Source organism: Dubosiella newyorkensis, from assembly GCF_001945605.1.
Taxonomy (GTDB): domain Bacteria; phylum Bacillota_I; class Bacilli_A; order Erysipelotrichales; family Erysipelotrichaceae; genus Dubosiella; species Dubosiella newyorkensis.
In genome coordinates, this window is record NZ_MPKA01000087.1 from 1 (window position 1) to 57,671 (window position 57,671).

Genomic DNA, 57,671 nt, shown 5'->3' on the forward strand with positions numbered 1-57,671 from the left:
TTCAGATATTTATCGACCGTTCTGCGATCGACATCGAGTTCACGGGCAATCTTGGATTTGTTCAATTTCAAAACACCCTCCTTCATAAGCGGCATAAGCTTGTTCAAATCTGTCAAAGAATCAACACGCAACGAGTTGTTGATTGATAAAGTAATGATCATAAAATCCTCCCTGCAAATAAGAGAATTTTACAATCTTTTTTTAGAAATTGTACATATTTATCTCATCGTTTATGTACATATTTATCTTATCGTCTACAGCGCAGGACAAAGCATCGCCGAAGATTGAAAAAGTCCAAGAGGCGGCAGAGGGGCTATCGAAAACCGACATTGAAACTAAGATCGAAGCGGTCGACAAAGCGACCAGCAAGATCGAAAAGATCAAAGCGACCGCTTCAGGTATCGCGAAAAAACCGTTCGAGATCATTGCAACCATAAGAGACAAAGCAACGAGCAAGCTAGATTCGATCAAAACAAAAGCGGTGGCCATAGCTAAAAACCCCCATATCCTTGTTGTGCAAGCAAAGGATGCCGCTGGCAACATCTTGGATGGGATCAAAAACAAGCTGAAAGGTCTGCAGAAAGAGGCTGATGATACGAGCCGAAGCATGAGCGCCATTAAATTCGGCGCGCTCATGGAAGTCGGTAAAAAAGGTATTGGTTTGATCACGAGTCAATTTTCGGGATTCGTTGGAGAAATGAACAACTCAAGCAAAGCCTGGAAGACATTCGAGGGGAATATGAAGGCTTTTGGAGCTTCAAGCGGAGAGATCGAGCGTGTAAGAGGGACACTATCCAAATTTGCGACAGAGTCTATATATAGCGCTTCCGACATGGCTAGCACGTATTCCCAGCTTTCGGCGGTCGGTATAAAAAACTGTGACAAGCTCGTCACCGGGTTTGGCGGCCTTGCGGCAGCAGCTGAAAGCCCTCAGCAGGCTATGAAAACGTTGAGTCAGCAAGCGACACAGATGGCGGCAAAGCCAACTGTTGCCTGGGCGGATTTCAAGCTCATGCTTGAACAAACACCGGCAGGAATCGCCGCTGTCGCAAAACAGATGGGCATGACCACATCCGAGCTGATTTCCAATGTGTCAGAAGGGACCGTCGCGACGCAAGATTTCTTTGACGCCATTTCAGCTGTTGGTAACAATGACGCCTTCGGTAAAATGGCCACCCAGTATAAAGGTGTGGATGAGGCGATGCAGGGGCTGATGGAAACACTGCAAGTCAAACTTGCTCCGGCATTTGATAAGCTAAGCCAGGTGGGGATCGATGCGATTTCCAAGCTCGCGGACGTCATCGACAGCTTCTCTCTAGATCGGTTTTCAACGGTCATCAACAATGTTAAAAAGACGTGGGACAATTTCAAAAACGGATTTTTAAATACTGGCGCTATAGAGGCTGTAAAGGCCGCATTTAACGGTTTGGGGGATATGATCGGAAGGGTGGCTACCTCCTTGTCTGGCGATGCGGCGAATGGAGCGAAAACGTTCGGGGAAGTCATCGGATCGGTGGCGCGCTTTATTGCGGATGCCGTAACGGCTATCGCGGATTTAGATGCAAAAACAGGCGGAGTCGTCGGCAAACTCGCGGCTGGCGTTGGCGCCGTCATGCTTTTTTGCGGATCGTTCAATAGATTGAAATCCCTCGCATCTGGCGCTCTCGGAAGCGTTTTTTCTTTATTGAAAAAAGCATTACCGAATCCATTCAAAAAATTGCCATCGGGGGCAGCGCCGCCATTAAATCAAACAAAAAGCAAAGTGGCGCAATGCGTCGACTCCATTGGAAATATGTTTAAGGGTATTGGCACCGGGATCAGCACGGCGTTCAAAGGGGTCGGAAAAGGAATCAGCACGGCGTTCCGTGGCATTTCTTCGGCTATCTCTAGTTTGAATCCGGTTGGAGTGCTGGCATTTGCTGGAGTGGTCGCCACCCTGACGGCGGCGTTCCTTGCGTTGGCCGCGTGTAAAGATATCGTGTTGCCGTTCCTTCAGGGGCTGGCCGATATTATGACTGGCGTACTAAATACCGCAGTTCAAATTTTTGTGGAAGCGCTGAATCAGTTGGCTCCGATACTGCCAATCATCGCAGAATCATTGGCGAAGCTATCTCCATTAGTCACGGCTTTTGGGGAAGCGCTTTCGGCGGTAATCGAAGCCATTGGCACGGCTATCGCTACGATCGTTGAGGCTTTGACGCCAGTGATCGAGATCATCGCAAACATGTTCACGAATATCGTTCAGATCATCGCGAATGCGATTACACAAATTATTTCAGTATTGGCTCCATACATTCCGGAAGTAACAAAAATGGTGGAAGCGACCAGCCAAGCCGTACAAGCAATTTGCGACGCATTTACGAACCTCGTTAATCAAGTCAACCCAGCGTTGGAGAACTTGAGAAACATTGTTGAAACCGTATTCAGTGGTGTCTGCGACGTCTTGAATGAGTTTAAAGGGATCGTCGACTCGGTGTTCGAAGGCGTTTCGGGTGTTTTCGAATCGTTTGGAAATATGGTCAATAATGTCTTGTCTGGTGTGGCGAGTGTGATCGACTCGATCGGTAATGCATGCCTGAATGCGGGAAAAGGGTTTGACCTTTTGGCACGGGGAGTGGAAAGGTTGACGGGGCTCAATCTGTTTGATATGGGTGCGAGCCTAGCAGCTGTCGCGACAGGCGTAGGGGCTATTGCTGCAAATGCTTTGAACCTAGGCGATACCGGAGCACAGATGCAGTTATTGGCGACTGGACTTACTATGATTGCAAACAATGTAGAAAGCATAGTTTCAGCAAGCGCACAGATGCCTCAAGTTGTTGCCCAGTTCCAGAATATGAGTACCTTGAGCGGGCCATTGTCCTCTGCGTCATCAGCCTTGACTAGCTTTGCTGCCTCGGCTGCTGCAGCCGGAGTTCTTCTGGTGGCGGCGAGCGCAAGCATGGCGATCCTTGGATCTGCTGTGAAAACATGCGCTTCGTCTATGTCGTCTTTAAACGGTCCGGTTCAAGCTTTATCAACCGGACTGCAAAGCCTTGGAAGTATGATTACCGCAGCGATCTCTCGCTTTGCTTCGCTGTCCTCTTCGGCAATATCTTCTTTTGCCCAAGTCGGACAGGGGGCTGTAAAAGGGACAAGCCAAGTTAAATCCGCCTTAAACCAAATGATCCAGGCGATGAATCAAGCAGCGAATAAAGCAAAAAGTGCAGGAACACAGATCGGGAACGGGATCTCCAATGGAGTGCGTTCTGGAATGGCTAAACTGCCTTCGATCGCTTCTAGCGCTTTAGCATCGATGTTTAATGTTTTGAGCGCCGCTAGAGGGCGGGCTTATTCCTGTGGAGCGTATATTGGTCAAGGACTCGCTTCTGGACTGAATGCGTCTGTGGGTGCGGTCCAAGCTGCAGCCGCACGACTGGCAGCGGCGGCCGATGAAGCCATCCGGGCGAAGGCTCGGATCAATTCGCCTTCTAAGGTTACGGCCGAGGATGGGCGGTATATTGGACTGGGACTAGTAAAAGGAATCGAAGGGACATATCGGCAAGTCCAAGGCGCGATCGACAACATCATGGATCTAACTGCTATGGCCGCGGATCCAATGGCATTTGCATTCGCGGGCGGGCAATTCACACAGGCGTCGGATTACTCGTATGGGATCAATGTCGCCGTAGATGTTCCACTCTATGTAAACGGTCGTGAATTCGCAAAAGCGACCTCGGAAGACTACGAGGATGTCACAGAGAAACGATCGAAATTTTTGAAAAAAATGAAAGGAGAACGATAAAATGTATGAATTTCACGATTTAATGCCTGCCACTAAAGGCGAGGTCAAAGATCGTATGGCTGAATCCTTCTCCTTTAACGGGGTCTGGATCGAAGACGAGATACCACAATTCGTCGTGACCGGAACGACCGGTCGTGAGCTGATGGAAGCCGAACTTGATACTTTCGAGGTCGGCTTTTCCAACGGCTCTAAATACAGAAAAAAGCGCTATCCGGAAAGAAAGATCACAGTGCATTACATGATGGGCGCGCAAACAGATCACGATTTTCGGCAGGCTTATAACAAGCTGAACGCCCTGCTTGATCCAGAGCAGGCGCAGCTTATCTTTGCCGATGAACCGGATAAATACTTTGTGGCGACAAAAACCGAAAACTCGACCGTAGAACCAGGCAAGAATTTTGTTGTCGGCGAGATCGTGTTTACTTGTACAGATCCTTTGAAGTATTCTACCGTCACTAAGTCGTTTACAGCCACTCTGATCGAGGGAGTGCTTACCGCAAACATCGAAAATAAAGGAACCGCAGCAGTCCCGATCGATTACAAGATCCACATGAACCATGAAAATGGATACATCGGGATCGTTTCGGAATCAGGGGCCATGCAGTATGGAAAAAAAGAAGAGGCGGACGGCAAGATCGTGGAAATGAATGAACGACTCTTGACCATGACAAACTTTTTTAACAAAGCAGATGATGGCGCATCCGGCGTGGACTATATGCATCCAAACTATGATGCAACAGGAACTTTAGCTGTTGTCAATTGGTGGGATCAACAATGGCTTAGCTTTGGCAGTGCCGGCCCGAATCCAGGACAGGCTATGACAGGTGGTCAGCGCACTGTAGCGGTACCTGCCGATTCGAATGGACACGTAGGGGCGAAGAATTTTTACTCTTACTTTTTTGTGGTTATGTGGGCTGGTCTGATGGGGCAAGTTGGAGAGTTTAACATCAATTGGTTGACAGCCGATAATAAACAGATTGCCGGTGTCAACTGGTATAAACAAGATCTCTCTGGTAATACCGCCCACTACGAGTTATGGAGCGATGGAAAGATCCTTGCGACTTACTCATACGAATCCAGTCATGAAACCAACAAGAACCCTTGGTGGAGAACAAATGGGCACTGCGATCTGCGAAAAGTCGGCCGAAAGCTTACTTTCTACTGGTGGGCAACGTACCCATCATTCGAGATCCCCGAAATTGAAAACTGGGAATGCGCCAAAATCTCAATGGCATTCAAATGCCATCCGGTTTATCGGAACAGGTTGGTTACTCATATGGGTATCCGAAGCTTTATCTTTGATAAGCTAGGTGTACAGCACTGGAAGGACGTACCGAACCGATATCCAGGAAACGCTGATATGATCGTGAAAGGCAACGAGGGCAAGATGTATTTTAGAGGGATGCCGAGGCCGCAGGATGAGATGACGGGCACCAAGTACTTTCTGGCCAAACCGGGTGTAAATAAGGTTGAGTTTTATCACTCGTCTTTTAGTTCACCGGCGCCGACGATCACTGCAGAAATCAGGGAGGCATGGTTATGATCAAACTCACATCTCGAATTGCAATTCTAGACCAGAATGATACTGTTGTGGCTTTCCTGGACAATAACGTTCCTGATGGTCTTCCTTTCTGGGATGATGAGCTACACGAGTATCTGGAAGGAACGAGCAACACGTTTACTTTTAAAACGGACGCAAAGCATCCCGACTCTTTGCACCTTGTTGAGGGCTATAAGATCGCTTTTAAAACCGATCGCAGAGACTACTATCTCAATATCATGATCGTGCATCGCGACGAGAACGAAGTCGAGATCGAAGCGTGGTCCACGAACCTGGAATTGCTGAACGAACAGGTTTCGGGAATCGATCCGGGAGAGGCGCATTCGTTTTTGTGGTATAAGAATAAGTTTGATCCTGAAAACACCGTGCAGATCGGCTTAAACGAGGTCAGCGACAAGCAAATAAAGAACAAATGGGACGGCGAAAACACCGTCCTTTCTCGTTTATACAGTTTGGCCAACGTGTTTGATGCCGAGCTCGAATTTGTGCCGCAGCTCAATCAGGATTACTCCTTGAATAAGATCGTTATGAACGTATATCGTGCGCATTCCGACACCGTACAAGGCATTGGAAAAGCGAATGTCTCTAACCTTGTGTACGGCCGTGAGATCAAAGGAATCAAGAAAACAAGCGATATCACCGACCTGTATACCTGCATCTATCCACATGGCGGAACGATCGAAGGCAGCGATTCCAAGATTGATATATCGGGCGTTAGTCATACGGTTAAAGATAAAGATGGAAGAGTCGAATTCTTTACGGATGGTGCATTGATCCGTGCGCCTCTCGCTCGTGATCGTTTCCCGTCTTTTATGAGCAAATCACAGGACCGCTATGTCCTTGTCCACTGGGATTGCGATGTTACGGATAAGGAAATGCTGTATGGTCGAGCACTAGCCGAGCTGAAAAAGAACTGCACGCCGAAGGTCACTTACGAAATCGAAGGCTATGCAGATACTGGAATCGGCGATACGGTGCGGATCACAGACGAGGAGTACAACCCGATCTTGTACTTGGAAGCACGTGTGACGGAGCAGGTGCGAAGCATCACCGATGAATCAAGAAATAAAACGATTTACTCGAACGTCGAGGTCTTGAAGTCAGAAGTCGATTCGTCCTTGATGGCACGAGTCGAAGCTTTGATCAAAGAAAACAAGGTATACATCGGGCAGATCATGAGCGACAACGGCATCCAGTTTGTCAACGGGGAAGGTAGTACGACACTGACCGCGCAGGTCATGGATGGCGTCGTTGACATTGCTGATCAGTATCAAATCGTGTGGAAGAAAGATGGAACACAGATCGCTACAACAAAAACAATCATCGTTTCTTCTGGCGATTTTGGCGCGCAAGCCGTATACGGCTTTGAGGCGATCAAGGACAGCAAGATATATGCACGGGCCGAGGTAACATTGACCAATGTGCATGACGGTGTGACGCCAGAGCCTCTTTACTTGCATATTCGCTATTCGAACGATGGAGGGCAGACCTTTACTGGCAACAGTGGCAAGACGGAAGGCAAATGGATGGGGCAGTATAGCGATCATCTGGAAGCGGACAGCGAAAAGCCGAGCGACTACACCTGGGCAAAGATCCGAGGCGATGATGGGCAGTCTCTCGTGAGCATGACGAGGGAATTTTACATGTCGACCAGCAACACAGCTCAAGAGGGCGGATCATGGAGCGCTACTCCACCGACATTTGATGCAGCTAAATATCTTTGGGTGCGGTTTAAGGCTGTCTATAAAAACCCGGACGCTATTGCTTACTCTGATCCTGAGCTTGACGGCACATGGAGCGCCACACTGCAGGCAATCGACACCGCCAATCAGGCAGCGACAAGCGCAAGCAACGCAAGCCAGAGCGCACAGAATGCAGCGCAGCAGGCCGGAGAAGCCGTTAATAAAGCGCAGGAGATCGAGCAGGAGATCGGCCCGATCAAGACCGGAATCCAGGAAGCGAAAGATGCGGCGGCCGAAGCAAAGCAGGATGTGGCGGATGCGACCGAACAAATCCTTTTGGATATTTCGGGATCATATGCGACAAAGAGCGAAATGGCAGACATGGAAGGCGATCTGCAAACGCAGATCACGGCGAACGCCGACGGGCTGAAAAGCAAGGTATCGAACACAGAGTACCAGCAAAACAAGGATGCGATTGACGCGGAGTTGCTCAAACAAAATCAGGCTCTCCAAAAGGCGCAATCGAACCTTGCGGAGCTGCAATCCAATCAATCGGAAGCGAACCAAAAGCTCACTAAGGCCGAAGCAGACTTGAAAGCAGCCAAAGACGCTGTGACCGCACTCGAATCTGACCAGGCGACGACCACGGAACAGCTGAACGCCGCTAAAACGGCACTCAATGCCGCACAGCAAGCGGTGGACAAAGCGCAGGCTGACGTGACACAGGCGAAAAAAGACATCGCCACAGCGCAGGGGCAGATCAGCGGGATCCAGGATGGCATCACGGACTTGACAAGCCGGATAACGACGGCGGAAACAGGAATTGAGCAGAACTCGCAGGCGATTGCTTTACGGGCGACGAAGACCGAAGTCAATACGGCGATCCAAGGGGCGAAGGACTACACCGATGCCCAACTCAAGGTGGAGGCGGGCAAGATCACGCAGTCGGTCAACTCGGTTAGTACGAAGGTCGACAAGCTCACATCGCAAAAACAAGAAACTTATTACTACCAATCCACATCCAACACCACACAAACAGGAGGATCGTGGAGCACGACCAAACCAAGCGAAGCATCTGGAAAATACATCTGGATGAAGATCAAGTTTACTTTCGTCGACGGAACGACAAGCGAAACATCACCAATCTGTATGACGGGTGCTACTGGAGCGCCGGGAAGCCCGGGTGCAACAGGGAAGGGTGTTAAGTCTACGGCAATCACTTACCAATCCGGCACATCGGGTACGACAGCGCCAACAGGATCGTGGAACGCTACGGTGCCAGCAGTAAGCCAAGGTCAATATCTCTGGACGAGGACGATCCTCACCTATACAGACAACACGACAAGTACAAGCTATTCTGTATCCTACATCCCTAAAAACGGGACCAACGGCACCAATGGTACATCTGTGACTGTATCGAGCACATCGGTTACTTATCAAAAGTCTTCGAGCGGAACTACTGCACCTACTGGTACATGGGTTAATTCGCCTCCTGCAACAAATGCAGGCGAATATCTATGGACGAAAACGGTTGTCAATTATTCGGATGGAAAATCTACGACCGCTTACAGTGTGTCTAGAAACGGTTCTAATGGTACAAACGGAACCAATGGTACTTCTGTTACTGTCAAAAGCACAGCCGTCACTTATCAGGCAGGTGCTTCTGGGACAACGGTTCCTACTGGCACTTGGTCAACAACGATTCCGACGGTTCCGGTCGGACAGTTTTTGTGGACGAGAACGATCGTCACTTATTCGGACAACAAAACGACCACGAGCTATTCCGTATCAAGGCAAGGGACAGATGGGACAGATGCTTTTCTGATCGTCTACGACACGCCAAACGGATTGGAGTTTACCGCCTCACAAAAGACCTTGACCATTACAGCCAAGGTTTTTAAAGGCGGTAAAGAGCTTACCGACACTCAAGTCAACGCTTTCGGTGCGATCAAGTGGTATCAAGTCGGAGTGGCTGCAGCGATCGCAACGGGCAAGACATTGACCCTTACAACGCCGAAAGAAGTCTATGCGACGCTGGAGAATTAGAAAGGAGTGAGAGAATGGAAATCAAATTAACGTCTGATATGTTTGAGCAAGGTAAACTCGATCCTTATGCTTCTGTCGGAAGTGACTATGCGGCATGTAAAGATTCTTCCACGCACTCGCTTCACGAGAAAAGAGTTCGTTCAAAAGATCTTATTCCTTGCGGATCAGACAGAAAAATCACCTTTTCTGGAGATAATTCTCATTTAATGATATGGATTCTTGAATTCGACAAAGATAAAAAATATTTAGGAATTGGCAAAGGATGGAATTACTTTACAACTTATACGCTAAAGTTTGAAACTGCTTATGTTGCATTTATGATTGCTAGAAATCCAAATAGCGCATATCTTGATGTTTCGCTTTTAGATACCCTTTCGCTTATTCCCTACCACGATGATTGGATGTCCATTAAAGTCGACAGGTATCGAGGACAATGTTCGACATGGGCTACTAAACCTTATTCTGATTGGGGTATTAAAGCTGGAGATGTTGTAACGTTTCAGATTCGAATCAAATCTACATCAGGCAAAAAGCTTCATGCTCGTATAGAGTGGTTCAATTCTGACAATGATAGAATTTCTATTTATCCTGAAACCGTACAAGTTATTGAGAACAGCGAAGGTGTTTCAACCATAACGCTAACAGTTCCATCGGATTATTCACAAATGGGATTGTGGTTAGATGCTAATCTAACAACGCAAACTCATACGGAAATAACTACAGAGCTTGTCAAAGCTGATATCTTTGTAATCGGTTCGAGCATTCCTTCGAATCTCGACCGGGGGGGGTACTTCAGATGAGTAACTACCCTGAACTTCAAATCGTTAATACTCCCGACGGGTTAGAATACGCACGTGGTTACAATATCTTATCTGTTTCGAAAGCCGTGATACAAGAAATCGGAAGAAGTGGAGCTTGTTCGGTTTCAAGGGTCGTTTCAGGCGGAGGAATAGATATTACTGTAAATTCCGATACAAGTGGAATAGCAGTACCAAGGTTTCAATCCTTGAATCTTCCCTATGGTTTAACTGATTATCGTTTAACTTTCGATATGTGGGCGGAAATTCCCGATGGGGGAAATTCTTTAATTTGCAATGTAGGTATTTGTGATGCCAATTCCAAAGGATTTGCTATTCCAACAACACGAACTGAATTTTCAAACGTACATCATCCAAGGAATTCCTATATTTTTGATAACACCTATCACGGTTTTGTGGATTTTGAAATCAGAGCTTCTTCAGGAGCAATGAAAGCCGGAACGGTAATTCATATCCGAAACATCATGGTTTCTTTAAGTTCAGATAAATTTGTGTATAGATCAAACCCTGCCGATCTGGTCGGGGGGGGGGGTTGCCTATGAGCATTATTGCTAGAGGACTACCTCTTACGGTTCGGAACAGCATTGATGAAGCGATCCAGAATACCGCATCTCAGCTGGAACAGCGCCTGTCAACGTCGATCGCACAGACCGGGGAAAGCATAAAAAACGAGGTTTCGCAGCAATACTATGCGAAGGGAGACACTGATAAATTGATTGCAGAAGCATCAACGATTCTTACCCAAAAATACAACAGCTTCGAGATGTCGTTTAATTCCTTCAAACAGATGGTAGACAGCAACCAAAACCTGACCAACCAGGAGTTTGCTACGATCACTAAGTTTATCCGTTTTATCGATGGGAACATCTTTTTAGGGGAGAACGGAAACAACCAGATGCTCAAGATCGCAAAAGATCGGATCTCTTTTCTCCAGGGGCAAGCGGAGGTTGCTTACATCTCCGACAGCACGCTGTACATCTACGACGGCGTGTTTTTAAATTCTTTGCGCATTGGAAACTTTGCCTTCGTTCCGCGAGCAAATGGATCCTTGGACTTCAAGAAAGTGAGGTGATGATCTATGGCCTACGGAAATTGGCATGGCGCTGTATGGCGCAATGTTTGGGCCAGCGCCTACTACTCGATCGATGTGCAGTGGGACTACTGTCAAGATATTGAGGCAAATAAAACAAAGATCTCGATGATGGCGATCCGTCTCCATCGTCTGAACAGCGCTTACTATTTCTACAATGCTTACGGCAAGGTAGGGATCGGAGACTTTAATGGTGGCAAGTTTGAGTCGACAGTATCAATGGACGTCAGAAATACGACGCTTCAAACTTTTGCCCTGACAAACCGGCACAGCGAAGTCGAGCACAATCCTGACGGATCGTGGCCAACGGGCAAAAAATGGGGTCAATGGATGTTCAAGGCAGGCATCAATGGATACAACACGCCAGAGGTGGGATGGACAGTATTCAATATTGATGGATCGATCCCTAAGATCCCTAGAGCAACCGTTCCAACAGTGAGCGCAGAAAGCATCAATATGGGATCTGAGGTCACGATCAACCTCCCAAAAGCAACCAGCAGTTTCACACACGATATTTTTTACAAATATTCCAGCGATTCCAGTTATACAACTCTTGCAACTGGTGTAACTGGGACATCACAAAAATGGACGCCGCCAGTATCTTTAGCAAGCAAGATACCAAGTGCAACAAGCGGAACATGGAATATTTTGGTAAGAACAAAGTCCGGCAGCACGATCATAGGCGATAAGAGCATCAATATAACGCTCAGCGTCCCATCAAACATTGTGCCGAGCATCTCATCTGTGGCCGTAGCTGAAGCAACGGCCGGGATCGCAGCACAATTCGCCGCCTATATACAAGGCAGGTCGACTTTTAAAGTGACGGTGGCCGCAGCCGGAAACCAGGGAAGCACGATCAAAAGCTATTCGGTAAAAGCGGATGGCAAAACATACTCAAGGGATAGTAACGTCTTTACAACACAGACCATTAACGGTTCTGGAAATTTGAACGTCGTTGCTACTGTTACCGACTCACGGGGGCGAACGGCATCGAAAACAGTAACGGTCGCTGTGTCTGCTTATTCATCGCCATCTGTCACGACCTTCAAAGCCGTACGGTGTACAAGTGCAGGCGTGGAAAACGAAGAAGGAACAGCAGTCAAGATTTTGTTTAATTTCTCGATCGCTGCAATGGGGAACAAAAACACACGATCTTTTAAAATCCAACAGCTTAATGGCAACACATGGACCGACATTCACACGATCACGGATTCGTATAGTACGAATTCAAGCATCATCAAAACCGGTCCTTTTTCTGTGGACAGCAAATTCAGCTTCCGGGCTGTTGCGGCGGACTTTTTCACGAGCGCTACGGTGTACTCAGATGTATCGCCGTCTTTTGCGTTGATCAATTTCGGGGCAGGCGGTAAATCTTTAGCGTTTGGTGGAGTGAGCTCGAATGATGGATCATTTGAGTCGTATATGGCCACAAAAGTTTACAACAAATTTCAGGTTCCTATTGCCAAAGACTTAACTGATAATGGCGTACCTTTTGCGGGAGCTGGACCGGGATTAACCGACCTGACTCAATTATCGAATTATCGTAGCTTTATCGGAGCACTCGCTTTAAACGGCGTGTGGAATAATGTTTTGAGTATACGGCACAGAAATGGATATTCTGATGGAAGCAATTACGGAATGTATATCCGAAGCGCCTTAACATCGAGCGGTTCCTTATTTTATCGCCAACAATATAGCGGTAATTGGGCGAGCGAAAGGATGATTGTTGATAGCTGGAATTATCCAGAAGCAACCAAGCGTTATCACTATCGTTTTTATTGTCCTTCGGGAGGTGGCGCAAGATGGGTCCATATCGGCGATTTCCCATCAAATACCGGAGGGACAACACATGCGATTACGATTTATACCGGCAATGGGTTTAATGGTCGCTCAGATCAAAACAGTGAAATAGAAATTAGAATCAAGCCTGCAGCCGAAAACTATGGGACTACTTTTTGGGTTAATGGGTATTATCATAATTCGATCCAAGTTAAAGTCTATACTCAGTCTACATCAACACCTTGCCAGCTTTGGGTATATTTCCCGTGGGCATGGTATTCTGGAAGCGTAGAGGTATATACAGAAGGAAGTTTTAACTTTAGTGGTGCCAATCAAACCGGAACACCAGCGCAGCCAGCGAATACAGCAAACGCCCCAGTGGCGAATATAACCCCTGACATGCGAGGCTATCCAATCGGATCAGTTTTCGAATGCACTGCAGCTAGTATTTCGAACCCCGCAAATGTGATGGGTGGAACGTGGCAAGAAATTCGTGCTGTGTTTGCGAATATTAATAATTCGAATCAGGTTATTGATGTGGCGGGCGGCGCAACTGCTAATGGTACGAATATTGATTTATATGTTTTCAACGGATCGAATGCACAAAAGTTTTTGATACAAGGTTCGCCGGCTGGACAAAATACAGCTCGACATGATCTTCGTATGTGGATTCGAACACAGTAAATTATATAAAATTATTTAATTTAAGAGTTGAAACTCTTGAGATTATATAGTATTATATAAACACAAGGAGGAACCATGAAACAAAGAGAGCTTATAAAGAGGCTAGGAAAACTTGGATTCCATTTTGAAAGACATGGCGCGAACCATGACATTTACACAGATGGAAAAACAAAAATTCCCATTCCAAGACACAAAGAAATAAAAGAAGCCTTAGCAAAAGCCATTATCGAACAAGCGGAGCTCAAATGAGCACGCTTGTCGATATCTATGTTTTATGAAATAAAAATATGAAAAAATTAGTATATCCGGCTGAATTTGTAAAGCAAGATGACGGATCTTATTTGGTGTTTTTTGTCGATATTCCCCAATGTATGACAGAAGGAAAAGATTTACCAAACGCGCTTTATATGGCTGAAGATTGCCTGAAAACATGGGCACAAGCAATGGTTGATGATGGACTTTCATTACCAACAGCAACCAGCGGAGAAAACGCGAAACCAACAAAAGGGGGCTTTATTAGTCTAGCAACCGCAGAATTAAAAGACTCTAAGCCGGTGATCAAATCAGTTAGCCTTCCTCATTGGATGGCTGACGAAGCAGCAAAAGCACATCTAAGTTTATCTGGCGTATTGCAAGAAGCACTTTCTCAAAAATTAAGTATGTAGAAACCTGTCGAAAGACGGGTTTTTATTTTAAGGAGGCAAAATGCAAATTTATATTGAATACGGCTTAAACGCCACAATCAAAAATATTTCTTCTGTAAAGACCGAGCAATGCTATGCCCCGGTCTTTTTTGATGATCCAATTGATATCGACAAAATCGAAGGATACATGACCTATATCGGATCGGACAGTCAGACGCATGCAAGTTTTGATCAAGCCACGTGGGAAGCGTACGAAAGAGCAAAAGAAGAAGAGAGAGCACGGAAACAGGCGCAAAAGATGCTCGACGACTTGTCTTATAAGACCGTCCTCGACACCGCCACCGACGAGCAGGCGCTTGTCATGCGGCCACTCTATCCAATGTGGCAGGTCGATCAGGTCTACAAAAAGGGGGCGTATTTGCAGTATGGCGGCAAGCTGTACCGCGTACTCCAAGACCACACATCGCAGGCCGACTGGACGCCAGACAAAGCCGTGTCGCTCTATGTCAATGTCGCCGATCCGCAAGACCCGTTTCCACCGTATAAGGCGCCTACGGGAGCACATGACGCCTACAGCAAGGGTGACGGGATTACTTTTGAGGAAAAGCATTACCGCTCGAAAATCGACGGGAATGTGTATAGTCCGGCCGAAAGTCCGGATAGCTGGGAGCTTGTAGAATAGGAGGTAAATATATGGAATTTCTACAATCTTATTTCAATCTTTTAATTGTTGGGTGCTGCGTTGTGATTGGGTATGTATGGACGACGTTCACGCCGGAGAACGATTTGAGCCGACGGTATATCCCTGTAGTGATGGCCGTACTTGGAACGATCCTGGCATGTATTGATGCACGAGGCGTGAGCCTTGAAATTATCCTTTCTGGATCGGTGAGCGGCCTGGCGTCTACCGGATGTTATGAGGCATTTAAGCAGTTAATTCTTAAGCCTAAGTGGATTGAAGACAAAGCAGAGGAAAGGTAAATGGAAGAGGTAATCAGTGCGTATGGCTTACCGACTTTGATTGCGATTGGAAGCGCTCTTGTGGGCGCTTTTTTCTCGTATCGCGAATTTCGAAAAAAAGCGTATGATCATGCAAAAGAAATGATTGATCTATCACCAGAAACAGCAAAGGCAGAAAGGGATCATATCCGCAAGGATGTCGATGATCTGAAAGATGAAGTTAGCGCAATCCGAGAAAGTGTAGATAGCCTTGTGAAATCCGACTTAGCCAATCGGATGCTCAAGCTCGCTGATAAAGCACAGTACTATAAACATCTTGAATACTGTCCCATCGAAATGAAAGGCTTGCTCAAGTCTGAATTTGATCGATATTTTGATGAAGGCGGAAATCATATCACCCGGGATCTTTTAAAAGAAGTCCTGGCGTTACCAAATGAGAAATAGGAGGAAATAATATGGCAAACTCAAATTTAGCAACTTATCGAAACCCGACCCGGAATCATTCCGGAGGGCGAACGCAAAAAATATCAAAAATTACACCGCACGAAATGGCGGCAATCTGGAGTGGCCGGCAGTGTGCTGACTACTTTGCCGGAACGACACGCCAAGCATCAAGCAATTACTGTATCGGAAATGGCGGCGACATTGCAATCAGTGTGGACGAAGGAAATCGCGCTTGGACAAGCTCCAGCGAGTACAATGATCAGCGTGCGGTGACGATCGAAGTATCGAATTCCGTGTGCGGTGGCGACTGGCCAGTCAGCCCAGCCGCTTACAATGCTCTTGTGCGTCTTTGCGCTGACATCTGCAAGCGGAATGGAATCAACCCGGCCTATAATGGCGCAGCAAGTGGCAGTATCACAATGCACAAAATGTTTGCATCCACGGCTTGTCCAGGGCCTTATCTGACTCATAAAATCGTGTCTGGAGATCTTGCAAGAGACATCAAAGCCGCAATGGGTCAAGGGACTGCAAAGCCAGTATCTCAACAGCTTTATCGCATCCGCAAATCATGGGCTGATGTTAAGTCGCAGATCGGCGCTTATAAGTCACTCGAAAACGCTAAAAAAGCCTGTGGTGTTGGTTACTCTGTATTTGATAAGGACGGTAAGGCTGTCTACACTCCAGGAGGATCCGCAGCTAAAAAGTGGACACAGGACTGCGTGCTAAAAGTTGGCGATAAGGTCATTTCTGTGTCGTGTGGCATTGTAGCTGTACCGGGTACTAACTCAGCAGTGCAAGGCAACTTGGTCAATATTCCAGCTCTAGGAGGGATGGTCCCGCTATCCGACGTTTCAGAAGCCGATGATACAGGCGACGGCAAAAAGGATGACTATCTGGCCAACACTAAATCCAGAGTATTTTTGCTGCAAGCGACTGTGACTAAGATCATCAGCAATGATCTTGTTCAACTTGACCGCGGATATGTGGTAAAAACTGGTCCTTTGATGGGACTAAGATAGACAAAGCTCCCGAAAGGGGGCTTTTAATTTTGGCCTAAAAAAAAGCCCCCTTCTGGCTGGGAAGGAGGAAGATAATGAAACCTGATATTTTCGAAGCTGTTTTCAGGCTTATCGAGATCTCTATTGCTATTATAACAGTTGCGATAGAGATTTACAAATTGAAGAGATAAGAGTGATTGCGAGGTCTTCGGACCTCTTTTTTTATGTTTCGTGAGGAATATATGAGGAAAAAAGAGAGAAATGTTCACGAAAAAAAACAAAATAAGTGGTTTTAAGCAATCTAATATCATAATCAGTAAACAAAAGTAAGTTGTAGCACAATATATGGAGTTTCCCGTCATCTGCTCCATCTAGTTGAGTTAAAAACCGCAGAAATGCGGTTTTTTGCTATTTGGAAGTTTTAGAATTCATAAATTAAAAATTTTATTTTTTCTCTTTACAAACACTCAATTATTCGATATTATAATTGAGCATATGGCGGTTGTGGTGAAGTGGTTAACACAACGGATTGTGGCTCCGTCATTCGCGCGTTCGATCCGCGTCAGCCGCCCCATTTTGTAAGCAAACGTGCCAATCGAAAGATTGGCATTTTTTTTATAAGAAAGGATCTAATTTATGAAAAAACTCTTCATTCTTTGTGTGTTCCTTTTGGCTGGCTGCGCTACACAAACTCCATCAAAAACCCCATCCGCATGCTCCGAAGAGCAAGCTTGTACGATCGGTGATCAAAACACTGTTGAAACGATGCAGCCATTGTCTTTTGAAGAGGCCCTTTCCTTTTTCAAAGAGAAAAAAAGCGGTCTATTGTATTTTGGCTTTGAAAATTGTCCATGGTGTCAAGAAGCGCTCCCGATCCTTCGAGAAGAAGCTAAACGACAAAACGTTTCGATCCATTCGATCTTGACACGCGATGAAAATAATGAACTTCTTTATACGGAGGAACAAAAACAAGAAATCATTCCTTATCTTCAAGACTATATGTCCAAGAACGAGGAAGGTGAGCTCACGCTCTATGTGCCTCTTGTCGTTGTCGTCAAAGATGGAAAAGCGATCGAAGGTCATGTTGGAACGGTGGATGACCACGATGCCCATGCGCGTAAAATGACGGAAGAAGAAAAACAAGAACTTCAAAAAAAATACGAAGATATGCTTGCGCAATTATCTTCGTAATAAGACTTCTGCCCGAAATAAGTACCAGCCATTCAGCAAGAGAAGTGGTGTAAATAGATCATACCCCATACCTGAAATCAATTTTACGAACGGATGGGAAACAAGTGTAGGAAACAGGAAAGGGAATACCCACGATACCCAGATCGCGACCACAAAAAGGAAAAGATTCACAAGAAATAAGATCCGAGTCATCACTTTCGAAGTATGCAGATCCGTAAAAATCAATTTAAACATAGGGCTCCCTCCTTTTTCTATGATTATAAGAAATTCGATTCAAGAAGGGGACTCAGACACTCTTTGTGTGAAATTATGTGAATTAATAAAACGCGGCTCATTTTTGAGTAAGAATTCGTATTTATAAAGTATGAAGATCAAAGAAATGATGCAAGAACAAAGACCAAGAGAAAAAGCGCTGCGCCTAGGGATCGAATCTCTGAGCGACACAGAACTTTTATGCTTGATCATTTCCAGCGGTACGAAAAATAGGCCAGTGGACGTCATCGCCGAAGACTTGCTGAAAAAAACCAACAACCTATCCACATTGCCCAATATTCCGATCCAGTCGCTCATGGAGATCGAAGGGATCCGCGAAGTCAAAGCGCTCCAGATCGCAGGCTCCATAGAACTATGCAAGCGAGCGATGAAAGCTAAGACCTATCAACAAACGATCCATCATCCAAAAGACGTGCTCAATTGGTTTGAAATCGAGTACGGAATCCTTCCCCAAGAACATTTCATCTGCGTCTATCTAGACACCAAAGGGAAGATCATTACCCATAAAGTCATATTTATTGGCTCGCTCAACGAGTCTTTGATCCATCCTCGCGAAATATTCAAAGAAGCGTTCCTCAATAACGCGTATTCGATCCTTTTTGTACACAACCATCCATCCAACGACACGACCCCTTCCCGTAGCGATATCGCATCGACCCATCAACTCATGGAGGTCGCCAAGACGATGGGAATCTATGTGATGGATCATATCATCGTCGGAAAAGACAACTGGTATTCCTTCAAACAGAACGGCGCTCTTCATTGATTCTACCCTTCTTTGTAGCTATAATGAAAGAAATGATTTTGGGGGAAGAATGAAAAAACTAACTCGACTACAAAGAATCTTGATCAGCGCGATCCTCGTCGTCACATTGATCGGCAGCCTCATGCTCGCGCTAAGACAAAATACAATGACCAACATCGGCTATAGCGCCTGGACCTATATAAAATATGGCTTGATCGATTATCCGATCACCTCGCTCTCGAATATGATTTCCGACGTATCGAATTTATGGCACGTCTATGACGACAACGTTTATCTCAACGAACAGCTCGCCACACAGCGAAGTTATGAGACGATGTATCAAGATGAACGAAATAAAAACCGCGAACTCGAAAAGCTTCTCGATCTGCAGGGAGGGATGGAAGAAGCGCTTCGCGTAAATTGTTCCGTGCTCTCAAGACCTGTTCAAAACTGGAATCAAAGCGTCACGCTATCCGCCGGAAAAAATCAAAATATCGAAGAAAATATGCTCGTCACTTCTTCTGAGGGAGCTGTCGGCTTGATCGAGCACGTAGAGACGACCACAAGCCAAGTCCGCCTGCTCACTAGCCCTGAGCTAAGAAACGATATCGCGATCCAGATCGCCCTCGATGATGGAACCAATGTCGAAGGCATCCTACAAAGATATGACACCAAACGCAAAGCGTATCAAGTCAACTTGTTCGATCACGATGTTACAGTCGCCAATGGACAACAAGTGGCCACAAGCGGAAAAGGGGGTAACTATCCAGCCGGTGTCTTGATCGGTACGGTAGTCGACACCGTGATCGGGGATGATGCGATCGTTTCCACGATCTATGTCAAACCAGTTTCCAATATTCAATCGTTCAATTATGTCAGTGTGATCGGGATGAAAAAAAGCGCATGAAAAAAGCACAAATCATCGCGATCGGATTTATAGGACTCGGTCTATTGGATTCCTTGATCACATTCGCTTTTCCGATCGATTTTACCTATGTCCATTACAGTTTCGTTCCGCACCTTGTTTTTATCGGAACCCTCGTGTATACCGTCGATAAACCTTGGCTCAATCGGATTTTGATCTCCATGGTCATCGGGCTTGGCTTCGATCTATTGTTTGCCCAGATGTTCCCGATGAATATGATCTTATTCGCTCTATTTGGCTACTTGGCAGGATGGATCTATGAACATATGCATCGAGAGGGAAGCCTATTCCTTATTTTTCTAGGCTGCGCCTTCCTCTACGACTTGATCCCATATATCATCTATTTTATGATCAACCACTCGCCAAGCCTTGATACATGGTTTTATAAAATCGAAAGCTTGACCCTTCTTGCCGATCTGATCAGCATTCTTTTCTTGATGTATATTCAGCAAGTCATGTCCCGGTTCTTTATGATCCGCCAATACCGCGAACGAAAGCAAACCACCAAAAAACTAAATCAAATCAAAACATCCCGGAAATGAGATCAGCCCTCGTTTTCGGGATTCGTGGTAAAATGGAAAAAACAAAGGAGCTTTTATGAAAAAATTACTATTGATCGATGGCAATTCGATGCTGTTCCGCGCCTATTATGCCACCGCCTATACACGAAGAATGTCTACAAGCACAGGCATCCCTACCAATGCGGTCTTCGGATTCATCTCCATGATGCAAAAAGCGATCCACCTGATCCATCCTGATGCGATCTTGGTGGCATGGGACGCTGGAAAGAAAACGTTCAGACACGAAAGCTATGAAGACTATAAAGGAACACGAAAAGAATTGGACGAGGATCTGATCGTTCAGATGCCGATCGTGCGCGAATATCTCGATGAGATCCAGATCCCTCGATATGAAGAAGAAGGCTATGAAGCCGATGACATCATCGGATCGATGTGCGAAGAAAACCCGGACATTTCGACCACTATTTTGACAAGCGACCGCGACCTTTTGCAACTCGTCGACAAAAGCACCAACGTATTGCTCATGAAAAAAGGAATCACGGAAATGGACCTCATGGATGAAGCGGCGCTCCAGGAAAAATATGACCTCAAGCCTCGCCAGATCATCGACCTCAAAGGATTGATGGGCGACGCTTCCGATAATATCCCCGGCGTCAAAGGTGTTGGAGAAAAAACAGCCTTAAAACTACTCCATCAATACGAAAGCGTAGAAGGCGTTTATGAACATATCGACGAAATCAAAGGCAAAATGAGAGAAAAGCTGATCGATGGAAAAGAGTCCGCCTTCTTATCCAAAGAGCTCGCTACGATCTTTACAGAAATGAAGCTTCCATTCTCTCTCGATGATCTCACTTATCATCACCATGAAGGAGAAAACTTCTATAAAAAATACGAAATGAAATCGCTTTTAGAACGCGAAAAAGTCGTTGAAGTCCCTAAGACGATCGAGACCCATACGATCGATTCGATCGGGCAATTAAAAGAAATCCCAACCTTGATGATCCCTGTCGCAAGCGATGAGGCTTTCTTAGAACAAACGCTCTATGGCTTTATGTTTTGCGAAAACGAATCCGCTTACTATTTGCCGCTCAAGGATGCCAGCAATGACGAAGCCTTCATCCAATGGCTAAAAACGGTAAAGTTGACGACCTATCGGGCAAAAAATGCGATGCATCTTTTTGACCGCTACGGTTTTACGATCCCCCACATTCAAGACGATTTGCATCTAGCTGGCTTTTTATTGTATAGCCAAGCCACCAATATGGACGATTTGTTTGAAGCTTTAGAGATCCCGCTCCACGAACCATGGAAAGATCTATCCAAAAAAAGCTTAGGCGGTTTTTCCGAAGAAAGAATGAAACAAGAGATCGCTTCGATCATCGTTCCTTTGGCTCATAAAAAAAGCTCGATCCTCGCTTCGATCGAAGAAGAAAATATGAAAGAACTTTATTACGATGTCGAACTTCCGCTCAGCAAGATCTTGTACTCGATGGAAAACGAAGGAATCGACGTCGACGAAAACAAGCTCGAAGAAATACGACAAGACTACCAACAAAAAATGGATGCGCTTCTCGAAACGATCTACAGCTTTGCTGGCCATGAATTCAATGTCGACTCGCCAAAGCAGCTCGCGGTTGTCTTGTTTGATGAACTCAAATTGAAGACAGGAAAGAAACGCTCCACAGCCGCGGATATCTTAGAAAAACTAAAAGAAGATCATCCGATCATCGATCAGATCCTCGAATATAAAAAGTATTCAAAAATCATGTCGACCTATATTATCGGCCTGAAAAAATATATTCATAACGGAAAGATCTTCACGACCTTCAATCAAACCGTGACAGCGACAGGACGTTTGTCATCATCCGATCCAAATTTGCAGAACATATCGATCAAAGACGAAGAAGGAAAAGAAATCCGCAAAGCATTCGTTGCACCCAAAGGATATAAACTCATCTCCGCCGACTATTCCCAGATCGAATTGAGAATGCTCGCCCACATGGCGAATGAATACAATATGATCGACGCCTTCAAGCACGATATCGACATCCATACAAAAACAGCGTCTGAACTCTTTGACGTCTCGCCTGATGAAGTCGACGAACACGAGCGACGGATCGCAAAAACGGTGAATTTCGGTATCATCTATGGCCAAACAGAATTTGGACTCTCTCAAACGTTGCATATCAGCCGTCAAGAAGCGAAAAAATTCATGCGCACCTATTTTGCATCGTATCCAAACATCCATCGTTTTATGGACCAAACGATCGAGTTCTGCGAAGAGAACGGTTATGTAGAAACGATGCTGCATCGTCGCCGCGCCATCCCTGAAATCCATGACAAAAACTTTATGACCAAAGAGTTCGGTAAACGGGCGGCGATGAACGCTCCGATCCAAGGAAGCGCCGCCGACCTGATCAAGATCGCCATGATCAAAACGTATGAGGCGATCAATTCTCTAGGTTATGATACAAAAATGCTTTTGCAGATCCACGATGAACTCATCTTTGTCGCCCCCGATCATGAAGTGGAAGAAATCATCGCTCTCGTTCAAAAGACGATGGATGAAGCGATGCAGCTCAACGTGCCATTAAAAGCCGGGATCTCGTATGGCCAAAATTGGTATGAGGCCAAATAATGCCAGAAGCACCAGAAGTACAAACTGTCCTGTCGACCTTGGAACATCAAATCAAAGGGGTCAAGATCCTAAAAGCCAAGATCTATCACGAAAAACTTTCCGCCAACATGGAAGCGGAAACGATGTGCAAATCGCTCAAAGGCCAATCGATCGAATCCTTTTTTCGGATCGGCAAATATCTAGGCTTCGAAACCCAGGATTACGACTGGATCTGCCATTTGCGGATGGAAGGAAAATTTTATTTGATGGATGCCATCCCAGAGCCAAAGGACAAGCACATCCACGCGATCTTTACTTTAGCTGATGGCCGCTATTTGTGTTATCACGATACTCGAAAGTTTGGACGGATGTATTTGTATCCTAAAACCCAAGACAAAGCAAGCTTGCCATGCTTTCAAAAGATCGGTAAAGATTATCTGGAAATGAGTGGCCATGAATTGTATGAAAAGACGCGCAAGATCAAGCGAGAAATCAAATTCGTCCTGCTTGATCAATCGATCATGGCGGGAATAGGAAATATCTATGCCGACGAGATCTTGTTCGCCTCTCGTCTCGATCCTAGAACACCAGCCAATCATCTTGATGAACACGATTGCGATGAAATCGTAGCCCAGACCAAGCGGATCCTGCAAGGCGCTACTCGAGCTGGAGGAACAACGATCCGCTCCTACACGTCTTCTCTAGGCGTGAGCGGCCGCTTTCAGCTCGAACTCAAAGCCCATAAACAAGAAGGCAAAGAGTGTCCTATCTGCAAAGGAACGATCGAAAAGATCAAAGTCAATCAAAGGAGTACGTATTTATGTCCGCATTGCCAAAAACGAAAGTGATCGCGATCACCGGAACGATCGGCTCAGGAAAATCAACAGCAGGCCACTATTTAAAAACGATCTATCCTGTCCTCGATTGCGATCAAGTCAATGCCGAGCTGCTGCAGCCAGGCCATGAAGGAGAAAAAAGACTCAGAACGCTCTCTTGGATCCATTATGATCAGGATGGAAAGATCGATAAACAAAATATGGCGTCGCAAATGTTTCAAGATCACCAAAAAAAACAAAGCGTTGAATCGATCCTGCATCCACTGATTTTCGAAGCGATCGATCGATGGGAAAAGGAGCAGAAATCTTCGCTTCTTTTTGTTGAGATCCCTTTATTGTTCGAGATCGGGGCTCAAGATCGCTTCGACGAAGTTTGGTGCGTGGCTATCCCGAACGATCTCGCTTGTAAGCGTTTGGTCGAGGGAAGAGGTTTTTTAGAAATGGAAGCGAGACAACGAATCAAGAATCAATTTTCGCTCGAATACAAAGTATCCAACAGCGACAAGGTGTTTTGGAATACGGGAAGCCAAGAAAAGCTGATCGAGCAGATCAAAAAGGCATGTCAAGAGGAGGGCACACTTTGAAAGGACAAGCGAGCATTCAAATCAAAGGCACCTTTTATACTGACTATCGCTCGGTGCTCATCTTATTGTATTATCCATTGATCGATAAAGGCGCCTATCTATTGTATGAAACGCTGCTTGCTTTGAGCGAGCACAACGAGAACTATACTCTCGAATCACTCTGTTTGTTTTCCGGACTCAAAGAAAAGAAATTTGAAGAGGCTAGACAGATCTTGGAAGAGTTCCAGTTGCTGCAGACGTATTCCGATCCGATCCGCAAAGCGTATCGCTTTGAAATCTATCCTCCCAAAAAAGCGAATGATTTTTTGAGAGACAACACATTTGGCCGTTTGCTGCTCGAGGTGCTCGGATCCGCGAAATATGAACAGCTCAATCGCATGTTTCAAAAAAAGGAAGAAGCTTCCACTCAAGGAATGGTCAATATCTCGAAGCAGTTCGACCCTTCCAGGCTTTTAGCTTGGAATGATGATAAAGAAGCGATGTTGGCTTCGATCCTTCCTAGAAAAGAAGAGCAACGCGTCCAATACGCTTTCGATTTTGACACGCTGCTTGAAGGCATGCGTCGAATCTTTCCGCCGCGTTTGCGGACTACCCAAAACCTGCAGACGATCGCGACACTCGCCAACGTCTATGGGATCGATGCCAAAGAGATGAAGATCTACTTACAAAGAAGCGTCGACCCGTTTACCCATGAATTTAGCCCGGAAACTTTGGAAAATCAGATTCAGCGCGCCACACCCAAAATCAAGCCGACACAAGACAAATACGCGATGCCTCCGATCCATTTCTTGCAGATGAAACAAGCCGGACCAATTGCGCAAGCCGATCAAAAATTATTGAAGGATTTGTGTGTTGCGTACGAGTTCCCGAACGAGGTCGTGAACCTGCTGATCGAATACGTGCTCGACAACACGAATCAAAACTTGCAGCGCTCCTATGTAGAAAAAGTCGCCTCTACGTGGTCGCGCTTGAAGATCGACTCGAAAGAAAAAGCGCTCGAACAGATCCACAAACAGAAGACGCATCGCTCGTACAAGACTAGTCGCTCTTCTAGACAAAGCGAACTTCCAGAATGGTATCAGAATCAGCAGGCCACTCCGCTTCAAGAAAGCACGAAAGCCGAACTGGAAAAACGACTACAGCGTCTCCAGAAAAAAACATCATCCTAAAAAGAAAGAAGGCATGCGATGCAAAGATTACGAAAAAATCAATTTCAATTGAGTGAACAACAAGAACGCGCCCGTTATTTGCTCATTGAACAATTAAAAAAAGATCCTCTCGTCCATCGATTCATTCAAAGTCATAATTTGCCGCTTCATATCGTGGAAAAAAACGCCTCTCTGTTTGCGGCTTATACAGAAACGATCCGGAAATGTCAAGGCTGTCAAGGAATCCAGATGTGCGCACAGCCGATCCCTGGTCGATTCCAGTCGCTCGATGTCGATGAGCAAGGATTTTTATGCGATATCTATAAACCGTGTAAATATGAGAAAATGAAGCAAAAACAATATGGCCATCAAAAGCGCTTTAAGATCTTTTATGGCAGTCCTTCCAATTTTTTGATCGACTTTGAAAAAATCGATCTTACGGAAGAATCGGATGAATATACCCAATCGTATATGGCTCTGATCGATTCTTTGGACACGGAAAAAGGAATTTATTTATATGGAAAGCCGGGAGCGGGGAAAACGTATTTATTATGGGCAGTGGCGAATCGAATGGCGAAAGAAGGCAAGACGATCTCTTTAGTCCATATTCCTTCGTGCATTCAAGAAATCAAGCAAAACATCCAAGATTCCCAATTTCGAAACCAGATGATCTCGAAGATGAAGTTTTGCGACGTGCTGATCGCGGATGATATTGGCTCTGAAAGCATTTCGCCTTGGACTAGGGACGAGATCTTGTTTCCCATCTTGGAATATCGAATGAACAACCATCTGAAGACGTATTTTTCCTCCAATTATACGCTTCTAGAGCTGGAAGATCAGTACGCTTCCTTGAATGAGGTCAATAGTCGCGTGGCTTCGCAGCGCTTTATGGAACGGATCAAAAGCGCGAGCCTTCCTTGTCAATTGATCGGTGATTCTCGACGCTAGTGTAAGATTTTCATGAATACATTAGCGTTTTCATTTTAACCTTTTCAAATCATTGGGAATGGAGTAAAATATGCTTGACTACATTGATTACTTAAAGGAGGAAATAGAGTAATGTTAGTATCTGCTACTGAAATGATCAATAAGGCTCATGAAGGGCATTATGCGATCGCTCAATTCAACATTAACAATATGGAATGGATCAAAGCGATCCTTCTAGGATGTGAAGCGAAAAAATCCCCAGTGATCCTAGGTGTATCGGAAGGTGCTGCCAAATACATGTGCGGATATAAAAACGCGGTGGATATGGTCAACAACATCATGGATTTCTACAACATCACGGTTCCAGTTGCGGTTCATCTAGACCATGGAACTTATGAAGGTGCGAAAAAAGCGATCGAAGCTGGATTCTCGAGCATCATGTTTGATGGATCTCATTATCCAATCGAAGAAAATATCGCGAAATCAAAAGAATTGATCGAGCTTGCTCATTCAAAAGGAATTTCGATCGAATGTGAAGTTGGCGGAATCGGCGGAGAGGAAGACGGTGTCGTTTCAGCTGGTGAAGTTGCGGATCCAAACGAATGCGCGGCTGTCGCAGATCTTGGCGTAGACTTCTTAGCTGCTGGTATCGGTAACATCCATGGTAAATATCCAGCAGACTGGCAAGGTTTGAACTTTGATGTTCTAGAAGAGATCCAACAAAAGACGAACGGAAAACCTCTCGTTCTTCATGGTGGAAGCGGAATCCCTCAAGAAATGGTCAAAGAAGCGATCACGCTTGGTGTATCGAAAGTCAATGTCAATACAGAATGCCAAATCGTATTCGCAGACGCGACTAAGAAATATATTGAAGATGGCGGAATCGACAAACCAAAAGGATACGATCCTCGTAAACTTTTGAAACCAGGCGCTGACGCGATCCAAGCTTTAGTAGAAGATTACGTAGTAAACTTCTTCGGTTCAGCAGACAAAGCGTAAACATGAATCATAAAAGGTGGGAAACCACCTTTTTTTAGGAGAAAAAAGTGAAACCAACAACAATCAACGATTTATATTCTTATACTTTTTTAGGAAATATGAAAACGAGCGCCAATTCTCTCATCTTTGTCAAAGCGAACTGCAGCGAAGAAGAGAATACCTATGAGCAAGTGCTCTATGATTACCGCGCCTCGTTTGAGCAGCCACGCCAGCTCACGAGTTTTAAAAAAGAATCCAACTTCGCTTACAAAGATCCAAACACGATCGGCTTTATATCCAACCGTTCAATGAAAAAAGATCGTTGCGCTTTGTATGAGATCTCGCTTGATGGCGGAGAAGCGATGGAAATCTTGGAAATCGATCATCCAAAAACACAGCTCGTTGGCTATTTGGTCGACCATACGATCGTTTTTCTGCAAGAAGATGAAGAAGAAAAAACAGGATCCGATTACGAAGTTTTGGACGAGACACCGTTTTATCGCAATGGAAAAGGCATTACGAATAAAAAAAGACACCATCTTGTTTTATACCGGAATGGACAATGGGAGACGATCACAGAAAAGCTAACCGATATTTCGATGATCAAGATCGATCACGACACGATCTATGTCCTCAAAGAAGAAGTCAAGCATAAATTCAGCTATAAGCCAGGACTATACGCCTACCAGCCAAGCTTGAAAAAATGGACGACACTTGTAGAGCCGAATACATTGATGATCCAAGACTTTATCCCATTTTCAAAAGGAATCTATGTCTTTGCGAGCACCGGCGCAGAATATGGTTTGAACCAAAATCCAGATCTCTATATTATTGACGAGGACGGATGCCATTTTCTAGAAAAATGGGGATATTCACTCGGAAATACAGTCGGGACCGATATGGCTAGCGTGCCTGGAAATTTGTTAGCGATCCACGACGATATCCTTTATTTTACAAGCACAAAAGACGATCATGTCGAGCTCTATCGATACCAAGATGGCTTCCATAAAGTGTACGCGATGGATGGAACGATCCATGCTTTTGGTTTTGTGGAAAACAGCCTCTATTTCATTGGAGCCAAAGAAGGAGCGCTTCAAGAACTCTATTGCTTGAAAGGAGAAGACGCTCTGCTTCCGTGTTCTTCGTTCAATGCGCTCGACTCCCACGTTTCCGTGCCTAGAAGGATCCAGTACAAAGACTTTGAAGGCAAAGAACAAGTTGGCTACGTTTTGTATCCGATCGACTTTGATCCAGACAAATCATATCCGGGCATTCTCGACATTCATGGTGGACCCAAAACCGTCTACGGAACGGTGTTTTATCATGAAATGCAAGTGTGGACATCGAGAGGTTATTTTGTCTTTTTCTGCAATCCGCATGGATCGGATGGAAAAGACGACGCGTTCGCGGATATTCGTGGAAAATATGGAACGATCGATTACGAAGATATTCTTTTGTTCGTCGATACTGTACTCGACCAGATCCTGCAAATCGATCCAGAACGTTTAGGCGTGACAGGAGGTAGCTATGGAGGCTTTATGACCAATTGGATCATCGGCCATACCAACAAGTTCAAAGCCGCGGCGAGCCAAAGAAGTATTTCGAATTGGATCTCCTTCTACAACACGAGCGACATTGGGCCTGAGTTCACAAAAGATCAACAAGGCACCACGATCGAGGATGATCTTGAAAAGCTTTGGTTCCATTCGCCGCTTCAATACGCCAAACAAGCCAAGACCCCAACATTGTTCATCCATTCGGACGAAGATTATCGTTGTCCACTTTCAGAAGGGCTGCAGATGCTCAACGCGCTGCTGCAAAACGATATCGAAGCGAGAATGTGCATGTTCCATCAAGAAAACCACGAGCTTTCGCGTTCTGGCCGTCCACATGATCGAATCAAGCGATTAGAAGAAATCACGAATTGGATGGATAAGTACCTCAAGAAATAATTTTTGCGTCTATTAGCCTGATAGTTTATAATGGGTTGGAATCAGGAGGTACAACGATGGAAGAAGTCATAAAAATCGAAGGCGGACATCGTTTACACGGAACAGTTCGGATCAGCGGATCGAAAAACTCCACTGTGGCCTTGATCCCAGCTTGCGTTTTGGGAAACGCTCCCATTACGATTTATGGCGTGCCGAACATTTCCGATGTGAAGTCTTTGATGGAATTACTCAGAGAACTTAATGTTTATGTCGAACAAATCGATGAAGAAACTTTATATATAGATCCAACGAAAATGAACAATATCCCGATGGTTTCCAATGCGGTCTCTAAACTAAGGGCCAGCTATTACTTTATGGGTGCTCTTCTAGGAAAATTTGGCCATGCGGAAATCAAGATGCCAGGCGGGTGTTATTTAGGGCCGCGGCCGATCGATCTGCATTTAAAAGGCTTCGAGGCGCTTGGCGCTTCGATCACCTACGAAAATGGGTGCTATATCCTGCATGCGGATGAATTGATCGGCAATCGGATCTTTTTGGATATTTCAAGCGTAGGAGCCACGATCAATATTATGATGGCGGCTGTCTATGCGAAAGGAAGAACGGTCATCGAAAACGCGGCGCGCGAGCCGGAGATCATCGACATCGCCACGCTTCTCAATAAAATGGGCGCAAAGATCCATGGCATGGGAACGAGCACACTAGTGATCGATGGTGTTGGTGAATTAAAAACGAGCGGATGCAATCACGAGATCATTCCAGACCGTATCGAGGCGGCGACTTATATTATCATGGCAGCTGCGATGGCGGACGATATGATCATTGAAAACGTGATTCCGCAACACTTGGAAGCGATCTTGATGAAGCTCGAAGAGATCGGGATCAATATGAAAGTCGGACCCGATTTCGTTGAGATCTTTGGAAGAAACCAAGAGCTCAAACCGACCGAAATCTTGACTAAACCCTATCCTGGATTCGCAACCGATGCGCAGCAGCCATTCACAGCGCTTCTGACCCAAGCTGCTGGGCAGTCGGTTGTGACCGAAACGATCTATACAGAACGCTTCAAGCATTGTTATGAATTGAATAAAATGGGCGCTGATATTGATGTTAGAACGCCTAGCGGCTTCGTGAATGGAAAGACCAAGCTTTCTGGAACGAGCGTTGTGGCGACCGATCTAAGGTGTGGCGCTGCGCTGGTCGTAGCTGGATTGATGGCTGAGGGGATCACCGAGATCCACGATGTCTATCATATCGATCGCGGGTATGACAATTTAGACAATAAATTACGCTCTCTTGGAGCCGTGTTCTGGCGTGAGAAAGTAGAATAAAGAAACTGCGGATTTTGTTCTGCAGTTTTTTTTGTGAATGCGTTTTCATTCTTCATTGCATGTTTTTTTTCAAGCCGTATAATAATAAGTGGAAAGAAGTATAAAATTGGAATCAGAATTATGATACGAATCGCTGTTTTGGAATACGAAAAAGAAACAAAAGACATCATTTTTCAAATCGGAAAGCTCTTTTCGAACATCGATTGGACATTTCGCCATTTTTGGAAGGCGAGCGATCTAGCGAAAGCGATGAAGGAAGAAGATTTTCAAATCTTTATCTTTGATGAGATGTTCAAGACTCCGCGATTGGAAAGCGTCTTTGTTCACGATAATCCCAACGCCTTGTTCGTCTATATTTGCGAAGATTCGCGGATCACAAAAGGAGACGATCAGCGGGAACGGATGTTTTATATCGATAAAAACAACTTATCCAAAGAATTGGAGATCTTAGCGCCGATCCTTTTGAAACAAAGCTCGCAAGGGGATGTATACGCTCTTTCTTACAATGGAGTGCATGTCAATTTGCCATTCGAAAGCATCTACTATTTAGAAAAGATCGAAAAAATGGTCCACTTCCATACCAAAAAAGGAGAATTTCAAAAGCGGATCAACATGTCCGATCTCGAAAAAGAATTCGCTCCTTATGGCTTTTTGCGCGTTCACGTCTCCTATCTTGTCAATGCCAAACATATTACCGCTTGGTACAAAGACGAGGTCGAGCTGATGAACAAAGAGAGGATCCCACTTTCACGCCAACAAAAACGAAAGATTATGACTATTAAAAAAGAACGAAAAGCTCGGATCTGAGCTTTTCGTTCTTTCTTTTTATTCAATGCTTCTGAGCGCGTCCACGAGAGCCGTTTTGCTTGTCGCTTTTTCATCTTTTTCTTTGATGATCTTAGCCGGACAGCCAGCGACTACGCAGTTCGCCGGAACATCCTCGATCACGACCGCGCCAGCTGCTACAACTGCGTTTTCGCCAACCCGAACACCTTCGATCACGACCGCGTTGGCGCCGATCATCACATTGTCTTCGATGCAGACAGGAGTCGCGCTGGCGGGTTCGACCACGCCAGCTAGAACGGCTCCAGCCCCAATATGGCAATGGTTGCCGACAATCGCTCGTCCGCCTAAGATCGCGCCCATATCGATCATCGTTCCTTCGCCGATCACAGCGCCAATATTGATGATGGCTCCCATCATAATGATCGCCTGGTCTCCAATCTCGACATCATCCCGGATGATCGCTCCTGGTTCAATGCGCGCATGCAGGTTTTTGATATCTAAAAGCGGGATCGCTGAATGACGCGCACTCGTTTCAATATAGTAGTCTTCCACACTGAGCAAATGGGAACGAAGCACAGGCTCGATGTCTTCCCAATCGCCGATCACGACGTTTCCAAAGACTTTCGCGTTCGGAAAGTGAATGTTTTCTCCTCCTTTGATATAGACTTTGACCGGGGTCTTCTTTTTTGATGTTTGAATTCGTTGTATGATTTCAGCTGCGTCCATGCAGTTCTCCTTTCAATAAATCGTCCATAGAATATAAGCCATTCGGCTTGTTCGCGATGAATAAAGCTGCTTTGATCGCTCCATTCACAAAGATTTGACGGGAAGTGGCGGTATGCTTGATTTCTAGCACCTCGTCTTCTCCAAAAAAATCTACTTCATGGATCCCGGCGATCGTGCCTCCTCGCAAAGCGTGGATCCCGATTTCTTTTTTCCGCGCCCCTACATTTCCTTGCCGACCAAAGATATGTTCAAATTCATGATCAGGATCGATACTTTCCAAGAGAGAAAGCGCCGTGCCACTTGGCGCGTCTACTTTTTGATTGTGATGGGTTTCCACGATCTCGATATCAAAGCTATCCTTTAAAAGCGGCACGACTTCTTTGAGCAGCTTATGAAAGAGAGCGATCCCATACGAGTAGTTGGTTGCGTAGAAGATCGGATTGTTCTTCGAAGCGGCTTTGAGCGCTTCTAGCTGTTCTTCTTGTAGTCCGGTCGTTCCCTCCACCAAAGCGATCGAAGTCCCTTCAATCTCCTTCAAGATCCACATCAAATTGTCAGGATGCGAAAAATCCAAGATCACATCGATGTCTTCTTTTTTTTGTTGAAGCAAGGAAGGATCAAGCACGTCGCAACAGCCAAAAGAAGTCAAGCCTAGCGCTTTGGCTTTGGCGTCGATCAGCTGCCCCATTTTTCCTTTGCCTACGATCAAGATGTTCATAAAACACCTGCCTCTTTCAATGCCTGAGAGAGCTTTTCGCGATTTGATTCGCTCATTTTCGTCAAAGGAAGTCGATAGCCGCCTACGTTTTTACCCATTAAGTTCAAGGCTTCTTTGACCGGGATCGGATTGACTTCCATGAAAAGGGCATGGATCACATCGAGATATTTTTGCTGGAGGGCTAAGGAGCGAGCCGGATCACCCTCTAGATACGCTTGAACAAGATCGTGGGTTTCTTGCGGCAAGATATTAGAAAGGACGCTGATCACGCCGCTAGCGCCGATCGAAAGCATCGGCGTGATGATATCGTCATTTCCAGAATACATGACGAAATCATCATTTAAATACCGAGAAATATTCATCGCGTACGATAAGTTGCCGCTCGCTTCTTTGATCCCTTTGATATTTGGATGTTGGGATAAGACTTTGATGGCGGATTCCGAGATCGAGCATCCCGTTCTTCCTGGAATGTTGTAGAGGATGATCGGAATATTGACGGCATCCGCGACCGTCTTGAAATGCTCGATCATTCCTTGCTCATTCGTCTTGTTGTAGTAAGGAGAGATCAAGAGAAGCTGATCCGCGCCCATCTTTTCATAATCGAGCGATTTTTTCTTCATCACTGCCGTGTTGTTGCTTCCTGCTCCTACGATCACAGGCACGCGATGGTCGACTTGCTTGATCACAAATTCAACGACCGAATCATCTTCTTCATGAGACATCGTCGAGCTTTCACCCGTCGTTCCTAGCACGAGGATCCCGTCGGTATGGTTAGCGATCTGAAACTCCACAAGTTCTTTTAGTTTTTCAAAATTCACACTGCCATCCTCATGGAATGGAGTGATCAAGGCTACGATCGATCCTTTGATCATTTTATGATTCATAATACTCTCCTTTAGCGATTTTCACAGCTGGACCTCGCATCCATACACGTCCGTTTTCATCGATCTCGATGTCCAGACTTCCTTTTTTCATCGTCACGTTCAATTTGTTCTGGCATCCTTTTTCTTGATAAGCGACATAGGCGCTTGCGCATACGCCTGTACCGCAAGCAAGCGTCACACCGCATCCTCGCTCATAGGTCTGTACCCGTAAATGGCGATCGTCTACGATCTGTACGAAGTTGACATTCGTTTGTTCCGGAAAAAGCGAAGATTCGCAGATTTCTTGGCCGATCTTTTCAATGTCCATAAACGCGTCATCTACGAAAACGACTGTATGGATCGTCGACATGAACAAAGTGTACAATCGAAGCCCTTTATAGTCGTAGTTCCAGATCGGTGCTTTGAGCGCGCATTTTGCTGGCTCTAGATCGGGCAGACCAAGATCGACTTGAAAGCGTCCGTCGTCTTGAACATAAACGACCTTTTCACCCGCAAGGGTTTGGACGGAAAAAGAAGGGGTGTCTATAATATGCTCGTCTAGACAAAATTGAGAAAAGCATCGGATCCCATTGCCGCACATGGGCGCACGAGAACCGTCCTGGTTGTAGTAGATCATTTCTAGGGGATGCTCTTTGACGATAATGAACCCATCAGCGCCGATCCCTGTATGGCGATCGCAGATCGCTTCGATCCATGAGGCGTCGATTTTGTTTTGATCGATCCAGCTTTCGTGAACGATCACGAAATCGTTGCCGCAACCGTGATATTTTGTGTAGGGAAGCACGTTCATACTGGATCCTCCATGTCTTTTTCGATCAAATCCTCGAAACATTGTCGTCTTACAACAAGCTTTGATTGGCCATCTTTCACAAAAACGATGGCGGGTATACATAAAGCGTTGTAGTTGGAAGCCATAGAATATCCATACGCTCCTGTCGTATAAACGACAAGCAGATCGTTTTCTTCCGCTAGGGGAAGAGAAGCGCGTTCGATCAAGATATCGCCTGATTCGCAACATTTTCCTGCGATACAATACGTTTCTTTTTTTTCTTGGTCCATTTTTTCAACGAGATCGCTTCGATAGGCGGCTTGGTAGAGGGCTGGGCGGATGTTGTCGCTCATTCCGCCATCCACAAAGGCGTACTGTTTATGGGGCGTTTTTTTTATGCTTCCGATCGTGTAGAGCGAATAGCCCGCTTCTGCCACGATGCTTCGCCCTGGTTCGATCAAGATTTCCTTAAGCGATAGACTATATTTTTCTTGCATCGCTTCACATGTATTCACGATCAAAGGGCAGATCGTCTCGATCGGGATCGGCGCGTCTTCTTGGGTATAATAGGCGGCAAATCCGCCACCAAGATCAAGAACAGAAAACGTGCGTTCCATTTTCTTCTGCAATGTGGCGATGAACTCAGCCATCGTTTCGATTTCCGCGATAAACGCTTTGGGATCGAAGATCTGTGAACCGATATGGGCATGGAAGCCATCAAAGATCACATTGTCCGCTTCATCGCACGTTTGAATGATCGTCTCGATCGTATCGATTTCGCTTTTGAGGATACCGAATTTGGAATCGATATGAGCCGTCACGATATAGGCGTGGGTGTGTGCTTCGATACCTGGGTTGATCCGAAGCAAGGCGTGGATCGGTTTTGTTGAATTTTGCGACAATCGGACAAGGCGTTTTGCTTCATCGAGATTGTCGAGAACGATCGTATGGACTCCATAGTCGATGGCTTGTCTTAGTTCCGCCTCGGTTTTGTTGTTACCATGAAAATACACACGATCCATATTGAATCCGGCTTGTTTTGCGATATAAAGCTCCCCGCCTGAGACGACATCCAGGCATAAAGAATGTTTTTGGGCGAGTTTAACCATCGCTTTGCATAAAAAAGCTTTAGACGCGTATAAGACCTTTGTTTCAAAAAGTGGAGAAGTAAATGTGTTGTAGTATGTTTCCATCCGTTTCTCGAGAGCGGCTTGATCATAAATGTAGAGTGGGGTTCCGTATTGGTCTGCTAGATCTTTAAACGAGAGCCCCTCGATATAAAGCTGGTTGTTTTTGGTTTGTATCATACTTTTGTTCAGCTCCTTGTTAAAAAGCCAGCAGGAATGATCCCTGCTGGCCTGAATAAATCGACAAGACAATGAGATAGCACTCCTACCAAGGTAGACAGTCCAGAAGATGTTCTCCGCTGGCCCACCGTTTTTTTATGCCTAAAAAAACAGTTCGGCAAAATCGCTCGATCAAACTCTCCAATGCATGCCTGCTCGAATTATCACGGTCTTTTCTGCGCCTCTATCATTGTTCTTAATTCTAGCATCCACTTTTTGAAAATACAAGTCACGGATTGAAAAAAATGAAAACGATCTGAAATTGCTGTAAAATGGAAAATACTTTGATAGAATCGAAGAAGAAAAAAAGGATGAATAGTATGTACGAGAGAATCACTAAATATCGTCGGGATCTTCATAAGATCCCAGAATTAGAATTGGAACTGCCATTGACGTATCAGTATCTTTTAAAACAGCTTAAACCGTTGTCTTGCTCGATTTCTTCACCGATCCCTTACAGTGTGGCTGCCTATTTTGACGCAGGCAAAGAAAAGACGATCGCCTTTCGGAGCGATATGGATGGTTTACCTGTAAAGGAAGCGACGGATCACGACTTCAAAAGCCGTAGGGAAGGCTGTATGCATGCGTGTGGTCATGATGGACATATGTCGATCTTGCTTGAATTCGCGCAACAGCTCAACGAGATCTATACTTCGCTTCCTTATAATGTGCTGTTGATTTTCCAGCCTGGAGAAGAATCGCCAGGAGGAGCACGCTTGATTTGCGAGACAAAGATCTTGGAGGAAAAAAAAGTGGCGGCGATCTTTGGGACGCATTTATGGCCTATGCTGCCAAAAGGAGAAGTGGCGACTCGAAAAAACGAGATGATGGCCCGCTCTTCCGAAGTCAATGTCGATATTGAAGGAAAGTCCTCGCATATCGCGAAATATAAAGAAGGGATCGACGCGATGGAGATCAGCGCTCGTTATTTGCTGAAGTGTTACGAGATGGAAAAAAGCTACCATCCGGATATTTATAGGCTGCTCCGGTTTGGAAAACTAGAATCAGGCACAGTCCGCAATGTTGTCGCCAGCAAAGCCCGCATGGAGGGAACGCTTCGCGCTTTTCAAGATGAGATCTATTGGGAGTTAAGAAAAAATATGCATCGGATCGCCGAATATCTTGAACGAAAGTACCAAGCGAAGATCGATCTTGAGTTTTCTTTAGGCTATCCTGCGGTGATCAATGATGGAACGCTTGTCGAAAAGGTTTGCGCGATCGATCCTCAAATCAAGCTTTTGAAAGAACCGGAAATGATCAGCGAAGATTTCGCGTATTATCAGCAAGAAGTGCCAGGGGTCTTCTTCTTTCTGGGGACTGGAACCGGGATCCCGCTCCACAATGCCCATTTCGATTTTGAAGAGTCGATCTTAGAAGAAGGTGTAAAGTTGTATTTAAAGATCCTTAAGAGCATCAAATTGTAAACTGTAAAAAAAATGTGACATACTAGGACTGATCAAAGAAAGCGCCTTTAAGACGCATCTAGAAAAGGAGATATTACGTATGGCAAAATATGTATGCGATGTTTGTGGATGGATCTATGACGAAGCAGCAGGATATCCTGAAGGGGGTATTGAAGCTGGAACAGTATGGGCGGATGTACCAGCTGATTTCGTTTGCCCAATTTGTGGCGTAGACAAATCCCAATTCTCTTTATTGGAAGACTAATTCATAAAGCACAAAAAAAGATACAGGCGTTTAGTTCTGTATCTTTTTTTTGAGGAGGCAAAATCGATTGCGATGAAAATTGATCAAGCCTTCTTTTTTCATTTTTCCAAGTTCTTTAGAAAGAGCGCTCCGTTCAACATTGAGATAACTAGCCATCTGTTCTCGATTGAAAGGAATCGTGAACCAACCTTCTTTTTTTTGGGCGGATAAATATGAGAGGACTTTTTTTCGGATCGTTTTTTTAGATGCGTGTTCGATTCGTTCGGAAAGGATTTCGTTTTTAAGCAAAGCGATGCGCAACAAATTTTCTAGAATACAAGGCGGCAGGTTTTTTATGCTAAACAAAAAAATAAAACAATCTGTGTTGGCGATAGCACTAACTTTTAGTTTTTTTCCTAAAAAAGCATACGTCTCCCCAAAACAAAAGGAAGGTTCAACAACAGTATATAAATGGACAGCGCCTTCATAATCGACGGATTCGATTCGTACCGTTCCTTTCAGAACGAGGCCAATTTGTTCGATCTTCGCTCCTTCCATAAAGATCGTCTCGTTTTTCTTATAGGACTTGATCGAGTGATCCAACGCCTTTAAACACGATTCGATTTGTAAATCATCGCAAGAAGCAAATAATGGCGATTGTCGGAAAATGGGTAGCCAATAGTTCAAGAATTTCCTCCTTTTGTGGTAAATACCACCGAAATTACGCTTACAATGTACTAGATTATACATGTCTAATCAAGGAGGAAACAAATATGAAAACGTATAAAACTGGCGAGGTTTTTTCTCTTGCCAAACAAATTCAGCTTGAAGAAGGGAAAGCTGTTAAAAAACTCGTGATCGATGGAGAAGCGATGAAATTGCTTCTTGTTGGAATCGACCATGGAGAGCTTCCGGCCCATACAGCGCCTATGAATGGATTGATCAGCGTGTTAGAAGGAGAAGGGACGTTTTTTTATTTAGGAAAATCTTTCGCGATCCATCAAGGAGACAACTTCGCTTTCCAAAAGGATCAACTGCATGCGATCAAAACGGATTCAAAGATCAAATTCAGCGTGCTGCTGTGGAAAGAAGGAGAATAAATGGAAGATAAAACAAAAGCTTTATATTCAATGATCAAAAGACTACAAGATGGAGAAGATTTGCAGGCCGTACGTCAAGATTTTGTCGACCGGTTCCAAAGCGTTTCGGTCCATGATATTATCGATGCGGAAAAACAGCTGATCGCCAAAGGCACCGCTGTACAAGAAGTCCAGCGATTGTGCGACTTGCACTCCGCTTTATTTCATGGCAAGACAGAAGCTGAAGTCTATAGAGAAGAAGAACGCGTCCGGACACCATACTTGATCCAGATCTTAAAAGATGAGAATCTCGAATTGTTGAAGCGGATCAAAGCTCTCAATAACGCTCTTGAACTTGACAAGAGCGAAGAGATCGAAAAAAAGTTGCTTGATCTCAAGCAGCTCAAAAAGCATTATGGAAAAAAAGAAGAGTTGATCATGCCTTATTTATATGCGGCGGGAATCGAAGGACCTAGTCAAGTCATGTGGGGTGTTGATGATGAGATCTTGAAAGAGCTCTCGAAGATCTTAAGGACGAAAGCTTTCGATCCTCATACGATCCAGGCTTTATTAGATCGTATGAAAGAAATGGTCTTCAAAGAAGAAAAGATTTTATTTCCTTTGGCGATCGACCATATGAAACCGGAAGACTGGCTAGAAACATACGCCGACATTCAAGAATTCGGATATGCGTGGTTAGAGGATGTCCCTGTTTGGGAGCAAGGAGAAGAGTGGAAAAAAGAACACGCGTATACGCCAGAATCGATCAAGATCAGCTTGCCTAATGGCGAACTTTCTCTTTTACAGCTCGTTGAGATCTTTCAATATTTGCCGATCGATCTGACCTTCATCGATGAAAACGACCAGCTTCGATTTTTTACCAATGAAGGGAAAGTGTTTTCTCGACCGCACAGCGCGCTGAACAGGAAAGTTTTTGACTGCCATCCACCACAATTGATTCCTGTTGTCCAGGATATGCTAGAAACTTTTAAAGCGAAAAAGAACGATCGCGTCGAACGATGGATCCCCAATCCAGAACGACCAGTCAAAGTGGTCTATCAAGCTTTATACGATCATCAAGGTTGCTATATCGGCACTTTGGAAATGGTCCAATCGTTTGAGCATGAAAAGAATATTTTACGATCCTTTCAAACGGATCCTAAAGAGCTATGAGTTAGCTCTTTTTTTATGTTAAAAAAGCTCTCCCGAATAGGAGAGCCAAGCATGAGAACTAGCGAAGGACGCCCGCTTCATGAAGAACCGCTTTTTGAACGGAACCCATTTTCGCTTTCGAATTGGCTGGTGTGATGCTTGAAGGCACGCTCCAGTCAAAGTCCGAAGTTCTCGAATTCATATAACGAAGAATCATTTCTTCCGATTTCATAGCATTGATATTGTTTTGTTTCATTTGAGTGTCCTCCTTTGAACACCCTTAAAATAGACCTTTATTTTAAGAAAGTAAAGTAAAAAACAAGAAAAAATTATTTTTTTAAAATGTAAGCGTTTGCTTTAGATAAAGCAGAATCCAACATTTCGACCTGGAAGGCTCACGCATTCAGATACGAAGCGCTCGAAAAAGAAGAAAAAGGAAAGTCGACTCGTTTTTCTTCTTCATCCTATAGAGAAAAAGCATAGGTTTGCTACAATGAAATAAGAAAGAAGAATATGATGAAGAAAATACAAAAAAACTCACGAAGACATCCTTTATATGCGAAAAATGGGATGGTGATCACTGGCAATGTGCTCGCAAGCCAAGCCGGACTGCAAATGCTTATGCAAGGTGGAAACGCCATCGACGCTGCGATCGCGACCGCGGCGATGCTTACGGTCGTTGAACCAACAGCCAATGGACTCGGTTCGGATTGTTTTGCGATCGTATGGATCCATGAAAAACTTTATGGACTCAACGCCTCAGGAAAATCACCGGCTCTGCTCTCGAAAGAAAAAGTGTTGCATAAGCATCAAGATCATCTACAGATGCCTAAGTATGGCTGGACGCCTGTGACGGTGCCAGGTGCTGTTTCTGGTTGGCAAGCTTTAAGCAAACGCTTTGGAAAACTTCCTTTCGCTAAATTGCTTGCTCCAGCGATCGAGGCGGCAAAGCATGGTTTTCCTCTCCAGCAAGAAACAGCCCGCTTATGGTTGAAAGCGATCCAAAACGCCAAAAGCAATTGGCAAGAGCCTTGCTTTGATGCATGGTTCTCCACGTTTGATCTTCCAGTGGAAGAAGGAAAGATCGTTAAACTTCCTCAAATCGCAGACGCGCTCGAGAAGATCGCAAAAAGTGGAGGCGAAAGCTTATATACTGGTCAGCTTGCCCAGCGCATCGAAGAAGAATCGATCAAATATGGTGGCTTTTTGAGGGAAAGCGATCTAGAACAACATCAAGTGGAATGGGTCGAACCGCTTTTTGTCAATTATCGCGGATATCAAGTTTATGAGCTGCCACCCAATGGGCAAGGGATCACGGCTTTGATGGCGCTCAATGCCTTGGCATGTTTTGATGGAGAGAATCCGGATTTGCCGCATACCCATCTTCGTATTGAGGCGATCAAGCAAGCTTTCGCTTACGCCAAACGATATATAAGCGATCCAAAAGCGATGAACATCGATCCTTCTCTTTTGATTGATGCAAAAGTGGGCCAAGAAATGGCTAGCCGAATTTCGCTCGAAAAAGCAGGCGACGATTGGCTCCGTCCTTATGGCTCGGGCACAGTGTATTTATGTACAGCAGATCGAGAAGGCAATATGGTCTCGATGATCCAATCCAATTATATGGGGTTCGGGAGCGGCATCGTCGTCGATGGAGTTTCTTTGCAGAACCGCGGCGCCGATTTTTCTCTAGACGAAAACGAGATCAATTTTCTTTGTCCAAATAAACGAACGTATCATACGATCATTCCTGGATTTTTGTGTAAGGCTGGAAAAGCGATCGGTCCTTTTGGCGTGATGGGAGGCTATATGCAGCCCCAAGGCCATGTGCAAGTGATCACGAATCTATTGGACGAGCACCTAGATATTCAAGAGAGCTTAGATGCTCCAAGGTGGATGTGGCTCAAAGACAATGAACTCGAAGTGGAAACCGATTTTGATCCCGATGTGATCCAGGATCTAAAGCAAAGGGGACATCTTGTCAAGATTCAAGAAGAATATTCGCATTTTGGCCGAGGACAGATCTTGTTCCGTTTAGAGAATGGCGTATATATGGGAGCTTGCGAATCGCGGACCGACAGCAACATTTCCTGTTATTGAGAACATTATGTGATAAAATAAAACTAATTGGAATTTAGAGAGGATACTAAAATGAAACTATTAGCGAGTGATTTTGATGGGACTTTGAATTATGGCGATACAATCATGGAAGAAGATCTTGAAGCGATCAAAGCTTGGAAAGAGGCTGGAAACGAATTTGTGATCGTCACAGGACGTTCGTACGAATCCTTGAAAAAGCAATTGGATCGATATGATCTGCCCGTGGATTATGTCGTTTCGAACAATGGAGGCATGATCTATGATGGCTCTGGAAAAGAATTGATGGCGACTTATTTAGATACGATTACCGCTGTCGATATTTTGTACGCTATGCATGAAATTCCCGATGTCGCATCTTATGTGGTCAACGATGGCAAACAGCGCTATAAGATCGTGGTCGATCCAAATGTGAGTGAGCATAGATATCCTTCGATGCAGCCGACTTTAAGCGAAGAGAAAGTGCTTGATCTAGGACAATACGCGCAGCTTGTCATTTCCATGGGAAACCAAATGGATGCTTTAGAGCTCGCCAATCAGATCAACCATTTCTTCGGCTCGACCATCACGGCTTATCCGAATAATTTTGTGGTCGATATCGTTCCTAAAGGCGTCTCGAAAGGAAGCGGAATGGATTTTGTTTTAACATATTCTTCCGTGGATGACGATTCGATCTACGCGATCGGGGATTCTTATAACGATATCCCGCTTTTAGAGCAAGTTGAAAACTCGTATGCGATCGCGACAGCCCCAGAAGAAGTGCAAGAAGTGGCTAGCGAAACGGTTTCTTCGATCAGCGAGCTCATTCAAAAAAATATGTAAAGAAAGTAAAGGGGGATGTCACATTCATGTCAATGCAAGATTTGGCGGTTCTAGGGAAGCTGCTTCTCGACATCCTAGTCGTATGGGCATTGATCTATTCAGGACTAAGGATCATCCGCAATAATTCACGGACGATCCAAATTTTCAAAGGGATCCTTGTGATCCTTTTGATCAAGATCGTCGCGGTTTTTCTAGGACTGAAAGCTTTGAGCGCCTTGATCGATACGTTCTTGAATTGGGGAGTCGTTGCGGTCTTGATCCTTTTTCAGCCAGAGATCCGATCGATGCTTGAAAAAGTCGGGAAAACAACGACGATCTTCAACAACAACGTGACCGAAGGCGAATACGTGCATATGATCAATCAGCTTATTGAAGCGTGCACGGCGATGTCGAAAACAAAAACAGGCGCCTTGATCACGATCCAGCAATCGCAATCGCTTGAAGACTATATCGAGACAGGCATCAAAATGGATTCTGAAGTATCCAGCGAACTGATCAAGACGATCTTTCAATACGGAACACCGATGCATGATGGCGCCGTGATCATTCAAGGGGTCAAGATCGCGTGCGCGGCCGCCTATTTTCCGCCAACCACAAAAGATCTTCCAAGCAAATATGGAGCAAGACATCGAGCCGCTGTCGGGATCAGCGAGATCACCGATTCGATCACGATCATCGTTAGCGAAGAAACAGGCAATATCTCTGTGGCAATCCGTGGACAGCTGACTCAATACAAACCGGAAGGACTGCAGAGGCTCTTGATGAACAAGCTTGTCATTCCGGAAGCCGAAAGTTCCAATCTTTTAGATCCGATGATCCGTTCCGCAAGAAATTTCGCGCTCAATCGCTCCAAAAGGCAAGAGATCACGCGAAAAGAAGACGAACGCGTCAAAGCGATGGAAATCGTAGATCTCTATAGTCAGAATGGAGGCAGACGCAATGGATGAGAAAAAGAAAAGCTGGTGGGAGAGGGTCCAGAAAGAATTCGGAATAATCTTTTCGAAATTTTCGAAGCTTTTCGACCGCATCATCTACCACAAGACGAGTTCGATCATCGTCTCGCTCCTCGCGTCGATCGCGATTTGCGTTTCAGTCAGCTTCGATGATCTACGTTATACATTTTTCAATTCGGAAGCGGCCACGCTCAATGTCCCAGGTGTGAGTGTCGAAGTCAGGGCCGATACAGAAAAATATGAGATCACTGGCGTGCCTAGCTCGGTCGATATGACCTTGACAGGCGATCCGGCTGATATCCAAGCGTTTCGGAATCAATCCAATTCGGCTCTCGTGATCGCGGATCTGCGCGATTTTACGAGCGGAAAAAACGTCTGCATGCTGCAGGCGAGCAATATTCCGAGTCAATTGACCGTAGAGTTGAATCCATCGAGCGTCAATGTGGATGTGATCCCAAAATTGAACAAGACGTTCCCGATCCAGCTATCCTTAATGGTCGGTAACGGACAAAAGGAAAGCGATTTTGAAAGCATGAATTCAATGACAAAGACCGTCATGGTCAAAGCGACACAAGAAAAATTGAATTCGATCCGAATGATCAACGCGATCGTCGATACGACAGGGCAAGTCGGCGATTTTGAAACCGAAGCGCCGCTAGTGGCGTATGATTCAAGCGGCAATCGTGTCGATGTCGAAATGAATCCTAAAACGATTCGTGTCAGTGTGAAAGTGAAGACACAACAAAACGATGCCAATAAAGGAGATTAATATATGGGAAAATATTTTGGAACCGATGGAGTAAGAGGTAAGGCCAACGAAGATCTTACATTGGATATGGCGATCCGGATCGGTCAATATCTTGGCTGGTATTATGGAAAAAATAGACCAGCGAAGATCTTGGTCGGTAAAGATACCCGTTTATCGGGCGATATGTTTGAAGCGGGCCTCGCTGCTGGAGCAACGAGCACAGGCGCCGATGTTTATTTGCTGGGTGCTTGTCCAACACCAGCCGTTTCCTATCTCGTGAACAAAGACCGTTTTGATTGTGGAATCATGGTTTCGGCTTCGCACAATCCATATTATGACAACGGGATCAAAGTGTTCGATCACAATGGTCAAAAAATGGATGAAGAAGTTTTATTGGAGATCGAGAAGTATATCGATCACGAAATCGAGCTTCCTTTAGCGACAGGCGATCATATTGGCGAATACTTTGATTGGTCGGATGGTCTAGAGATCTATATGTCATGGCTCAAGTCTATCGTTCCTGTAGATCTAAATGGGATGAAGATCGCGGTCGATCTTGCCAATGGCTCGGCCACGAGCACCGCGGTAGAAACGCTTTCCTCTTTAGGTGCCACCGTGGAGGCGATCGCCAATTCGCCTAATGGACTCAATATCAATTTGAAATGTGGATCGACCCATCCAGAAGAGCTAGTCCGGGTCATGAAAGAAAACGACTATGACATTGGTTTGGCGTTTGATGGGGATGCGGACCGGCTGATCGCCGTCAACAGCGATGGAGATCTGATCAATGGAGATTATGTGCTCTACATTTGTTCTAAATATCTAAAGGAGATCAACCATCTCAATAAAAATATGGTCGTGACAACCGTTATGGCGAATCTAGGCTTATACAAAGCGCTGGATGCCAATAAGATCGACTATATCCAGACAGCGGTTGGCGATAAATATGTATTCGAAGAAATGCAGAAAAATGATTATTATTTAGGTGGAGAACAATCCGGTCATATCATCTTTTATGAAAACGCGGTCACAGGCGATGGATTGCTGACGGCATTGAAGCTTTTGGAAGTCATGAAAAAAACCGGAAAGAGCCTGCAAGAGCTTTCGGAAGGCTTGTTCATCTATCCGCAGCTTTTGAAAAATGTCGAAGTCAAGGATAAAAATGAAGTTCTCAATGATCCAGGCTTAAAGGAATTGATCGCATCCATCAACAAGAAACTCGATTCGGATGGCCGGATCTTAGTTCGGCCAAGCGGAACAGAACCACTCATCAGGGTCATGGTAGAAGCGAAAACGGATGAGTTATGTAAAAATTATGTCGATGAGGTCGTTACTTATATTCAAGAACGCGGCTTTTAGGAGGATAGTTTATGAAACGTGTCATAAGCATTGTGGAAGATGAAAAAGATATCAATAATCTTGTCGCTCAATATTTGCGCAAAGATGGATATGAAGTTCATCAATATTATACGTATGAGGAAGCAAGCGCCCATGTAGGGGATGATGATGTCCATTTATGGATCCTCGATATCATGCTCGATGACAAATCAGGATTCGATCTATTGGAAGAGATCCGCTTGGAGGGCCCAGAGATCCCCGTGATCTTCATGTCGGCGCGAGATAAAGAATTCGATCGGATCATCGGTTTGGAAAAAGGGTGCGACGATTATATCACGAAGCCGTTCTCTCCCAAAGAACTCGTTCTACGTGTCAACAATATTATCAAGAGAACATATAAAGAAAACGCCAATCGGATCTCGATCGATGGCTATGAGTTGGACGAAGTACAGCGCAAGATCTATGCTGACAATGTCGAGATCGAGTTGACGACCAAAGAATTCGATCTGTTGATGATGTTTATCAAAAACAAAGGCATCGCCTTTTCTCGCGATAAGATCTTGGAGAACGTATGGGATGAAAACTACTTTGGCTCCGATCGTGTCGTGGACGATACATTGCGAAGATTGCGTAAAAAACTTCCTAACTTGAACATTCACACGATCTATGGATATGGATATCGCTTAGGTTGATCCATGAAACACAAACTTGGATTTTATTTTAAAAAGCTCTCATTGACCCAGCAAGTGCTGATGATCATATTGGTCATGCTGATCTTTTTGACTTTGTTTTTCACGTTCTTTTTGAACAAGAACATCGAGATCACGATCTCCAATCAAATGTATTCGGTGATGGATTCTAGACAAAAGCCGATCTTGAGCGCGTTGGAAGCCAATGAGCCAGTCACCTTTGACAACGATCTTTTTCGTTATTTGTCTACGGACTCCGTGCAGACCAACTGCATGATCGAAGACGATACGATCCAATTCTTGACCATTCCAGAGCATTCTTTTAAAAATGACGCGTTCTATAATTTTTTGATCGTCAAAGCCGATCAAATGCTCCAAGAAGGCGTGAGCGAAATGCATGGAACGATCGAGGTGGACGATGGTCCATATTATTATTTGCTTGAAAAGTGTATTTCCAGAGGCAAGCCTGTGATCGTGGCAAGCTTTATGGATGATACGTACGCGAGTGAATTTCGAAGTTCTTTGATCGATTCGACCGTGTACGTGATGGTGGTCGCCTTTTCCTTGATCTTGATGATCTTGATGATCTGGGCGTTTTCGATCATTCATCCTCTCAATCAGATCCGGGTATATATTTCGCAGATCAAGCAAGGAAAAGATGTCGAACTCAATATCAAGCGGGAAGACGAGATCGGAGAAGTGGCTAGAGAGCTCATTTCGATGAAAGAAGAGCTTTCTAAACAACAAAACGCCAAAGAAGAGATGATCCATAACATTTCGCACGATCTGAAAACACCGATCGCCACGATCAAATCGTATTCGGAATCGATCAAAGATGGAATCTATCCATATGGCGATCTTGAAAGCAGCGTCGATGTGATCTTGAACAATGCGCAGCGTCTTGAAGATAAAGTCCATAGCCTTCTTTATTTGAACCGGATCGAATATTTGATCACGACAGACGCGGAAGGGGTCGTGACCAATATGAAAGAGGTCGTCGAGCAAGTCGTATTGAACTCGGCAGTCATCGATCCGGATATCCGTTTGATCACGGATGTAGAGGAAGTTTTCTTTGACGGGCTTCTAGAGGGATGGCGCGTAGCGATCGAAAACATTATGGAAAACGCCTTTCGATATGCAAAGACATATATCAAGATCGTCGTCCGCGAAAACGATATTCGGATTTATAACGATGGACCTAAGATGCCAGAAGACCGGATCGAAACGTTGTTCAAGCCATATGAAAAAGGCGAGGGAGGCCGATTTGGCTTAGGACTCTCGATCGTATCGAAAGTCACCAAGACCAATCACTATATAGTGAAGGGTTACAATACGGACGACGGAGTATGTTTTAGGATCTATCGGCCTATCACACAGAAAAAAGGACATAAGAGAGGGAAAAACAATGTTGGAAGTAGGAACGATTGGCAGCGGGATCATCGTTGATCGAATGATCGATACGATCAAGCAAGTTAACGGGATCCGATTGAATGCCGTCTATTCTAGAAATGAAGAAAGAGCGATGGAGTTCGCGAAAAGTCATGAAGCAGATCGGTTTTTCTGGGATCTTGATCAGTTTTTATCCGATCCCGATCTGGATGTGATCTATATCGCAAGTCCGAATTCGCTTCATTATGAACAAGCTAAAAAAGCTTTAGAACATAAAAAACACGTCTTGTTGGAAAAACCATTTTGTTCGACAGAAGAACAAGCCAAAGAGCTCTTTGAGATCGCTCGAAAAAACGGCGTGATGATCATGGAAGCGATCACAAATATCCATACGCCCAACTATCAAGCGGTCAAGTCCCATTTAAAAGAGATCGGCTCTATCAAGATCGTGCAATGCAATTTTTCACAGTATTCATCGCGTTACGATCAATATAAGCGAAAAGAAGTGACGAACGCTTTTGATCCAAAAATGGATGGCGGCGCTTTGATGGATATTAATTACTATAACCTCCATTTTGTGGTTGGTTTATTTGGCATGCCAAAAGCGCTCCATTATTTTATGAATCAAGGTTTCAACGGAATCGATACAAGCGGGATCCTCGTCTTGGAATACCCGGAATTCACGGCTGTTTGCGTCGGAGCAAAAGATTCCTCTTCACCCAATTGTGTTTATATTCAAGGGGAAGAGGGGACGGTCCGCATCGATCAAGCGAGTAGCGGGGTATGCGAACATGTCGATCTTCTTTTGCCTAAAGGCGATATGATCGGCAAAAAGAATTCGGGCAATCAAGGACAAGAAATCGGAATCGACCAAGGATTTCATATGTATTATGAATTGAGCGATTTTGTCGATATGATCGAAAAGAACGATCAAAACGCGTATTCAGCCTATGAAGATCAAACCTTAAAGGTCATGAAGCTTGTCGATGAAGCGAAAAAACAAAGAAAGATCGAACGATAAAGAGGCGACGCCTCTTTTTTTATGCATCATAAAAGTAAATCGGAAAGATATCATTATAATTAAAAATATCAATGATACTGGAAAAGGAGTGATAAATATGACTTGGCAGCAAATATTGGTCATTGTGCTTGGCTTGCTCTTGCTCGTAGGTGGGATTCCTGCAGTATGGCGCTTTGCTAAGGGGGCAGCACGAATCATTTTGTCGGTAATCATCTTCTTAGCTGTTATCGCTTTGATTTGGTGGGCTATTGTTGGTTTAGCCGCCGCCGTATAATTAAAAAAACGGGACTTTTTAATTCGTTCCCGTTTTTTTTAGCAAATCTTTCGCTTCCTGGATCAAAGGAAGCATCATTTCGATTCTTTGAAAAGGTGTCATCAAATAAAATCCATCGCAATAGGGGAGCGCTTCCTTCATGATTGCTTTCGAGATCTGGATCGCGATCTGCTCTCCTTCTTTTCGATCTTTGTCTTTATACATTTCTACGATTCGAGCATCGATTCTCATTCCTGAAATCTCGTTGCTCAAAAACAAGGCGTTTTTATACGAAACGATCGGGTAGATTCCCGCTAAGATCACGCCATTCAAATGTTCTTTCGCTTTTTTTAAGTTTTGAAGTCCTTCCCATGAATGGATCGGCTGCGTCAAGAAGCCGATCGCTCCATTCGCCTCTTTTTCTTTCGCTAAAACGAGCTGTTGATCAAAGTTATGAGCATTGATATTCAAGGCGCCAAAAAGAGCCATTGGACTTGACAGTTCGTTCATTTGATGCACGGCTTTCATGAGTTTTCGCGAATTAAAATGATAGACCGCTTTGACTTCTTCGATCGTATCGCTAGGAAGCGGATCCCCTGTCACGAACAACACTTGATGGATCTCTTGCGCCGACAAGCCAAGAAGCAGCGCTTTGATCGCGTTGAGATTTCTATCCCTGCAAGTGATATGAGGAAGAGGATCGATCCCAGTTTCTTTTTTGATCTTGCACGCTAGTAAAGAAGAATCGGCCCGCATGCGGCCAACAGGACAATCGGCTAGCGTGATCAAGTCGACTCCTTCTTTATGAAACGCGTAAACACCTTTCATAAAGGCGTCAAGCTGATCGTTTTTTGGAGGATCCAACTCGATGGCGATCGTATTTCTCCAGTCTTTGCCTGATCGAGGATGATCATTCTGGATAGTTCTTGGATTATGATAGGGAATATAGGAAGGAAGAAGCAGGATGGCTTCTTTCATCGCGGCTATATGTGCTGGGGTCGTACCACAGCAACCGCCAATCATTTCCACGCCCAACAATCGAATCTCTTTCATCATTTGAGCAAAATAGGCGGGAGAACCATTGTAATAGACGTTCCAGCCAAGAACTGTTGGATACCCTGCATTGGGCGATATATAGAGTGGCTTGTCGCATCGAACGAGTGTTTTTAAAAGCTCGAGCATATGTTTCGGGCCGACCCGGCAATTCATGCCGATCGCATCGATCGAGCTTTGCGCCAAAGCATCGTACAAAGACTGGATCGTTTCTCCTTGGTCGCTTATTCCATTTTCGTGGATCGCAAAACTGACGAGAACGAACGCCTCGGGCGCTATTTGATGGATATGATCGCTGATTGCTTCGATCCCGTTTAAAGAAGAGATCGTCTCAAAAAGGAAGGCGTTGATCCCATGCTTTAAAAAGAGATCGACTTGTTTCTTATAGATCGAAAACGCGTCGTCTTCTCGAGGGCATGGTCCAATATTGGCAAAAATGAGCGTCTCTTCATGAGCGGCTTCTTTGGCTTGCTCGATTTCAAATTCGATCTTCTGTTCGATCTCGTTCCATGGAAGCGAAGAGGAGGAACAAGAAAACGTATTCGTTTTGATCGCCATAGCTCCAGCATCGATATAGTCTTTCAAAACTTCCTTGCTCGTTTGGCTTCCTTGATAGGAATGCATCGCTCCATCGAAAAGAAGCGGACCTTGTTTGAGGAGGGTATCGATCTTAGACATTCTCAAACACCTCTTTCGCGATCCGCACTCCATCTTGCGCATCTTTTGAATAATAATCGGCTTGCATCTCATTGGCGTATTGGGGTGTCAAGACCGCTCCCCCGACCATGATCTTAGGCGGACATTCGAGCTGGTGGAGCAGCTGGATCGTTTTCTCCATCGCAGGAAGGGTCGTGGTCATCAGAGCCGATAGACCAACAAGCCGGATCTTGTTCGCTTTTACAGTTTCTACAATCGTTTCCGCAGGCACGTCCCGGCCAAGATCGATGATCGTATATCCATAGTTTTCAAGCACTGTTTTCACGATATTTTTTCCAATATCATGAATATCCCCTTCGACAGTGGCTAGAACGATCGTACCTTTTGAATTTTGTTTCTCGCCCGTCTTGGCAAGGTGCTCTTTGATGCAGCCAAACACTTCTTGGGCGGCCTTGGCTGAAGAGAGAAGCTGCGGCAAATACAGGATCCCCGCTTCATAATCGTTTCCAACACGATCCAAGGAAGGAATGAGTTCTCGTTCCACAACCTCAAGCGGCTTCATCGTTTTTAAACATGCTTCTCCAATAAGGCGAGCTTGTTTTCCCAAGCCTCTATAGACCGCTTCTTGCAGACTAAGTGTTTCCATAGCTTTTTGTGGTTCGGCTTTTAAAGCGTGGAAGCGCTCGATATACTTTTGCGCTTTTAAATCTTCGTTCAATAAAAGCCGGCTCGAAACGATCGTATCCATATAACGATCCACATTGACGTTGATGATTGGCAAATTCAATCCCGCATAGAGAGATTGAGCTAGAAAGGCTTGCGTGATCATTTGTCGTGCAGGAAGACCAAACGAAATATTGGAAACGCCAAGAACACACGAATAGCCTTCTTTTGAAAGTTCTTTGAGCGCATCGAGCGTTTCGATGGCTTGATCAGGCTGGCTTGACACGGTCAAAGTCAGGGGATCGAACCAAAGATCGTTTTTTGAAAGAAGATATTGGCTTGCCTGTTGAGCGATCCTATGCGCAAGCTCCACTCTTTTTTTTGCGGAATTTGGAATGCCCTCTTCATCAAGACAAAGACACACTAGCGAACAGCCATATTTTTGGGCGATCGGCATGACTTCCTGCATTTTCTTTTTTTCCGCGCTCACAGAGTTGAGAGCGCAGATTCCATTGTAAACGCGAGCCCCTGCTTCAAGAGCGTTAGGATTGGAAGAGTCCAGCATTAAAGGAAGATCGATCACGCTTTGAAGCCGTTTGACGAGTTTAGGAAGCATTTTCACTTCATCCACTCCAGGATGACCTACGTTAACATCCAACAAATCCGCGCCTGCTTCTTTTTGTTCTAGGGCGATCGAAACGATATAATCAAGATCTTCTTCGAGAAGCGCTTGTTGAAACCGTTTCTTTCCAGTCGGGTTGAGTCGTTCGCCTATTGGATGGATCCCTTTTGTGCAGAAGGCGTAAAGTGGCGAACAAACCCATCCACCGGAATCAACTTCTTCTCGCGCGATTTGCTGCCCTTTCAATTTGGCGATTTGCTCAATAAAAATAGGTGAGGTCCCACAGCAGCCGCCAATATAGGAAGCGCCAGCTTCTACAAGGGATTCCATATGCTCATAGAATTCAGAAGCGCTCATCGTATACGTTCCACTTGAAGGGTCGGGAAGTCCCGCGTTAGGTTTAGCGATGATCGGAAGAGAAGTCAAGGTCGATAGTTTTTCGACCATCTTGATCATTTGTTTTGGACCAATCGAGCAGTTGAAACCAATCGCGTTGGCTCCCAAAGCTTCCAAAGTTTTTGCCATGCTCTCTAAAGTGCAACTCGTGAATGTCCGTTCATTTTCTTCAAAGGACATTGTGACAAAGACAGGCAAGTCGCTGTGTTCTTTAGCGGCCAAAAGAGCTGCCTTTGTTTCGTAAAGATCGCTCATTGTCTCGATCACGATCAAGTCGGCTTCCTTTCCGGCTAGCACGATTTCTTTAAATTGATCATAGGCTTCTTCGAAGGTAAAGCTGCCCATGGGCTCCATCAGCTGACCTAGCGGACCAATATCCAATGCGATCTTACATGCAGGCGCGCCTTTTCGGGCAAGAACGATCCCGCTTTGAATGCATTCTTTATACGAGTAGGAAGAATTTTGAAACTTTAAAGGACTTGCGCCAAACGTATTCGCGTACACGATTTGCGAGCCAGCTTTGGCGTAGTCTCTAGCGATCGATTCGATTAGATCGGGCTGAGTCATATTGAGGGTTTCTGGAATTTCGGGAATGGCGATCCCAGAGTTCTGGAGGATCGTTCCCGTGGCTCCATCGAGAATTTTAACGATTTGCTTCATGACATGATTTTCCTTTCTTTCTATAGGGACATGTAGTGTTGAGCATGCAATAAGAGCATCCTTTGATCTTTGCGGGCTGTTTTTGAGGGCTGACTCCAAGAAAGGCGCTTACGCTTTTGGTGGGAAAAAGCATTTGGCTTTTTGAAACAAACACGCCTAGTCTTTTCGTTCCTTCTAAAAAGGAGACGATCTGGCTTTGCATCGTAAGAGGCAAGTCGCCATAGCCACACGAGAAGCGGTCGGTCAAATAGAAGGGCGCCAATTGTGCCTTGAGCTGTTGTTCAAAGGCATCTAAACACTCTTCGAGATAAGCGGAACCGCATGCGTCCCATAAAAGGGCTTTTTTTGGATCGAGCAAAGAGTAACGATTGAGTTCTTGTTCAAAGGGGTATCCGAGCGTGCATAGAAGCACGACGAGTTTTTCGCTCGAGCAAAGAAGGTCAAGAGCCATCTTCGATTGGAACGAAAAAGGAGCAAAGGAATTTGGGGATGTTTTGTCTAGGATCCGGTATTCGATTCGAAAAGGACAGACCTCCATAAGTCGGATATAGGTCTGTTCGATTTCTTGGAGCAAGGCGACATCCTTTGGATCGCCGTTTGCGTAACGGATCGCGTCCTGAATATTCATTTTTTTATTATAATAGAAAAAAGCTGACGAATCAGCTTTTTTTCACATTTCGATACGCCTTGACGCGTTTGACTTTCAAGCAATTCTCTTCGTCCGGAAAATGAACAGGATTGATTGGGTTTTCTTTGAATCTTATAAGGATATCTTGAATATCATAGTACAGCTCTTGCACATCCACAGGCCCATACATTCGGATCGGAAGCAAGTAGAGCGGTTTTTTTGTTCTGGCAATAGCGCTCGTTGAACGTTTTGACATCGCGGGCAAGATGAGGACACAGGATGAAAATGTCATAGGCATCGATCTTTTTGGATGCCAACAAAAATGGACAAAATTCTATTGATAACTCGGAGGATAATCCATACGTCTCGATGCCTTTTTTGATATGTTCGGCCATCGTGCTCGAGGAAAATCCGCCTCCACAACAAATCGCGGCTTTGATTATGACGTCTTCCTTTCTTTATCGCGTTTTTTGAAATACGAACTCATCTTCGCTCGAGTGCTCGGGACAAAACCGATAGTCTTGCCGGTCAAATTGTTTGATTTCATCGACCGACTCGATCCAATGCTCTGCCATATAACGGACCATCTCTCCACGCGCCATTTTCGCGTAGACTCCTTTTTCTTTGCCATCCACATCGAGAAAACGAACATCAATCAGCTTCTTATATGGGCGGATCGTTTTCGCGTATTCTTCGCTTGCTAGATTGAGGATGATGTCGTCTTCAAGCGCATCGGCGATCCGCGCACCCCAAAACGCGTATAAAGATCTTGGCTCGAACAAAAGTTTTGTCTGCATCTCTAAGCGATACGCTTCCACTTGATCGAAAGGACGCAAGATCCCATACATTCCTGAAAGGATCCGCAGATGGTTTTGAACATATTGAAGCATGTCATCGTCAAAAACATGAGGAGCCATATATTGAAAAGCGATCCCGGAATATGACAGCAAAGCGCACCCTTGTTCGGGATGCACTGTTTTATAGAGCGCTTCTACTTTTGCAAGAAGCTTGTCGCTGACCTTCATCATTTTTTTGAGCTCCATCGAAGTACAACCCGAAAGCAAAGCGCGCAGCTTCTGGCTTTCCTCGAAAAAAAGCGGTGTCGTATAGGGGAAGGGAAAGTCGTCGGTAAATTTCATTTGTTTCGTAGGCGAGATGATGATTTTCATAAAAATATCGTAACACGTTTTTCAAAAACTGCCTATAATAGAATCGAAATGGTAGAAGAATTGAGGAAGGGAAGATTAAAATGAAAAAATTGCCATATGTTGATGAACAGGAAGTCGTTCATCTTTTTGAAGATCTTGTCAACGTGCCTAGCGTCGTCGCGTATTATCCGCAGATCCATGCTTGGATGGAGAAAACATTGAACGAGTACGGCTACTCAGTATTCTATGACAACAAACGAACCTTGTATGCTAAGCTGGAAGGGAAAGATCATTCCAAAACAGTGTGTTTTGGGGCGCATTTGGATACGATCGGCTTGATCGTGCGTCAAGTCGACCCGAATGGCTGGATCCAAGTTAAAAATCTGGGAGGGGTCAATTTTCATTCCATCGAAGGCGAAAATGTTTATATCCACACGCGCCAAGGAAAAACGTATACAGGAATGGTGATCCATCAATCGCATTCTGTGCATGTGTTCGACGATGCCAAAGACGCTAGCCGCGATGTTTCAACGATGCGGATCCTTCTTGATGAAGAGGTCCATTCGGATCAAGATGTCTATGATCTTGGTATTGAGCATGGTGATCTCGTATCGATCGAACCGCGGTGTATCATCACACGCTCTGGTTATATCAAATCCCGACACATTGATGATAAAGCTTGCGTCGCCTCTTTATTGGAAGCGATGAAATGCTTAAAGGAGAATCAAATCATTCCTGAATACGATACTTTGTTCGCTTTCCCGATCTATGAAGAGATCGGGCATGGTGGAGCTTATGTTCCTAGCGAAGTCGATACCTATATCGCGTTGGATATTGGTTTGATCGGGCCAGATTATCATGGAACGGAAAAAAGTGTTTGTATCGGAGGGGCGGATGCGTACTCGCCATACGATTGGGAGCTGACTACGAGGCTGTATACGTTGGCTAAAACGTATTCGATCCCTGCATGTATTGATATTTATTATCGGTTCGGATCGGATGGAACAGCCGCCATACGTGCTGGACAGAATGTAAAGGCAGCCGTCTTTGGGATGGGGTGCATGAATTCTCATAGCTATGAAAGGACCCACGTATCTTCGCTTGTCGAAGTTTCACGTTTAGTCTTGGCGTATTTGATGAATGAAAAATAGGAAAAGGAGCGGATCAATCGTGATGATCCGCTCCTTCTTTGATATGTTCTAGAGCGACTTTCAATACTGAATGGATGTGTTCGTCATCCAATTCATAGAAAATCGTTTTCCCTTGTCTTCTTGATTTGACTAGTTTGGCTTGCTTTAGAGCCTTGAGCTGATGGGAGACCGCGCTCCGCGACATTTTTGCGACATTCGCAAGATCGCTTGCGCAAAGCTCTCCTTTTTCAAGGGCCATCAAAAGCATCAAACGACTCGGATCGCCCATGATCTTGTAAAAATTCGCTAATTGTTCGATCTGCTCGGCGGCAGGCATATATTGGAGCGCGCTGAAGACTCTTTTTTCATCTTGAACATCGTAAAGAAAATCCATTCAGGTCCCTCCATTTCTTTCATAATTATAGTCGATGCGCTTTTTATTATCAAATGTGGAGTGTTTTCCGTTTTCAATTTTTCAAGAGTTAATTATAATTAACTTTGTAAATTAGAAATGAGGCGAACTATGACTCTAAAAGAAATACCAAAGGGAAAAAGCGTGGTTGTTCGGCAAATCAACACCAACGAACAAACGCGACGGCGGCTTAGGACCCTTGGAATGCTGAGTGGTACCCCCATCGAGGTTGTTCAGCGCAAGCAAAATGGAACACTCGTGATCCGATTAAGAGGAACACGATTTGCGTTAGGAAAAGAATTGAGTGAACAAATCGAGGTAGAGGCATGAAAAAAGAGATCACTGTCGCATTTATAGGAAATCCAAACTGTGGGAAGACAACATTGTTCAACGCTTATACAGGAGCGAATCTAAAAGTCGCGAATTGGCCGGGCGTCACGGTGGAACGAATGGAAGGAGCGATCGAAGATCATGGTCATAAGATCAAGCTTGTCGATCTTCCAGGAACCTATTCCTTAACTTCGTTTACGATGGAAGAAAGCGTATCGCGCGATTTTATCGTCTCGGATGAAGTCGATGTGATCGTCGATGTTGTCGATACTTCGTCGCTTGAACGTTCGCTTTATCTCACATTGCAGCTTCTTGAATTGAATAAACCAGTCGTGATCGCGGCCAATATGATGGATATCGTTGAAAAAAGAGGGATCGATCTCGATCTTCATCGGCTCTCTGAAATTCTTGGAGTACCTTGTGTTCCTGTCGTGGCGCGCAAGAAAAAAGGCTTGAAGGCGCTCATGCATGCTGCCCTCCATCAAGCGGAAGAATCGAACGCCATCAATCATCAGCCTATGGAAATTGAAAGAGATATCGTGCGCGATCACGCGATGATCTATACGAGCGATATCGAAGAAAAGATCGGTCAAGTCGAAGATCAAATCCCTGTTGATGCAAATCGAAATCGGTGGATCGCGATCGGATTGTTGGAAAACGACGAAGTGCTCCAGCAAAAGTATCCGCTTGATTTAAAAAAGATCGCCGGTGAATCGATCTCGGATCGGATCGTCAATGAAAAATACGATTATATCGAACGGATCATGCATGAAGTGCTCCTCGGCAAGGAAAGCAAAGAAGATCTGACAGACAAGATAGACAGTTATTTGACCCATTCTATATTTGGGATTCTGTTTTTCTTTTTGATCATGGCTCTCGTCTTTATGCTGACATTTACGATTGGTGATTATATATCCGGTTATTTAGAGACTTTGATCGAAATGTTCAATGACGCGATCCATAACTTCCTCCTTCAGATCCATGTATCCGATTGGCTCATTTCATTGGTATGCGATGGAATCATTTCTGGAGTGGGAGGAATT

56 protein-coding genes, 1 tRNA gene, 1 pseudogene and 1 riboswitch (1 of these 59 running past the window's edge) are annotated in these 57,671 nt (G+C 44.9%); of the genes and pseudogenes, 43 read left to right on the forward strand and 15 right to left on the reverse strand.

What is annotated here, in order from left to right; all coding sequences use genetic code 11:
- The first annotated feature begins 232 nt into the window (after window positions 1–232).
- The 15 genes from BO225_RS08940 (at window position 233) to BO225_RS09010 (ending at window position 17,678) form a co-directional block, all read left to right on the forward strand.
- Entirely contained in the window at window positions 233–3,781 is a 3,549-nt protein-coding gene (locus tag BO225_RS08940; RefSeq protein WP_076341892.1) for a tape measure protein, read from the forward strand.
- A 1-nt stretch (window position 3,782) separates the two neighbouring features.
- Window positions 3,783–5,324 carry a distal tail protein Dit gene (locus BO225_RS08945; RefSeq protein ID WP_076341893.1) on the forward strand — a complete coding sequence of 514 codons (1,542 nt, stop codon included), beginning with the start codon at window positions 3,783–3,785 and terminating at the stop codon, window positions 5,322–5,324.
- Entirely contained in the window at window positions 5,321–9,070 is a 3,750-nt protein-coding gene (locus BO225_RS08950; protein ID WP_076341894.1) for a phage tail protein, read from the forward strand. Before BO225_RS08945 ends, BO225_RS08950 begins: the two co-directional genes overlap by 4 nt.
- Window positions 9,071–9,084: 14 nt before the next feature.
- Window positions 9,085–9,870, forward strand: a complete 786-nt coding sequence (locus BO225_RS08955) for a hypothetical protein (protein WP_076341895.1) — start codon at window positions 9,085–9,087, stop codon at window positions 9,868–9,870.
- Window positions 9,867–10,430: a hypothetical protein gene (locus BO225_RS08960; protein ID WP_076341896.1), complete on the forward strand. Its 564-nt coding sequence runs from the start codon at window positions 9,867–9,869 to the stop codon at window positions 10,428–10,430. The genes BO225_RS08955 and BO225_RS08960 overlap by 4 nt, the downstream gene beginning before the upstream one ends.
- Window positions 10,427–10,960 (forward strand): hypothetical protein, encoded by a 534-nt coding sequence (locus BO225_RS08965; RefSeq protein ID WP_076341897.1) that lies wholly within the window; start codon window positions 10,427–10,429, stop codon window positions 10,958–10,960. Before BO225_RS08960 ends, BO225_RS08965 begins: the two co-directional genes overlap by 4 nt.
- A gap of 6 nt (window positions 10,961–10,966) precedes the next feature.
- The gene (locus BO225_RS08970) at window positions 10,967–13,441 is read left to right on the forward strand and encodes a DUF859 family phage minor structural protein (RefSeq protein ID WP_076341898.1); all 2,475 of its coding nucleotides are present in this window, start codon (window positions 10,967–10,969) and stop codon (window positions 13,439–13,441) included.
- 75 nt (window positions 13,442–13,516) lie between these two features.
- Window positions 13,517–13,690, forward strand: coding sequence for a type II toxin-antitoxin system HicA family toxin (locus BO225_RS08975; RefSeq protein ID WP_076341899.1), 174 nt, complete (start codon window positions 13,517–13,519; stop codon window positions 13,688–13,690).
- 38 nt (window positions 13,691–13,728) lie between these two features.
- Window positions 13,729–14,106, forward strand: coding sequence for a type II toxin-antitoxin system HicB family antitoxin (locus BO225_RS08980; protein WP_076341900.1), 378 nt, complete (start codon window positions 13,729–13,731; stop codon window positions 14,104–14,106).
- Between the two features lie 40 nt (window positions 14,107–14,146).
- Window positions 14,147–14,767, forward strand: coding sequence for a carbohydrate-binding protein (locus BO225_RS08985; protein ID WP_076341901.1), 621 nt, complete (start codon window positions 14,147–14,149; stop codon window positions 14,765–14,767).
- Window positions 14,768–14,778: 11 nt separating this feature from the next.
- Complete coding sequence (locus BO225_RS08990) at window positions 14,779–15,066, forward strand: phage holin family protein (protein WP_076341902.1); 288 nt, start codon at window positions 14,779–14,781, stop codon at window positions 15,064–15,066.
- On the forward strand, window positions 15,067–15,489 hold the full coding sequence (locus tag BO225_RS08995; protein WP_076341903.1) for a hypothetical protein: 423 nt from the start codon (window positions 15,067–15,069) through the stop codon (window positions 15,487–15,489).
- Window positions 15,490–15,500: 11 nt separating this feature from the next.
- A complete protein-coding gene (locus BO225_RS09000; protein ID WP_076341904.1) occupies window positions 15,501–16,508 on the forward strand; it encodes a peptidoglycan recognition protein family protein in 1,008 nt (335 codons plus the stop codon).
- A gap of 477 nt (window positions 16,509–16,985) precedes the next feature.
- Window positions 16,986–17,061 (forward strand) — tRNA-His (locus BO225_RS09005).
- Between the two features lie 62 nt (window positions 17,062–17,123).
- Complete coding sequence (locus BO225_RS09010; protein WP_076341905.1) at window positions 17,124–17,678, forward strand: TlpA family protein disulfide reductase; 555 nt, start codon at window positions 17,124–17,126, stop codon at window positions 17,676–17,678.
- Here BO225_RS09010 and BO225_RS09015 read toward each other — a convergent pair.
- On the reverse strand, window positions 17,667–17,912 hold the full coding sequence (locus BO225_RS09015; RefSeq protein ID WP_076341906.1) for a hypothetical protein: 246 nt from the start codon (window positions 17,910–17,912) through the stop codon (window positions 17,667–17,669). The genes BO225_RS09010 and BO225_RS09015 overlap by 12 nt on opposite strands.
- Before the next feature lie 130 nt (window positions 17,913–18,042).
- On the opposite strand from BO225_RS09015, the gene radC reads away from it, so the two are divergent.
- From radC to BO225_RS09075, 12 genes are all read left to right on the forward strand, one after another.
- Window positions 18,043–18,717, forward strand: a complete 675-nt coding sequence (radC, locus tag BO225_RS09020; protein WP_076341907.1) for a RadC family protein — start codon at window positions 18,043–18,045, stop codon at window positions 18,715–18,717.
- Between the two features lie 49 nt (window positions 18,718–18,766).
- Window positions 18,767–19,603, forward strand: coding sequence for a rod shape-determining protein MreC (gene mreC, locus BO225_RS09025; RefSeq protein WP_076341908.1), 837 nt, complete (start codon window positions 18,767–18,769; stop codon window positions 19,601–19,603).
- Window positions 19,600–20,163: a rod shape-determining protein MreD gene (gene mreD / locus BO225_RS09030; RefSeq protein WP_076341909.1), complete on the forward strand. Its 564-nt coding sequence runs from the start codon at window positions 19,600–19,602 to the stop codon at window positions 20,161–20,163. Before mreC ends, mreD begins: the two co-directional genes overlap by 4 nt.
- Before the next feature lie 55 nt (window positions 20,164–20,218).
- Window positions 20,219–22,780: a DNA polymerase I gene (gene polA / locus BO225_RS09035; RefSeq protein ID WP_076341910.1), complete on the forward strand. Its 2,562-nt coding sequence runs from the start codon at window positions 20,219–20,221 to the stop codon at window positions 22,778–22,780.
- Window positions 22,780–23,607: a bifunctional DNA-formamidopyrimidine glycosylase/DNA-(apurinic or apyrimidinic site) lyase gene (gene mutM, locus BO225_RS09040; RefSeq protein ID WP_076341911.1), complete on the forward strand. Its 828-nt coding sequence runs from the start codon at window positions 22,780–22,782 to the stop codon at window positions 23,605–23,607. Before polA ends, mutM begins: the two co-directional genes overlap by 1 nt.
- Window positions 23,580–24,179, forward strand: a complete 600-nt coding sequence (coaE, locus tag BO225_RS09045; protein WP_076341912.1) for a dephospho-CoA kinase — start codon at window positions 23,580–23,582, stop codon at window positions 24,177–24,179. Before mutM ends, coaE begins: the two co-directional genes overlap by 28 nt.
- On the forward strand, window positions 24,176–25,348 hold the full coding sequence (locus BO225_RS09050) for a DnaD domain protein (protein ID WP_076341913.1): 1,173 nt from the start codon (window positions 24,176–24,178) through the stop codon (window positions 25,346–25,348). Before coaE ends, BO225_RS09050 begins: the two co-directional genes overlap by 4 nt.
- 18 nt (window positions 25,349–25,366) lie before the next feature.
- Window positions 25,367–26,275, forward strand: coding sequence for an ATP-binding protein (locus tag BO225_RS09055; RefSeq protein ID WP_076341914.1), 909 nt, complete (start codon window positions 25,367–25,369; stop codon window positions 26,273–26,275).
- A 111-nt stretch (window positions 26,276–26,386) separates the two neighbouring features.
- Window positions 26,387–27,253, forward strand: a complete 867-nt coding sequence (fba, locus tag BO225_RS09060) for a class II fructose-1,6-bisphosphate aldolase (RefSeq protein WP_076341915.1) — start codon at window positions 26,387–26,389, stop codon at window positions 27,251–27,253.
- Between the two features lie 47 nt (window positions 27,254–27,300).
- Complete coding sequence (locus BO225_RS09065) at window positions 27,301–29,184, forward strand: alpha/beta hydrolase family protein (RefSeq protein ID WP_076341916.1); 1,884 nt, start codon at window positions 27,301–27,303, stop codon at window positions 29,182–29,184.
- A gap of 56 nt (window positions 29,185–29,240) precedes the next feature.
- Window positions 29,241–30,512: a UDP-N-acetylglucosamine 1-carboxyvinyltransferase gene (locus BO225_RS09070; RefSeq protein WP_076341917.1), complete on the forward strand. Its 1,272-nt coding sequence runs from the start codon at window positions 29,241–29,243 to the stop codon at window positions 30,510–30,512.
- Window positions 30,513–30,632: 120 nt separating this feature from the next.
- Complete coding sequence (locus BO225_RS09075; RefSeq protein WP_076341918.1) at window positions 30,633–31,319, forward strand: LytR/AlgR family response regulator transcription factor; 687 nt, start codon at window positions 30,633–30,635, stop codon at window positions 31,317–31,319.
- Window positions 31,320–31,337: 18 nt separating this feature from the next.
- Here the strand turns inward: BO225_RS09075 and dapD are convergent, their stop codons facing one another.
- The 5 genes from dapD to lysA are packed head-to-tail and all read right to left on the reverse strand — an operon-like array spanning window position 31,338 to window position 35,702.
- Window positions 31,338–32,024, reverse strand: coding sequence for a 2,3,4,5-tetrahydropyridine-2,6-dicarboxylate N-acetyltransferase (gene dapD, locus BO225_RS09080; protein ID WP_076341919.1), 687 nt, complete (start codon window positions 32,022–32,024; stop codon window positions 31,338–31,340).
- On the reverse strand, window positions 32,011–32,742 hold the full coding sequence (gene dapB, locus BO225_RS09085; protein ID WP_076341920.1) for a 4-hydroxy-tetrahydrodipicolinate reductase: 732 nt from the start codon (window positions 32,740–32,742) through the stop codon (window positions 32,011–32,013). Before dapB ends, dapD begins: the two co-directional genes overlap by 14 nt.
- Window positions 32,739–33,626 (reverse strand): 4-hydroxy-tetrahydrodipicolinate synthase, encoded by an 888-nt coding sequence (gene dapA / locus BO225_RS09090; protein ID WP_076341921.1) that lies wholly within the window; start codon window positions 33,624–33,626, stop codon window positions 32,739–32,741. Before dapA ends, dapB begins: the two co-directional genes overlap by 4 nt.
- Window positions 33,616–34,416, reverse strand: a complete 801-nt coding sequence (dapF, locus tag BO225_RS09095; RefSeq protein ID WP_233120319.1) for a diaminopimelate epimerase — start codon at window positions 34,414–34,416, stop codon at window positions 33,616–33,618. Before dapF ends, dapA begins: the two co-directional genes overlap by 11 nt.
- The gene (gene lysA / locus BO225_RS09100; RefSeq protein WP_076341922.1) at window positions 34,413–35,702 is read right to left on the reverse strand and encodes a diaminopimelate decarboxylase; all 1,290 of its coding nucleotides are present in this window, start codon (window positions 35,700–35,702) and stop codon (window positions 34,413–34,415) included. Before lysA ends, dapF begins: the two co-directional genes overlap by 4 nt.
- A gap of 69 nt (window positions 35,703–35,771) precedes the next feature.
- A riboswitch (Lysine riboswitch) is annotated at window positions 35,772–35,936 on the reverse strand.
- Between the two features lie 125 nt (window positions 35,937–36,061).
- Here lysA and BO225_RS09105 point away from each other — a divergent pair.
- Together BO225_RS09105 and BO225_RS09110 are read left to right on the forward strand one after the other, a co-directional pair.
- On the forward strand, window positions 36,062–37,165 hold the full coding sequence (locus BO225_RS09105; protein WP_076341923.1) for a M20 metallopeptidase family protein: 1,104 nt from the start codon (window positions 36,062–36,064) through the stop codon (window positions 37,163–37,165).
- A gap of 79 nt (window positions 37,166–37,244) precedes the next feature.
- Window positions 37,245–37,409 carry a rubredoxin gene (locus tag BO225_RS09110; protein ID WP_076341924.1) on the forward strand — a complete coding sequence of 55 codons (165 nt, stop codon included), beginning with the start codon at window positions 37,245–37,247 and terminating at the stop codon, window positions 37,407–37,409.
- A gap of 30 nt (window positions 37,410–37,439) precedes the next feature.
- Here the strand turns inward: BO225_RS09110 and BO225_RS09115 are convergent, their stop codons facing one another.
- Window positions 37,440–38,075 (reverse strand): Crp/Fnr family transcriptional regulator, encoded by a 636-nt coding sequence (locus BO225_RS09115; protein WP_158023824.1) that lies wholly within the window; start codon window positions 38,073–38,075, stop codon window positions 37,440–37,442.
- An 86-nt stretch (window positions 38,076–38,161) separates the two neighbouring features.
- On the opposite strand from BO225_RS09115, the gene BO225_RS09120 reads away from it, so the two are divergent.
- Complete coding sequence (locus BO225_RS09120; RefSeq protein WP_076341925.1) at window positions 38,162–38,488, forward strand: cupin domain-containing protein; 327 nt, start codon at window positions 38,162–38,164, stop codon at window positions 38,486–38,488.
- Window positions 38,489–39,640: a DUF438 domain-containing protein gene (locus BO225_RS09125; RefSeq protein WP_076341926.1), complete on the forward strand. Its 1,152-nt coding sequence runs from the start codon at window positions 38,489–38,491 to the stop codon at window positions 39,638–39,640. It abuts the gene before it with no gap.
- Between the two features lie 58 nt (window positions 39,641–39,698).
- Here the strand turns inward: BO225_RS09125 and BO225_RS12410 are convergent, their stop codons facing one another.
- A complete protein-coding gene (locus BO225_RS12410; RefSeq protein WP_158023825.1) occupies window positions 39,699–39,875 on the reverse strand; it encodes a hypothetical protein in 177 nt (58 codons plus the stop codon).
- A gap of 260 nt (window positions 39,876–40,135) precedes the next feature.
- On the opposite strand from BO225_RS12410, the gene BO225_RS09130 reads away from it, so the two are divergent.
- From BO225_RS09130 to BO225_RS09170, 9 genes are read left to right on the forward strand one after another with little or no spacing between them, the layout of a single operon-like run.
- On the forward strand, window positions 40,136–41,719 hold the full coding sequence (locus tag BO225_RS09130; RefSeq protein WP_076341927.1) for a gamma-glutamyltransferase family protein: 1,584 nt from the start codon (window positions 40,136–40,138) through the stop codon (window positions 41,717–41,719).
- 51 nt (window positions 41,720–41,770) lie between these two features.
- A complete protein-coding gene (locus BO225_RS09135; RefSeq protein WP_076341928.1) occupies window positions 41,771–42,538 on the forward strand; it encodes a Cof-type HAD-IIB family hydrolase in 768 nt (255 codons plus the stop codon).
- A 26-nt stretch (window positions 42,539–42,564) separates the two neighbouring features.
- Entirely contained in the window at window positions 42,565–43,485 is a 921-nt protein-coding gene (gene cdaA, locus BO225_RS09140; protein ID WP_076341929.1) for a diadenylate cyclase CdaA, read from the forward strand.
- On the forward strand, window positions 43,478–44,260 hold the full coding sequence (locus BO225_RS09145; RefSeq protein WP_158023826.1) for a CdaR family protein: 783 nt from the start codon (window positions 43,478–43,480) through the stop codon (window positions 44,258–44,260). Before cdaA ends, BO225_RS09145 begins: the two co-directional genes overlap by 8 nt.
- 3 nt (window positions 44,261–44,263) lie before the next feature.
- On the forward strand, window positions 44,264–45,598 hold the full coding sequence (gene glmM / locus BO225_RS09150; RefSeq protein WP_076341931.1) for a phosphoglucosamine mutase: 1,335 nt from the start codon (window positions 44,264–44,266) through the stop codon (window positions 45,596–45,598).
- A gap of 11 nt (window positions 45,599–45,609) precedes the next feature.
- Window positions 45,610–46,269, forward strand: coding sequence for a response regulator transcription factor (locus tag BO225_RS09155; RefSeq protein WP_076341932.1), 660 nt, complete (start codon window positions 45,610–45,612; stop codon window positions 46,267–46,269).
- Between the two features lie 3 nt (window positions 46,270–46,272).
- Window positions 46,273–47,712, forward strand: a complete 1,440-nt coding sequence (locus BO225_RS09160; RefSeq protein ID WP_076341933.1) for a sensor histidine kinase — start codon at window positions 46,273–46,275, stop codon at window positions 47,710–47,712.
- Window positions 47,672–48,676 (forward strand): Gfo/Idh/MocA family protein, encoded by a 1,005-nt coding sequence (locus BO225_RS09165; protein ID WP_083632168.1) that lies wholly within the window; start codon window positions 47,672–47,674, stop codon window positions 48,674–48,676. The genes BO225_RS09160 and BO225_RS09165 overlap by 41 nt, the downstream gene beginning before the upstream one ends.
- Window positions 48,642–48,950 carry a hypothetical protein gene (locus tag BO225_RS09170; RefSeq protein ID WP_076341934.1) on the forward strand — a complete coding sequence of 103 codons (309 nt, stop codon included), beginning with the start codon at window positions 48,642–48,644 and terminating at the stop codon, window positions 48,948–48,950. Before BO225_RS09165 ends, BO225_RS09170 begins: the two co-directional genes overlap by 35 nt.
- A gap of 18 nt (window positions 48,951–48,968) precedes the next feature.
- On the opposite strand, the gene BO225_RS09175 is transcribed toward BO225_RS09170, so the two are convergent.
- The 6 genes and pseudogenes from BO225_RS09175 to yaaA all read right to left on the reverse strand — a co-directional run bounded on the left by BO225_RS09175 (window position 48,969) and on the right by yaaA (window position 54,777).
- The gene (locus BO225_RS09175) at window positions 48,969–50,660 is read right to left on the reverse strand and encodes a bifunctional homocysteine S-methyltransferase/methylenetetrahydrofolate reductase (RefSeq protein WP_076341935.1); all 1,692 of its coding nucleotides are present in this window, start codon (window positions 50,658–50,660) and stop codon (window positions 48,969–48,971) included.
- Window positions 50,653–52,980 carry a homocysteine S-methyltransferase family protein gene (locus BO225_RS09180; protein WP_076341936.1) on the reverse strand — a complete coding sequence of 776 codons (2,328 nt, stop codon included), beginning with the start codon at window positions 52,978–52,980 and terminating at the stop codon, window positions 50,653–50,655. Before BO225_RS09180 ends, BO225_RS09175 begins: the two co-directional genes overlap by 8 nt.
- The gene (locus tag BO225_RS09185) at window positions 52,964–53,608 is read right to left on the reverse strand and encodes a hypothetical protein (protein ID WP_076341937.1); all 645 of its coding nucleotides are present in this window, start codon (window positions 53,606–53,608) and stop codon (window positions 52,964–52,966) included. Before BO225_RS09185 ends, BO225_RS09180 begins: the two co-directional genes overlap by 17 nt.
- 31 nt (window positions 53,609–53,639) lie before the next feature.
- Entirely contained in the window at window positions 53,640–53,900 is a 261-nt protein-coding gene (locus tag BO225_RS12770; protein ID WP_233120320.1) for a hypothetical protein, read from the reverse strand.
- A 4-nt stretch (window positions 53,901–53,904) separates the two neighbouring features.
- A pseudogene (locus tag BO225_RS13100) lies at window positions 53,905–54,003 on the reverse strand (hypothetical protein); the annotation flags it as partial.
- A 63-nt stretch (window positions 54,004–54,066) separates the two neighbouring features.
- Window positions 54,067–54,777 carry a peroxide stress protein YaaA gene (gene yaaA / locus BO225_RS09195; protein WP_076341938.1) on the reverse strand — a complete coding sequence of 237 codons (711 nt, stop codon included), beginning with the start codon at window positions 54,775–54,777 and terminating at the stop codon, window positions 54,067–54,069.
- Between the two features lie 80 nt (window positions 54,778–54,857).
- On the opposite strand from yaaA, the gene BO225_RS09200 reads away from it, so the two are divergent.
- Entirely contained in the window at window positions 54,858–55,907 is a 1,050-nt protein-coding gene (locus tag BO225_RS09200; protein ID WP_143356810.1) for a M42 family metallopeptidase, read from the forward strand.
- A 13-nt stretch (window positions 55,908–55,920) separates the two neighbouring features.
- On the opposite strand, the gene BO225_RS09205 is transcribed toward BO225_RS09200, so the two are convergent.
- On the reverse strand, window positions 55,921–56,280 hold the full coding sequence (locus BO225_RS09205) for an ArsR/SmtB family transcription factor (protein WP_076341939.1): 360 nt from the start codon (window positions 56,278–56,280) through the stop codon (window positions 55,921–55,923).
- A gap of 129 nt (window positions 56,281–56,409) precedes the next feature.
- Here BO225_RS09205 and BO225_RS09210 point away from each other — a divergent pair, with 129 nt between their 5' ends.
- Both BO225_RS09210 and feoB read left to right on the forward strand, forming a co-directional pair.
- Window positions 56,410–56,628 carry a FeoA family protein gene (locus BO225_RS09210; protein ID WP_076341940.1) on the forward strand — a complete coding sequence of 73 codons (219 nt, stop codon included), beginning with the start codon at window positions 56,410–56,412 and terminating at the stop codon, window positions 56,626–56,628.
- Window positions 56,625–57,671 carry the 5' portion of a ferrous iron transport protein B gene (feoB, locus tag BO225_RS09215; RefSeq protein WP_076341941.1) on the forward strand. 975 nt of this gene lie beyond the right edge of the window, so 1,047 of the gene's 2,022 nt are visible here — the first part of the coding sequence; its start codon is at window positions 56,625–56,627; its stop codon lies off the right edge, out of view. Before BO225_RS09210 ends, feoB begins: the two co-directional genes overlap by 4 nt.

Coding starts and splice junctions, on each gene's coding strand:
- dapA (WP_076341921.1), bottom strand. CDS start 33,626: ATGAATCATAAAATGATCAAAGGATCGATCGTAGCCTTGATCACTCCA.
- dapF (WP_233120319.1), bottom strand. CDS start 34,416: ATGAACGTGCTTCCCTACACAAAATATCACGGTTGCGGCAACGATTTC.
- BO225_RS08955 (WP_076341895.1), top strand. CDS start 9,085: ATGGAAATCAAATTAACGTCTGATATGTTTGAGCAAGGTAAACTCGAT.
- cdaA (WP_076341929.1), top strand. CDS start 42,565: ATGTCAATGCAAGATTTGGCGGTTCTAGGGAAGCTGCTTCTCGACATC.
- BO225_RS08980 (WP_076341900.1), top strand. CDS start 13,729: ATGAAAAAATTAGTATATCCGGCTGAATTTGTAAAGCAAGATGACGGA.
- BO225_RS08960 (WP_076341896.1), top strand. CDS start 9,867: ATGAGTAACTACCCTGAACTTCAAATCGTTAATACTCCCGACGGGTTA.
- BO225_RS09155 (WP_076341932.1), top strand. CDS start 45,610: ATGAAACGTGTCATAAGCATTGTGGAAGATGAAAAAGATATCAATAAT.
- BO225_RS08970 (WP_076341898.1), top strand. CDS start 10,967: ATGGCCTACGGAAATTGGCATGGCGCTGTATGGCGCAATGTTTGGGCC.
- BO225_RS09130 (WP_076341927.1), top strand. CDS start 40,136: ATGAAGAAAATACAAAAAAACTCACGAAGACATCCTTTATATGCGAAA.
- BO225_RS12410 (WP_158023825.1), bottom strand. CDS start 39,875: ATGAAACAAAACAATATCAATGCTATGAAATCGGAAGAAATGATTCTT.
- BO225_RS09120 (WP_076341925.1), top strand. CDS start 38,162: ATGAAAACGTATAAAACTGGCGAGGTTTTTTCTCTTGCCAAACAAATT.
- BO225_RS09010 (WP_076341905.1), top strand. CDS start 17,124: ATGAAAAAACTCTTCATTCTTTGTGTGTTCCTTTTGGCTGGCTGCGCT.
- BO225_RS09175 (WP_076341935.1), bottom strand. CDS start 50,660: ATGTCTAAGATCGATACCCTCCTCAAACAAGGTCCGCTTCTTTTCGAT.
- polA (WP_076341910.1), top strand. CDS start 20,219: ATGAAAAAATTACTATTGATCGATGGCAATTCGATGCTGTTCCGCGCC.
- BO225_RS08950 (WP_076341894.1), top strand. CDS start 5,321: ATGATCAAACTCACATCTCGAATTGCAATTCTAGACCAGAATGATACT.
- BO225_RS09135 (WP_076341928.1), top strand. CDS start 41,771: ATGAAACTATTAGCGAGTGATTTTGATGGGACTTTGAATTATGGCGAT.
- BO225_RS09110 (WP_076341924.1), top strand. CDS start 37,245: ATGGCAAAATATGTATGCGATGTTTGTGGATGGATCTATGACGAAGCA.
- BO225_RS09125 (WP_076341926.1), top strand. CDS start 38,489: ATGGAAGATAAAACAAAAGCTTTATATTCAATGATCAAAAGACTACAA.
- BO225_RS09170 (WP_076341934.1), top strand. CDS start 48,642: ATGAAGCGAAAAAACAAAGAAAGATCGAACGATAAAGAGGCGACGCCT.
- BO225_RS08965 (WP_076341897.1), top strand. CDS start 10,427: ATGAGCATTATTGCTAGAGGACTACCTCTTACGGTTCGGAACAGCATT.
- BO225_RS09180 (WP_076341936.1), bottom strand. CDS start 52,980: ATGAAGCAAATCGTTAAAATTCTCGATGGAGCCACGGGAACGATCCTC.
- BO225_RS08975 (WP_076341899.1), top strand. CDS start 13,517: ATGAAACAAAGAGAGCTTATAAAGAGGCTAGGAAAACTTGGATTCCAT.
- dapB (WP_076341920.1), bottom strand. CDS start 32,742: ATGAACATCTTGATCGTAGGCAAAGGAAAAATGGGGCAGCTGATCGAC.
- lysA (WP_076341922.1), bottom strand. CDS start 35,702: ATGATACAAACCAAAAACAACCAGCTTTATATCGAGGGGCTCTCGTTT.
- fba (WP_076341915.1), top strand. CDS start 26,387: ATGTTAGTATCTGCTACTGAAATGATCAATAAGGCTCATGAAGGGCAT.
- BO225_RS08995 (WP_076341903.1), top strand. CDS start 15,067: ATGGAAGAGGTAATCAGTGCGTATGGCTTACCGACTTTGATTGCGATT.
- coaE (WP_076341912.1), top strand. CDS start 23,580: ATGTCCGCATTGCCAAAAACGAAAGTGATCGCGATCACCGGAACGATC.
- yaaA (WP_076341938.1), bottom strand. CDS start 54,777: ATGAAAATCATCATCTCGCCTACGAAACAAATGAAATTTACCGACGAC.
- mreD (WP_076341909.1), top strand. CDS start 19,600: ATGAAAAAAGCACAAATCATCGCGATCGGATTTATAGGACTCGGTCTA.
- BO225_RS09000 (WP_076341904.1), top strand. CDS start 15,501: ATGGCAAACTCAAATTTAGCAACTTATCGAAACCCGACCCGGAATCAT.
- BO225_RS09105 (WP_076341923.1), top strand. CDS start 36,062: ATGTACGAGAGAATCACTAAATATCGTCGGGATCTTCATAAGATCCCA.
- BO225_RS09015 (WP_076341906.1), bottom strand. CDS start 17,912: ATGTTTAAATTGATTTTTACGGATCTGCATACTTCGAAAGTGATGACT.
- dapD (WP_076341919.1), bottom strand. CDS start 32,024: ATGGACGCAGCTGAAATCATACAACGAATTCAAACATCAAAAAAGAAG.
- BO225_RS12770 (WP_233120320.1), bottom strand. CDS start 53,900: ATGACATTTTCATCCTGTGTCCTCATCTTGCCCGCGATGTCAAAACGT.
- BO225_RS09145 (WP_158023826.1), top strand. CDS start 43,478: ATGGATGAGAAAAAGAAAAGCTGGTGGGAGAGGGTCCAGAAAGAATTC.
- BO225_RS09070 (WP_076341917.1), top strand. CDS start 29,241: ATGGAAGAAGTCATAAAAATCGAAGGCGGACATCGTTTACACGGAACA.
- BO225_RS09055 (WP_076341914.1), top strand. CDS start 25,367: ATGCAAAGATTACGAAAAAATCAATTTCAATTGAGTGAACAACAAGAA.
- BO225_RS08945 (WP_076341893.1), top strand. CDS start 3,783: ATGTATGAATTTCACGATTTAATGCCTGCCACTAAAGGCGAGGTCAAA.
- BO225_RS09200 (WP_143356810.1), top strand. CDS start 54,858: ATGAAAAAATTGCCATATGTTGATGAACAGGAAGTCGTTCATCTTTTT.
- BO225_RS09210 (WP_076341940.1), top strand. CDS start 56,410: ATGACTCTAAAAGAAATACCAAAGGGAAAAAGCGTGGTTGTTCGGCAA.
- BO225_RS09075 (WP_076341918.1), top strand. CDS start 30,633: ATGATACGAATCGCTGTTTTGGAATACGAAAAAGAAACAAAAGACATC.
- BO225_RS09160 (WP_076341933.1), top strand. CDS start 46,273: ATGAAACACAAACTTGGATTTTATTTTAAAAAGCTCTCATTGACCCAG.
- glmM (WP_076341931.1), top strand. CDS start 44,264: ATGGGAAAATATTTTGGAACCGATGGAGTAAGAGGTAAGGCCAACGAA.
- BO225_RS08990 (WP_076341902.1), top strand. CDS start 14,779: ATGGAATTTCTACAATCTTATTTCAATCTTTTAATTGTTGGGTGCTGC.
- BO225_RS08940 (WP_076341892.1), top strand. CDS start 233: ATGTACATATTTATCTTATCGTCTACAGCGCAGGACAAAGCATCGCCG.
- BO225_RS09185 (WP_076341937.1), bottom strand. CDS start 53,608: ATGAATATTCAGGACGCGATCCGTTACGCAAACGGCGATCCAAAGGAT.
- BO225_RS09165 (WP_083632168.1), top strand. CDS start 47,672: ATGTTGGAAGTAGGAACGATTGGCAGCGGGATCATCGTTGATCGAATG.
- mutM (WP_076341911.1), top strand. CDS start 22,780: ATGCCAGAAGCACCAGAAGTACAAACTGTCCTGTCGACCTTGGAACAT.
- BO225_RS08985 (WP_076341901.1), top strand. CDS start 14,147: ATGCAAATTTATATTGAATACGGCTTAAACGCCACAATCAAAAATATT.
- BO225_RS09205 (WP_076341939.1), bottom strand. CDS start 56,280: ATGGATTTTCTTTACGATGTTCAAGATGAAAAAAGAGTCTTCAGCGCG.
- mreC (WP_076341908.1), top strand. CDS start 18,767: ATGAAAAAACTAACTCGACTACAAAGAATCTTGATCAGCGCGATCCTC.
- radC (WP_076341907.1), top strand. CDS start 18,043: ATGAAGATCAAAGAAATGATGCAAGAACAAAGACCAAGAGAAAAAGCG.